Raw genomic sequence first — 57671 nt, forward strand, 5'->3', positions numbered from 1 at the left:
GACGACTATTTCAAGCAGGTCGATCTCAAGGCCGCGCAGAAGCTGCAGCCGGGCGCCGTGGTGGGTGACTTCATCGTCGATCCGCTGCCGCCGGTGGACCTGGGCCGCATCGACGCGCAGAGCGCCAAGCAGGTGATCTTCCAGAAGGTCCGCGATGCCGAGCGCGAGCGCCAGTATAACGAGTTCAAGGACCGCGCCGGCGAGATCATCACCGGCGTCGTCAAGTCCGTCGAGTTCGGTCATGTGGTGGTCAATCTCGGCCGTGCCGAGGGCGTCATCCGCCGCGACCAGCAGATCCCGCGCGAAGTCGTCCGCGTCGGCGATCGCGTGCGTGCGCTGATCCTCAGCGTCCGCCGCGAGAATCGCGGGCCGCAGATCTTCCTCAGCCGCGCGCATCCGGACTTCATGAAGAAGCTGTTCGCGCAGGAAGTGCCGGAAATCTACGACGGCATCATCGAGATCAAGGCCGCCGCCCGCGATCCGGGTTCGCGCGCCAAGATCGGCGTCATCAGCCATGATGGCTCCATCGATCCGGTCGGCGCCTGCGTCGGCATGAAGGGCAGCCGCGTGCAGGCCGTCGTGCAGGAAATGCAGGGCGAGAAGATCGACATCATCCCCTGGAGCGAGGACACGGCGACCTTCGTCGTCAATGCGCTGCAGCCCGCCACCGTCAGCCGCGTCGTCATCGACGAGGACGAGGAGCGGATCGAGGTCGTGGTGCCGGACGATCAGCTCAGCCTCGCCATCGGCCGTCGCGGCCAGAATGTCCGTCTCGCCAGCCAGCTCACCGCCAAGGCGATCGACATCATGACCGAGGCGGACGCGAGCGAGAAGCGCCAGCGCGAGTTCATCCAGCGGTCCGAGATGTTCCAGAACGAGCTGGACGTGGACGAGACGCTCTCCCAGCTGCTGGTGGCGGAAGGCTTCACCGAGCTGGAGGAAGTCGCTTATGTCGGCCTCGACGAGCTGGCCTCGATCGAGGGCTTCGACGACGAGCTGGCCGAAGAGCTGCAGAGCCGCGCGCAGGAAGCGCTCGAGCGCCGTGAAGCCGCTGCCCGCGAGGAGCGTCGCGCGCTTGGCGTGGAAGATGCGCTGGCCGAGATCCCGCACCTCACCGAGGCCATGCTGGTGACGCTCGGCAAGGCCGGGATCAAGACGCTCGACGATCTCGCCGACCTGGCGACCGACGAGCTCGTGACCAAGAAGCGCGTCGATCCGCGCCGGCGCCGCGACAACAACGATGACAAGGGCGGCGTCCTCGCCGAATATGGCCTGTCCGAAGAGCAGGGCAACGAGATCATCATGGCCGCGCGCGCGCACTGGTTCACCGATGAAGAGCCCGCCGCCGAGGAAAGCGCCGATCAGACAGGGGGTGACTGATGCCCTATGTGAAGATCGAAGTCATCGAAGGCATCAGCCGGGAGCAGAAGGCCGGGCTCGTCGCGGATGTGACGCGCTCGCTCGTCGACCGTCTCGGCAAGCGGCCCGAGCAGGTCTTCGTCGTCATTCAGGAAGTGTCGGCGGATGACTGGGGCTATGCCGGTGCGCTGATCTCCGAGCGGACGACACCGCGAAGGGAGGACGCCAGTGCTGCGGTTCCCTCCCAATGAGAGGCTAGCTCTCCCAATCAGTGCCAGGGTTTCCGCGCGCGCCATGTGCGTGCGCGACTCCGCGTCGCCCGCGAGTCTCCGGGCTGGCGCCGCCTCGCATGTCGCTGCCCGGCCGGCTGAAGCCGGGGAGGTGCGCGCATGAGCGAGCGGCGTTGCATTCTCTCGGGCGATCATGCCGATCCCGCCCTGCTGATCCGGCTGGCGATCTCGCCGGACGGATTCGTGCTGCCGGACGTGCGCGCCCGTGCCCCCGGGCGCGGTGCGTGGATCGGCGTGACTCGCACGCAACTGGAAGAGGCCATGGCCAAGGGGCGGCTGCGCGGTGCGCTGGCCCGCGCCTTCAAGGGCGCGGCGCTGGAGATCCCGGAGGACCTGCCGGCGCGGATCGACGATGCCCTGCGCGCGGAGCTTCTCGCACGGCTGGGGTTGGAGGCGCGGGCCTCCAACCTGTTGACCGGCTTCGAGAAGATCGACGTCGCAGCGCGGCGCGGGCAGGTGCGGATGCTGTTCCATGCCGCCGATGCGGGCGGCGATGGCGCGCGCAAGCTGGACCAGGCCTGGCGCGTGGGCGAGGAGCGGGAAGGCGAGCTTTTCGGTGGAGAGCGCTTGCCGGTGGACCGCGAGGCCCTATCTATGGCATTGGGGCGTCACAATGTCGTACATGTCGCAGTGACGAACGCGACCGCAGCAGATCGTATCGGCGGCCTGCTCGGCCGCTGGCAAAGCTATCTGGGATACGCTAACGCGGCGCCGGACTCCGGTTCGGCTGACCGCGCTCATATGGATCATGGGCCGCAGAGCGGTGTGAAGACGAACGATGCGGACGGCGCCGCTGCGCCGGGCCGGACGGACAATGAAGGGTTAGATTGCGTCGATGAGTGACAATAGGGAAGACAAGCCGACCTTGGGCCGCAAGCCGCTTGGGCTGAAGCGGACGGTCGAGGCCGGTCAGGTTCAGCAGAGCTTCAGCCATGGCCGCAAGAACACGGTCGTGGTCGAGGTGAAGCGCCGTCGCGTCATCGGCAAGCCCGGTGAGGCCGAAGGCGCGCGCCCTGCGCCTGCGCCCGAGCCGGCTGCGGCACCCCCGCCGCCGCCCCGCCCGCAGGCACCCCGTCCCGCCGCGCCGCCGCCGCCGCGGCAGTCCAGCACCGACAGCCTGCTCACCCGTCAGGAGATGCAGGCCAAGCTGCTCCGCGAGGCCGAGGAAGCGCGCATGACCGCGCTTGAGGAAGCGCGTCGCCGCGAGGAAGCCGAGCGACTGGCCGCCAGCGAGGAAGAGAAGCGCCGCGCCGAGGAAAATCGCCGCGCCGAGGAAGAAGCCGAGCGTGCGCGCCAGGCGGCTGCCGAGAGCAAGGCGGCCGAGCCCGAGACGCCGGCGACGCCCGCCGAGGCGCCGGCAGCGGCGACGACACCGGCTGCGGCTTCCGCGCCCGACCAGCAAGCGCCCGCCGCGAGTGGCACGGCGCAGCAGGAAGAGCGCCCCGCCGCGCGGCGTTTCACGCCCGTGGCCGCGCCCAAGCGCCCCGAGCCGCCCAAGCAGGACCGCAACAAGCGTGGCGACGATCGTCGTCAGGCCGGCAAGCTCACTGTCAATCGCGCACTGGCCGATGACGACAGCGCGCGGGCCCGCAGCCTGGCCGCGCTCCGCCGTGCCCGCGAGAAGGAACGCCGCGCCCACACGCCCGGCAATTCCCAGCCGCGCGAGAAGCAGAGCCGCGACGTGATCGTCCCCGAGGCGATCACCGTGCAGGAACTGGCGAACCGCATGGCCGAGAAGGGCGCGGACCTCGTCAAGTCCCTGTTCAAGCTGGGCATGATGGTCACGGTCAACCAGACCATCGATCAGGACACCGCCGAACTGCTGGTCGAGGAATTCGGCCACCGCATCCAGCGCGTGTCCGACTCCGATATCGAGATCGATACGGCAGGCGACATCGATGCGCCCGAGACGCTCCAGCCGCGTCCGCCCGTGGTCACGATCATGGGCCATGTCGACCACGGCAAGACCAGCCTGCTCGATGCGCTGCGCGGCACGGATGTGGTCGCTGGCGAAGCCGGCGGCATCACGCAGCATATCGGCGCCTATCAGGTGAAGACCAAGGGCGGCGACATCATCACCTTCCTGGATACGCCCGGCCACGAGGCGTTCACGGAAATGCGCGCGCGCGGTGCCAATGTGACGGATATCGTCATCCTGGTCGTCGCGGCCGATGACGGGCTGATGCCGCAGACCATCGAGGCGATCAACCACACCAAGGCGGCCGGCGTGCCGATGATCGTCGCGATCAACAAGGTCGACAAGCACGATGCCAATCCGCAGCGCATTCGCGAACGCCTGCTGGAGCATGAAGTCATCGTCGAGGAAATGGGCGGCGACACGCAGGACGTGGAAGTCTCCGCGCTCAAGAAGACCGGCCTCGATGACCTGATCGACAAGATCATGCTGCAGGCCGAGCTGCTCGAGCTCAAGGCCAACCCGGACCGGCCCGCCGAGGGCACGGTCGTCGAGGCGCAGCTCGACAAGGGCCGCGGCCCGGTCGCGACGATCCTCGTCGGCCGCGGCACGCTCAAGGTCGGCGACATCTTCGTCGTCGGCGAGCAGAGCGGCAAGGTCCGCGCGATGGTGAACGACAAGGGCCAGCAGGTGAAGGAAGCCGGGCCGTCGAGTCCTGTCGAGGTGCTGGGCCTCTCCGGCGTCCCGATGGCGGGCGACCAGCTCTCCGTCGTGGAGAACGAGGCACGTGCTCGCGAAGTGGCGGCCTATCGTCAGGAGCTTGCCCTGCGCAAGCGCACGACGGCGGCGCCGACCAGCTTCGAGCATATGTTCTCGGCGCTCAACACGCAGGTCATCGAATATCCCGTGGTGGTGAAGGGTGACGTGCAGGGCACGGTCGAGGCGATCATCAGCGCGCTCAACCGCGCGTCGACGGACGAGATCAAGGTGCGCGTCCTGCATTCGGGCGTCGGCGCGATCACGGAAAGCGACGTGACGCTCGCGGCGGCCTCCAGAGCGCCACTGATCGGCTTCAACGTCCGCCCCAATGCCAAGGCGCGCACGCTCGCCGAGCGGGACAAGGTGTCGCTGCGTTATTATGACGTGATTTACGACCTCATCGAGGAAGTGAAGAGCGAGATGTCCGGCCAGCTCGCGCCGGAGCGCATCGAGACGGTCATCGGCAAGGCCGAGGTCCTGCAGGTCTTCCCGGCCGGCAAGAAGGACAAGGCAGCCGGTCTGCTCGTTCTGGACGGCGTCATCCGCAAGGGCATCAATGCCCGCCTCACGCGCGACGATGTCATCGTCTCGGCGACGACCATCGCGTCGCTCCGCCGGTTCAAGGACGATGTGTCGGAAGTGCGCGCGGGCATGGAGTGCGGCGCGGTGCTGCACGATACGAACGACATCAAGGCCGGCGACATGCTGGAGCTGTTCGAGGTCGAGGAGCGCGCGCGCGTCCTCTGAGCTTGTCGCTCCGGCCAGTGGGGACGGGCAGCGCGATTCGCGCCCGCCTGTCCCCGGGCAGGTGCATGCGGCGCTTCGCCGTCGCGGGTTGAAGTCGTCCGGCGCGGTCGCGCCTTGAGGGAGTCTATGCGATGAGCGGTTCGGGTGAACCCTCCGTCCGTCTGCTGCGGGTGGGCGAACAGGTGCGTCATGTGCTGGCGGATATCCTCCAGCGTGGCGACGTGCATGACGATGTGCTCGCGAGCCATGTGGTGAGCGTGACGGAAGTGCGCATGTCGCCGGACCTGCGCCATGCCACCGTGTTCGTGAAGCCGCTGCTGGGCCGGGACGAGGCGGTGGTGCTGAAGGCGCTGCGCACCAACACCGCCTTTTTCCAGCGGGAAGTCGCCAAGCGCGTGAAGACCAAATTCGCCGCGAAGCTGAAATTCCTCAGCGACGAGAGCTTCGAGGAAGGCAGTCACATCGACGCCATCCTGCGCTCCCCCGCCGTGGCGCGCGATCTCGACGAGGACTGAGCCGCAGGGCAAGCACGCGGGATTGCGCTGGCGTCGTGCGCATGCGCGGATATAGCGGGCAGTCATGGCCAAGCTCTACTTTTACTACGCCTCGATGAATGCCGGCAAATCGACCACGCTGCTGCAGGCCGATTTCAATTATCGCGAGCGGGGCATGGCCACGATGCTGTGGACCGCGAAGGTCGACACGCGGGATCGGGCGGGCTGGATCACCTCGCGGATCGGGCTGGCCGAGCGGGCGCGCATCTTTGATGTCGGGACCGATCTTCTGGCGGAGATTTCCGCGCGGATGGCGGAAGGTCCGCTCGCCTGCGTCCTCGTCGATGAAGCGCAGTTCCTGACGCGCGGGCAAGTGCTGGCCCTTGCGCGGGTGTGCGATGAGCTGGGCGTGCCGGTGCTGTGCTATGGCCTGCGCACCGATTTCCAGGGCGAATTGTTCGAGGGGTCTGCCGCCTTGCTCGGCCTTGCGGACACGCTGGTGGAGCTCAAGGCGGTCTGCGAGTGCGGCGCGAAGGCGACGATGAACCTGCGGATCGACGCGGCGGGCCAGCCGGTGAGCGAAGGCGCGCAGACGGCGATCGGCGGCAATGAGCGCTATCTCGCGCTGTGCCGCAAGCATTTCATGGCGCGGCTTGGCGGATGAGCGCGCCCGTGCGGTTCATGGTTGCTTCAGGCGGCGCATGGCATGAGTGGCCGCTGAAGATGCGCACCGTGGCAGGAAGAGGAGAGCGGGAATGGCCCTGACCAATCGATACAGCTTTGCCTTCGCCCTTGCGACGCTCGGTTTCGTGGCGAGCGGCGGCGTGCAGGGCCTCGCGCAGGTGGCTGCCTCGGAAGAGAGCGCGAAGAGCGCGGAAGTCTCCATTCCCTTCATCAACCATGGCGGCGTGCGCGACTGGCAGGCGGTCGGCGACGACAAGCTCTATATTCAGGACAGCGGCGGCAAATGGTATCTCGCCACGCTGGCAGCGCCATCGCCGGACCTTGCGTTCGCGACGGCCATCGGTTTCGAGACAAAGGGCGCAGACCGGCTCGACAGGTTCGGCACGCTGGTGATTGCGGGCAATCGCTATCCGCTGGCCTCGCTGGTGGCGAGCTCGCCCCCGCCGCCCCGCAAGAAATAGTCCGCCGCTCGCCTTCGGGTGGGGCGTGAACCGCCCGCGCCCTCAACGGCCCGGCGCGCTCTCCCAGTCTTCCCGCAGCAGCGAGAACAGCATCGTGTCGCGCACATGGCCGGTCCATGTGATGCGTTCTGCCCGCAGCACGCCTTCCGGCTGCGCGCCGATCTTGCGTACCGCGCCCTGGCTGCGGGTGTTGCGCGCGTCGATCCGGAACTCGATGCGCCGGATCCCGCTGGCAAAGGCATGGTCGATCATCAGCCGCTTCATCGTGCCGTTGAGGCCGGTGCCGCGCTCCTCGGGCATGATGTAGCTGTTGCCGATCTCGAGCGTCTGCGCGCTTTCCTCGATGCGCAGATAGGCCGTCATGCCGACGAGGCTCTCCTCCCGGAACACCGCGAAGGGCAGGCGGCTGCGATTGGCCATCAGCGCGTCAAAGCTCGTATCGAACGCGGCGGGGGCATAATTGGTCGGGTAGATCTGCCAGATCTCGCTGTCGGCGGCGCAGGCGGCGCGCAGCGCATCGCGATGGGCCGGTGTCAGCGGCGTGAGCGTGACCGCGCCGGCATGGAGCGGCACCAGCAGCCGGTCGCGCAGGGGGAGAGGGTTCGTCGTCATCATCATCGCCCGTTCAGGCCAGGGCAGGGCGCGGGGGCGCGCGGAACAGGGGCAGAGGCGCGAAGCCGGCCAGACCAGCCAGCCCGAGCCGGCGCGCCACCAGATCGGCGAGCAATGGCAGGCCGATGGCAGCGGCAAGGCTGATCGTCACGGCGATAGGCACCGGCAGGCCGGGCGCGGCATGGCCGAGCAGGATGCGCGTGCCAGCGCCCGCGATCACATGAAGCAGATAGATCGGGAGGCTGTGCCGCCCGAGCATTGCCAGCAGAGCCCCCGCGCTGGCCGAGCGCGCGGCGAGGCTGCCGCCGACATAGGCCGCATAGCATCCCGCCAGCATCAGCGGAAAAGCGCTGGCATAGCCGAGTTGCCGTCCGTTTATCGTCGCGGTCCACGCGCCAAGGCCGATGGCGAGCAGGCAGAGCGCGCCCGCGATCAGGTTCGCCGGCGGGTGCTGGCCGCTCTGTCGCAGCCAGGCGCCGATGAAGATGAAGGGGAAATAAGAGAGGAAATAGCCGCCGAAGCCAGTGCCGTGGAGGCCGAGGCACAAGGCCGTCGCGCCCAGCAGCAGGGCCGGCGTCCGCAGCAGGCCGATGAGCGCAGTGCCCGCCATCAGCGCGAGCAGGAACCAGAAATGCTGGATGGGCTCGACCGGGATCCGCATCAGCGCCTGCCAGTCCATGGCGCTGTTCACTTGCCCGGCAAAAGCGGCGGAAAGCAGCCAGCTCACCACCGACCAGAGCAGATAGGCATGATAGAGCGAGACCTGCCGCCGCAACTGGAAGCGCCATCCGTCCGCGCGCGGGAAGGAGAGATAGCCCGCGATCAGGAAGAAGCTCTGCACATGGAAGCCATAAGCCAGCGTGTCGGCGAAGCGCAGCGGGACGGTCTCGGTCAGCAACCCCGCCGAGGAATAGCCGCGCGTGACATGGAACAGCACCACCGCGAGAATGGCGATCCCTTTCGTGCAGTCGAGCGCGATATCCCGCTTCTGGTCCATGGCGAGCCCTGTTCCCCGTGTTTTCCGGGGCTTGGACGAGGGGGCAGCGGCTTGGCAAGCCCCTTTCCCGGATTGGCCGAAAAGCCGCATCGCGCCGCGCTGGTCATCCCCCGTACAGAAACGTCGCAAGATGTCGCGTACGCTTCCCAAAGTGTCGCTGGCCCTTGCGGCGCGGGGTCCCGCGCCTGATCTCGCTGGTCCCGGATCGGAAAGCTGATCCCGGCACAGGAGAAAGGCCATGAAGTTCGCTCAGTTTCTCGCGCCGCTTGCCGCGCTGGCACTGACGGCATCCCCGGCGTTCGCCACCACCAGCCCCGCGCCCGCGCGCAGCGCGTCCATCCCGTTCGCCAACATCAATGGCGTGCGCAACTGGGTCGCCGAGGGCAACCAGACGATCTATTTCCAGGACAATGGGCGCCGCTGGTATCGCGCCGTCCTGTTCGCGCCTTCGACCGACCTGCCGTTCGCGACGCGGATCGGCATCGACTCCCGTCCGCTCGGCACGCTCGACAAGTGGGGCGCGGTCATCGTTCATGGACAGCGCTATCCGTTCCAGTCCTTCGAGCAGGTCGACGGGCCGCCCGCGAAGGCGTCCGGCAAGAAGGCGTCGGACGGGAAGGAATAGGCCCGGTGGAGGGGGCGGGCGGCGCGACGATGCCCGTCCGACATGGGCGGGGGCGTGAAGGATGACAAAGGCGACCGCACGACCGTGTCATCCGTCCTTTCTTCCCGCCCTCATTCCCGCGCTGCAAGCGAACCCGAACCGGGAAGACTTTGCCATCCGCCTTGGTTCTGCGTCGCGAGGGCGACTGGATTCCGGCGTGCGCCGGAATGACGAGGAATGGGGCAGGGTGCGCGCCTCCCGATAATTCAGCCATGGCGCTGGCTCGGCCGCGTGGATGAATTCCGAGGCGTTGGCGGCGCGCCCTGTCTCGTCATTCACGATGTCATCCCGGACTTGCTCCGGGATCCCGCTTCTTCCGGTTTCTCAAGCCGTCCGAACTCGGCGAGGCTCATGGTAGCGGGGATCCCGGATCGAGTCCGGGATGACAAAGGAAAGGACCGAAAAGCACGCTTCTGGTTCCCTCAAAGTTCGGGCATTTGCCCCGGCCGCCTCGCAACGCGACCGATATCGGCACTGACAGGAGGGGCAGGGCGGGCTATGGGGCCCCATGATCGCTCCTGCTTCCGACCCCGCGCCGCTCCATGGCTGGCTCATCCTGGACAAGCCCGTCGGCATGGGGTCCACCCAGGCAGTGAGCGCGGTCAAGCGGATGCTGCGCGAGGCGGGGCTGCCGCGGGGGAAGATCGGCCATGGCGGAACGCTCGATCCGCTGGCGGAAGGTGTGCTGCCCGTGGCCATCGGCGAAGCGACCAAGCTCGCCGGGCGGATGCTGGACAGCGACAAGATCTATGATTTCACCGTGCGCTTCGGCGCGCAGACCGACACGCTCGATCTGGAAGGCGCGGTGATCGAGACCAGTGCGCAGCGGCCCACGCGCGCGCAGGTCGAGGCCGTGCTGCCGCGCTTTACCGGGCCGATCGAGCAGGCCCCGCCCGCCTACAGTGCGATCAAGATCGAGGGGCGGCGGGCCTATGATCTGGCGCGCGCCGGCGAGGAGGTGGAGATGAAGCTGCGCGCCGTGACGGTGCATGGCCTCACGCTTGCCGATGCCGTGCCGGAAGAGGCGGCCGAGGGCGCGCCGGACGGGGGGCTTGCGTCGGTCACGCTCACCGCCCATGTATCGAAAGGCACTTATATCCGCAGCCTTGCCCGCGACATCGCGCAGGCGCTCGGCACCGTGGGTCATGTGACCATGTTGCGGCGGCGCAAGGCAGGGCCGTTCGGGCTGGATCAGGCGATTTCGCTGGACATTCTGAACGATGCTGCTAAGGCGCGCGCCATTGCGCAGCATATGCTGCCATTGACGGCAGGGCTGGACGACATCCCGGCTCTTCCCGTCACCTCCGAGCAGGCCATGGCCCTCAGACAGGGCCGGACGCTCGCCGGGGATCCTCGCACGCAGGGGCTCATGCTGGCGACCGAGGGCGAAACGCCCGTGGCGCTGGTGGAGGCTTTGGGGCCGGACATCCGGGTCGTGCGGGGCTTCAATCTCTAGAACGAAAGGAATGGACGATGTCGATTACGGCCGAGCGCAAGGAAGCGCTGATCAAGGACAACGCCCAGCATGAGGGCGACACCGGTTCGCCGGAGGTTCAGGTTGCGATCCTCACGGAGCGCATTTCCAACCTCACCGAGCACTTCAAGGCTCACCACAAGGACAATCACAGCCGTCGGGGCCTGCTGATGCTGGTCAACAAGCGCCGCTCGCTCCTCGACTATCTGAAGAAGAAGGACGGGGGGCGTTATACGGCCCTCATCGCGAAGCTCGGTCTTCGCAAGTAATCAAGAGCGCGGCCCGCTTCGGCGGGCCGTTTGCATATGGCGCCATCCCCGCGAGAGCGGGGGGCTGCGGCAAGCGACGGGCGCAAGAGCGCATCGGATGCCGCAACGATGCTCCCGCCTTCGCGGGAGCGACAAGGAGAGGGCGGCAATCCGGCCAACCTCCCGGGGACGAACGAACGTCCCGAACCGCAGGGGCCGGACAGCCCCGAAAGCAAGCCCCGCCGCGCAATAGGGCCGGCGGACGGAAGGAAACCCAATGTTCAATGTAAAGACTGTCGAAATCGAGTGGGGCGGAAAAACCCTCAAGCTCGAAACGGGGCGCGTTGCCCGTCAGGCCGATGGCGCGGTGCTCGCGACCTATGGCGAAACTGTCGTGCTGTGCGCTGTCACGGCCGCCAAATCCGTGAAGGACGGGCAGGACTTCTTCCCGCTCACCGTCCATTATCAGGAGAAATTCTCGGCTGCCGGGCGCATCCCGGGCGGCTTCTTCAAGCGCGAGCGCGGCGCGACCGAGAAGGAGACGCTCGTCTCCCGTCTCATCGACCGCCCCGTGCGCCCGCTGTTCCCGGAAGGTTTCTATAACGAAATCAACGTGATCGCGCAGGTCCTCTCGTTCGACGGCGAGACCGAGCCCGACATTCTGGCGATGATCGCCGCGTCGGCCGCGCTCACCATCTCGGGCGTGCCGTTCATGGGCCCGATCGGCGCGGTCCGCGTCGGCTACAAGGATGGCGAATATCAGCTCAATCCCAGCCTCGATGAGGTGAAGAGCGGCGAGCTGGACCTCGTCGTCGCCGCGACCGACGCTGCGGTGATGATGGTCGAGTCCGAGGCCAAGGAGCTTTCCGAAGAGGTCATGCTCGGCGCCGTCATGTTCGCGCATGAAGAGAGCCGCAAGGTCATCGGCGCGATCATCCAGCTTGCCGAGAAGGCCGCCAAGGAGCCTTGGGAACTGAACCTGGGCGACGGCAATGCCGAGCTCAAGGCGAAGCTCAAGGATCTGATCGGCGCGGACATCGCGGCAGCCTACAAGCTGACCAACAAGTCCGAGCGCTCCAACGCCCTCAATTCCGCGCGGGACAAGGCCAAGGAATATTTCGCGGCCCAGGGTCTCGACGCCCAGAGCGTGATGGCCGGCATCAAGCTGGTCAAGAAGATCGAGGCGGACATCGTGCGCACCGCCATCCTCAAGGAAGGCCAGCGCATCGACGGTCGGACCACGACGCAGATCCGCCCGATCGAGGCGATGGTGGGCTTCCTGCCGCGCACGCACGGCTCGGCGCTGTTCACGCGCGGTGAGACGCAGGCCATCTGCACCACCACGCTGGGCACCAAGGATGCCGAGCAGATGATCGACGGCCTGACCGGGCTCTCCTACGAGAGCTTCATGCTGCACTACAACTTCCCGCCTTATTCGGTCGGCGAAGTGGGCCGCTTCGGCGCGCCGGGTCGCCGCGAGGTCGGTCACGGCAAGCTCGCCTGGCGCGCGCTGCACCCGGTGCTGCCCGCCAAGGAGGACTTCCCCTACACGATCCGCGTGCTCTCGGACATCACCGAGTCCAACGGTTCCTCCTCGATGGCGACCGTCTGCGGCGGCTCGCTCTCGATGATGGACGCCGGCGTGCCCCTGAAGCGCCCGGTCTCCGGCATCGCCATGGGCCTGATCCTAGAAGGTGAGGACTTCACCGTCCTTAGCGACATCCTGGGCGACGAGGATCATCTCGGCGACATGGACTTCAAGGTCGCCGGCACCTCCGAAGGCATCACCACGATGCAGATGGACATCAAGGTCGCCGGCATCACCAAGGAGATCTTCGAGGCGGCGCTGCACCAGGCCAAGGACGGCCGTGCGCACATCCTGGGCGAGATGAACAAGGCGCTGGACAGCACCCGTTCGGAACTCTCGGCCCATGCCCCGCGCATCGAGACGATCCAGATCGACAAGTCCAAGATCCGCGACGTCATCGGCACGGGCGGCAAGGTCATTCGCGAGATCGTCGCGGAGACCGGCGCCAAGGTCGACATCGACGACGAGGGCGTCATCAAGATCAGCTCGTCCGATATCGCGCAGATCGAGGCGGCCAAGGCCTGGATCCTCGGCATCGTCGAGGAAGCGGAAGTCGGCAAGATCTACAACGGCAAGGTCGTCAACCTGGTCGACTTCGGCGCGTTCGTGAACTTCATGGGCGGCAAGGACGGTCTCGTCCATGTCTCCGAGATCCGCAACGAGCGGGTCGAGAAGGTGGCGGACGTCCTGAAGGAAGGCCAGGAAGTCAAGGTCAAGGTCCTCGAGATCGATCCGCGCGGCAAGGTTCGCCTGTCCATGCGCGTCGTCGACCAGGAGACGGGCGAGGAGCTGGAGGACACCCGTCCTGCCCGCGAACCGCGCGGTGACCGGGGCGACCGTGGTCCGCGTCGCGAAGGCGGCGACCGGGGTGATCGCGGCGGCCGTGGCGGCGACCGTGATCGCGGCCCGCGCCGTGACCGTGGCGACCGGGGCGGAGAGCGCGGCGAGCGCGGTCCGCGCCGCGAGCGCAACGACGATGACGGCCCGGCGCCCGAGTTCGCTCCCGCGTTCCTCAAGCGCGACGACGACTGAGCCCTTCGCTCATCGACAGAACAGGGAAGCCCCGCAGCGATGCGGGGCTTTTCCTTTTTCGGCGCTCACGCGATGGATGATGCGGCCGGGCAGGGGGGATCGCGCCACGTCTCCCGAATGATTCATTCCGGCACAGACTGTCTTGAAAAGAACCGGCGCGCGCCGCCGGTTTCCGCGCCCTTTTCGATTGACTTGCCATCCTCCGTGCAGGCAAAAGAAGATCGTCCGGGTAAAACAAAATTGCTTGAGAAAGCCGCAAAGGCTTCGAAGCTTATACGGGGTCGCATATATGTCGGGCATTTGCGGGACATGACGGTCGGGTCAGGTGATTATATTGGCGTGCCTGCGAGCAGTGGGTAGCGCGCGATGACGCGTGACCTTCTTCTTGGCCAATATGATCTTTCATCCGGGAAATCGAAATTGACTTTCGCAGCGAATGAACGCGTTCGCGCGCTCGGCGACGAGCTTGCTCGCGAATGCACGGCGCCTGCCGCCATCGCGCTGGCGGCGAAGGCCCAGCGTCTTTACGACCTGTTGCGTCACCGTGAGCGCCATTTTCTTCGGCCGGTCATGGCGGATCGGGCCATGGCCGCCATGCTCTCGCTCTTCCTGGCGGAGCTCAAGGGCGTGACACTCACGCCCGAGAATCTGTCCCTCATCAATCTGTTCAACGACGACGAGGAACGTGGCGTCGTCGATTCCCTCATCCTTGCGGGACTGGTCGCCCGAACCGGGGAAAACCCGGAACGGCGCACAGTCGGGCTAACGCCCCTCGGGTCCGCGCGGATGCGAAGCTTCATCAGCGACTACCCGGATATCTGATGAGCTTCGCGGGTCAGCGCGCCGGGGTGAAGTCGGCCTTTCTTCGGAAATCCCACACGAAGAATGGCCCGGCTCCCGACGCGCTGGCCCACCCGTAACGGAAGGGGCATGATGCTGATGAGGTCGTCCAGGCAGAAATTCACATGTGTGAAGCCGCTTGTCCGGCATTTACGGGACATGAAAGACCGCGGGTGCCGCGCTATAGGGCTCGGGAACGGAAAATCGGGACGCGATGCATGCGGAAGCGGGGCTTCGCGGCCGGCATCGCCATTTGTGGTTGCATCTGAGGTTTTTTTGACGTGGCGGATTTCGGGCATCGTGGCTTACCTTCGGGAGCCGTTCAGGGCGCCGATCGCCGGGTGGATGTGACTCTCGAGGCAAAGGCGACGCGCATGCACATGCTCGGCCGCCTGCGCACCAAGCATTTCTACGCACCGGTCATGGCGGATACCGCCATGGACGTGATGCTCAGCCTTTACGTCGGTGAATTGCAGTCCGGGGCTGTGAGCGATACGGCCCTGGCCCTCGCGAACATGCTCAGCAGGAACGAGACGGACGCGATCATCGACAAACTGGTCCAAGCGGAACTGGCCGTCACAACGGGACAAGAGCCCGAAGGACGGACAGTCGGGCTGACGCCCCTCGGGTCCGCGCGGATGCGAAGCTTCGTCAACGACTACCCGGAAGTTTGACGATTTTCGCAGGTCGGCGCGTCGTTCGATCCCCGTGAAGCCATCCCCCCACGCTGGCCTCACATTGCGGGATCGGGCGGTGCGCCGACCGTTGCTTCGCACCTGAAGGCTGTGTTGCCGTCTCCGTCCCTCCCCCCCACAGGAGCGGCAACACAGCCTGATGGCGCGTTCAGCTTGCGTTCAAGCGCAAATCCCTGTTTCGCAGCCATGTCGGTTCCTACTTTCGAGGCGCATGGCGCACCCCGCATCAATCGCTTGGCGACCCCAATTCGCCGCGCTAAGAGGCTGCGCATGACTGCTTCCCCCATGCGCCGTGTCGCTCTGCTGGCCGCCGTGCTCCTGCCCGCCATTCTCGTCGCGGGCTGCGCGCGCAACCAGAACCGTGCCGACACCCAATATGTCGCCCGCGACGTCAGCACGCTCTACATGGCGGGCAAGCAGCGCCTCGATCGCGGCCGTTTTGCGGAAGCGGCGATCCTGTTCGACGAGGTCGAGCGGCAGCATCCTTATTCGCCCTGGGCGCGCCGGGCGCAGCTCATGAGCGCGTTCAGCTATTATGCGGCGCGCGACTACACCAAGTCGATCCAGTCGGCGCAGCGCTTCCTCTCGATCCACCCCGGCAATCGTGACGCGCCTTATGCTTATTATCTGATCGCGCTTTGCTATTACGAGCAGATCAGCGACGTGACGCGCGACCAGAAGATCACGCTGCAGGCCAATGACGCGCTGGGCGAACTGATCCGCCGCTTCCCCGATTCGCGTTATGCGGCCGATGCCCGGCTGAAGCTCGATCTCGTGGCCGACCATCTGGCCGGCAAGGAAATGGAGATCGGCCGTTTCTACCAGCGTCGTCGCGAGTGGATCGCGGCCACGATGCGCTTCCGCAAGGTCATCGATACTTATCAGGCGACGAGCCACACGCCCGAGGCGCTGCACCGGCTTGTCGAGAGCTATCTCGCGCTCGGTATTCCGGAGGAAGCCAAGCGCGCTGCTGCGGTGCTGGGCAAGAATTATCCCGATTCGACCTGGTATGAGCGCTCCTATCGCCTGATGCAGCAATATGCGCCCAACGCCTGACCGGGCGCGCCTGCCGGCTGGCGGGTGAGTTTCGGACCGGGGCGGCGGGCACTGGCCACCACCATCATCGCGGACGGGCGCAATCGCGCGTGACAGGCACGGGCGCAATCGACTAACTCTCTGCCGGCCATGCTCACCGGGCTTTCCATCCGCAACATCGTGCTCATCGAAGCGCTCGATCTCGCTTTCGACGGCGGGCTGACCGTGCTCACCGGCGAGACGGGCGCGGGCAAGTCCATCCTGCTCGACGCGCTGGGCCTCGCGCTCGGCATGCGCGCGGACAGCGGGCTCGTGCGGGCGGGTGCGGCGCAGGCGAGCGTCACCGCCAGCTTCGAGCCGCCGCGGCCCGGCACTGCGCTGGCCGCGCTGCTCGCGGAGAACGAGATCGCGCAGGAGCCCGGCGAGCCGCTGCTCATCCGCCGGACCCTGAAGGCGGATGGCGGAAGCCGCGCTTTCCTCAACGATCAGCCCTGCTCGGCAGCGCTGCTGAAGGATGTCGGCGCGCTGCTGGTGGAAATCCATGGCCAGCATGACGAGCGGGGCCTGCTCAATCCGCGCGGCCACATGGACCTGCTCGATGCCTATGGCGGAATGGACAGTGGCGCCGTGCGCGCCGCCCATGGCGCCTGGCAGACGGCGCAGGGCCGGCTGGAAGCCGCGCGCGAGGCGCTCGACAGCGCGGCGAAGGAGCGGGACTATCTCGCCCATGCCGTGGACGAACTCAGCCGCTTCGCTCCCGAGCCCGGCGAGGAGGAGGCGCTGGCAAGCGAGCGCGCGGCGATGCAGAAGGGCGCACGGCTGACCGAGGACCTCGCTACGCTGGAAACGCTGCTTGGCGGATCGGACGGGGCGCTCTCGGGCCTGCGGCAGGCGGCGCGGCGGCTGGACAGGATCGCGCCCGAGCATGATCTGCTGGCCGTGGCGCTGGCATCGCTGGATCGCGCCGTGATCGAGGCTGCGGAGGCCGAGGACCAGCTTGCCCGCGCGAGCGAGGCGCTCGCTGCCGATCCCGCCCGGCTGGACGCGATCGAGACGCGGCTGTTCGATCTGCGTGCGCTCGCTCGCAAGCATCAGGTCGCGCCGGACGATCTGGCCGATCTCTCGGCGCGCATGGCCGCCCAGCTCGCCCGGATCGACGCGGGCGAGGCGGGGCTGGCCGAACTGGAAAACGAAGTGGCGCAGGCCCGCGCGGCTTATGAAGCCGCCGCGCAGGCGCTGAGCGAGGCCCGGCGCGCGGCCGCCGCGCGGCTCGACGCCGCGATGGCCGGCGAGCTGGCGCCGCTCAAGCTGGATGCCGCGCGCTTCCGCACCGATGTTGAGCCGCTGCCGGAAGGGCAATGGCGCGCCTCCGGGCGGGACCGCGTCGAGTTCATGATCTCGACCAATCCCGGCGCGCCCTTCGCGCCGCTGACCAAGATCGCGAGCGGCGGCGAGCTTTCCCGCTTCATCCTGGCGCTCAAGGTGGCGCTGGCGGCGCAGGGCGCGGCGGGCACGATGATCTTCGACGAGATCGACCGGGGCGTGGGCGGCGCGGTGGCAGGCGCCATCGGCGAGCGGCTCTCCCGGCTGGCGGGCGGCGCGCAGGTCATCGTGGTGACGCACAGCCCGCAGGTCGCGGCGCGCGGGGCGGGGCATCTGCTCATCGCCAAGTCTTCGGAAGGCACGATCACCCGCACCGGCGTCCATCCGCTCGACGAGGCCGAGCGACGCGAGGAAATCGCCCGCATGCTCTCCGGCGCTGCCGTTACCGACGAGGCGCGGGCGCAGGCGGACCGGCTGCTGGAGGGCGTGTGAACCATGACGACACGGCGCGACATGATCGAGGGAGGGCTTGCCGGTCTGGCCGGGCTCGCGGTGCTGGCGGGCGCGCCTGCCCGTGCCGCTTCCGCTGCTGCTGAAGCGGGCTATGGCCTGATCGGCCAGATGAAGGCGCAGCCGGGCAAGCGCGATGAGCTCATCGCCATTCTCGGCGAGGGCACCGGGGCGATGCCGGGCAATATCGCTTATATCATCGGCGCCGATCTGGCGGATGCGGACGGCATCTGGATCACCGAACTCTGGACGGACAGGCAGGCACATGCCGCCTCGCTCCAGCTTTCGGCTGTGCAGGAAGCGATCCGCAAGGGCCGTCCGCTGATCGCCGGCATGGGCGTGCGGGTGGAGTTCCAGCCGGGATGAGCATTCGGCTGCCTCGCTGCTCCAGTCTCGCGATCATGTCGGATCTGGCAGTGATGGCAGTTTCGGGGCTGCTGTTCCTCGTCGCCTATAACGTCGTGAGGGCCATCGAGATCATCAATGTCCCGGACGTCAGGGCCTGCGGCTGGCTTGCCGCCCGCGTCGTCGGGTTGCTGCTGGTCCCCCTCTGGGTCTGGTATCTCGCGTGAAAGAAGAATGTTGAACGACCCTGCCACCATGACCGAAGCCGAGGCCGCCAATCGCCTCATGCGGCTCGCTCGCGAGATCGCGAAGCATAACCGGCTCTATCATGCCAACGACGCGCCGGAGATCAGCGACGCGGCGTTCGACGCGCTTGTGCGCGAGAATAATGCGCTTGAGGCGGCGTTTCCGCATCTCGTGCGGGGGGACAGCCCGAACCGGCAGGTGGGTGCGTCCGTGGCCGCGTCGGCGCTTGCCAAGGTGCGCCACGAGAAGCGCATGATGAGCCTCGACAATGCCTTTGCGGACGAGGACGTCGAAGAGTTCGTGGCGCGCGTGCGCCGCTATCTCGCCCTTGCCGAGGACGAGCCGGTGGTGATGACGGCAGAGGACAAGATCGATGGGCTTTCGCTCTCGATCCGCTACGAGGACCGCAAGCTGGTCCGTGCCGCGACCCGGGGCGATGGCGAGGTGGGCGAGGATGTCACGCCCAATGTCAGGCACATAGACGATATTCCGGAGACCTTGCCGCAGGACGCGCCGGACGTCATGGAGGTCCGCGGCGAAGTCTATATGGAGAAGGCCGCTTTCCTCGCGCTCAACAGGCGGCTGATGGATGAAGCGCGCGCGGCGGCGGAGGCGCGCGGCGAGGCCTTCGATCCCGAAGGGGTGCGCCAGTTCGCCAATCCGCGCAATGCCGCTGCCGGATCACTGCGCCAGAAGGATGCGAGCGTGACGGCGAGCCGGCCGCTGCGCTTCCTCGCCCATGGCTGGGGGGTGGTGAGTGGCGGCGGGCTGCCGGCCGACACGCAGTTCGGCGTCATGAAGGCACTGGAGCGCTGGAAGATCCCGGTCTCGCCGCATCTGGTGCTGTGCGAGAGCAGCGGCGCGATGCTCGCCCAATATCGCGCCATCCAGCACCAGCGGGCGGACCTGCCTTATGATATCGACGGCGTGGTCTACAAGGTCGACCGGCTGGACTGGCAGGAGCGGCTCGGCTTCGTCGCCAAGGCGCCGCGCTGGGCGATCGCGCACAAATTCCCGGCCGAGCAGGCCGAGACCACGCTGGAGGCGATCGACATCCAGGTCGGCCGCACTGGCAAGCTGACGCCGGTCGGGCGGCTGAAGCCGGTAACGGTGGGCGGCGTGGTCGTCTCCAACGTCACGCTGCACAATCGCGACGAGATCGCGCGGCTGGGCGTACGGCCGGGGGACCGCATCATCGTCCAGCGCGCGGGCGACGTCATTCCGCAAGTGGTCGACAATCTGACGCGGGACGAGGCGCGCGCGCCTTATGTCTTTCCCGATCATTGCCCGGAATGCGGCAGCGAGGCCGTGGCCGAGGAAGGCGAAGTCGACGTGCGCTGCACCGCGGGGCTCATTTGCCCGGCGCAGCGGATCGAGCGGCTCAACCATTTCGTCAGCCGCGCCGCGATGGATATCGACGGGCTGGGCGACAAGACCGTGCGGGAATTCTTCGCGCTCGGCTGGCTGGAGCAGGGCCCGGCGGACATCTTCCGGCTGAAGCGCCATCGCGAGGCCTTGCTGGGCCGTGAAGGCTGGAAGGAAAAGTCGGTCGACAACCTCCTGAAAGCCATAGAGGATCGCCGCGAGCCCGATGCCGCGCGACTGCTCTTCGGGCTCGGCATTCGCCATGTCGGCGCCGTGACGGCGCGCGATCTCATGAAGGCCTTCGCCACCTTGCCTGCCCTGCGCGAGACGGCCGAGGCGGCGCATGCCGGCGATGTGGCGGCGCGCGCGCGGCTGCTTGCCATCGACGGCATCGGCGAGGTGGTGGTGGAAGCGCTGGGCGATTTCTTCCATGAGGATCACAACAAGGCGATCTGGGACGATCTGCTGGGCGAGGTCTCGCCGCCGCCTTATGTGGTCGACGTCAAGGCCAGCGCGGTCTCCGGCAAGACCATCGTCTTCACCGGCAAGCTGGAAACGATGAGCCGGGACGAGGCGAAGGCGCAGGCCGAGGCGCTCGGCGCGCGGGCGGCGGGTTCCGTCAGTGCCGCGACCGATCTCGTCGTGGCCGGGCCGGGCGCGGGCTCCAAGCTCAAGAAGGCGGCGGAACTCGGCATCGAGGTGATCGACGAGGCCGCCTGGGCGGAGATCGTGCGCAGCGCGGGCTGAGCGCTCGCCGGGGGGGCGTGGGCAAATTCCGAGGCATGGTGGCGCACCCTGTTACGTCATTTCACGACGTCGTCCCGGACTTGATCCGGGACCCGCTGCCTTGAATCCCGCCGTGCCCGGCCTATTCGAGAAAAAGGAAGAAGCGGGATCCCGGATCAAGTCCGGGATGACATCGTGAGTGACGGGAGATGCTGTGTCGCCATGGCCTTAGGCCCTGTCCATGCCGCCTAACGCCGCCGTTCAGCCTCGGCTCAGCCGGCGCCTGTCAGGCACGCCGCCTTTGCGGATGATCCGGCACGGGAGGTGGCCATGCATCACAAGCGCGGACGGGCGCGCAATCGGCGCGCGGGCTGCAAGCTGTGCAAGCCCTGGAAAGCGAACGGCGTGCGTACCGAGCGGCCGGATGGCGAGCGCTTCAGCGATCATCGGCGCCGGTTTGCGGAGGGGTTCGGCGCGGCCTGAAGGTCGCGCGGTCGCTCCTGGCTCAGGGGCGCAGGAAGAGATTGGCGGTGGCCTCGACGATCGCATCTGAGCCGAGGCGGTAAACGGCGTAGAGATCGGGCAGGTCGCCGGTCTGGCCGAACCGGTCGAGGCCCAGCGGGCTGACTCGCATGCCGCGCACGGCGCCCAGCCAGGACAGGGTGGAAGGCGAGCCGTCCACGACCGTCACCAGCCCGGCGCGCGGATCGAGCGCGTCGAGCAGCGTGTCGACATGGCTCGGCGTCGCGGGCGCGCCTGACCAACGCTCGGCGCGGGACGCGGACCAGCCGCGGTGCAGCAGGTCCGGGGATGTCACGTTGAGCAGGCCGAGGCCGGGAAGATCCTCGACGAGGATTGCCCAGGCGGCCATCACCTCGGGCGCGAGGGCGCCGGTGAAGACGAGCGCCGCCTCGGCGCCCGGCCCGGGCCGCTTGACCCAGTAGCCGCCCTTGAGCGCATCGGCCTGCCAGTCGTCGCTCTCGCGCTCGATCTGGTCGATGACGCGCGTGGAGAGGCGCAGATAGACCGAGCCGCCGTCCGCCGCCTGCATGTGCCCGAAGGCCCAGTGCATGATGAGCGCCAGCTCATCGACGAAGGCAGGCTCGAAATAAGTGAGATTGGGCTGGCCCATGCCGATCAGCGGCGAATAGATCGACTGGTGCGCGCCGCCTTCCGGGCCGAGCGTCAGGCCCGACGGCGTGGCGACCAGCAGGAAGCGCGCATCCTGGTAGCAGCCGTAATTGAGCTGATCGAGGCCGCGCGCGATGAAGGGATCGTAGACCGTGCCGACAGGCAGCAGCCGCGTGCCGAACAGCGGTCCGGACAGGCCGAGCGCGGCGAGCATCAGGAAGAGATTGCTCTCCGCGATGCCCAGCTCGATATGCTGGCCGGCATCATGCCCCTGCCACTTCTGCGCCGAGGGAATCCGGGCGGAGTGAAACACGTCCTTGAGCTCGCGGCGGCGGAAGAGGCCGCGCTGGTTCACGAAACCGCCCAGATTGGTGGAGACGGTCACGTCCGGCGAGGTGGTGACGATGCGATCCGCCAGCGGATGGCCCGACTTGGCGAGATCGAGCAGGATGCGGCCGAAGGCGGCCTGCGTCGACTGCTGCGGATCGGTCGGCGGCGGGAGGCTGTCCGGCAGGGGCACGGGCGCCGCTTCCGGCGGCGCGTCACGCCGGGCCAAAGGCGAAGCCTCGACAAAGGCCTTCAGCGCCACGGCGGTGTTGTCGCCAAGGCCGCCATAAGGCTCCCATTCCTCGCCGGGCGCAATCCCCATGCTTTCCCGCAAGGCTTCCATCTGCGCCGGGTTCATGAGCCCCGAATGATTGTCCTTGTGACCCGCGAAGGGCAGGCCGAAGCCCTTGACGGTATAGGCAATGAACAGGGTCGGGCGATCGTCGTCGATGCGCTGGAAGGCATCGACCAGCGTCTCCATGCAGTGGCCGCCCAGATTGGTCATGAGCGCGGCCAGCCCGGCATCGTCGAAGGACGCGATCAGGCCGGCCACATCCGGCACGCCCGCAAGGTCGGCAAGCAGGCGTTCGCGCCACGCGCCGCCGCCCTGATATGTGAGCGCCGCGAAATCCGCATTGGGGCAGGCATCGATCCAATCCGCCAGTGCCTGCCCGCCCGGCCGGCTGAAGGCCGCGCGCTGGAGCTTGCCGTGCTTGAGCGTGACGACGCGCCAGCCGCAGGTGCGGAAGATGTCGTCGAAGCGGCTGAACATGCGGTCCGCCGTGGTGGCGTCGAGCGACTGGCGATTATAGTCGACGATCCACCAGCAATTGCGGATCTCGTGCTTGTAGGCCTCGATGAGGCATTCGTAGATATTGCCCTCGTCCAGCTCCGCGTCGCCCATCAGGGCGATCATCCGCCCGGCCCGGTCCTGCGGCAGGGCGCCATGGGCGATCAGATAATCCTGCACCAGACTGGCGAAGGCCGTGATGGCGACGCCGAGACCCACCGAGCCGGTGGAGAAATCCACGCGAATCCGGTCCTTGGTGCGCGAAGGGTAGCTTTGCGCGCCGCCCAGACCCCGGAAGCGCTTGAGCTGGTCGAGCGTCTGGTGGCCCAGCAGATATTCGATGGCATGCAGCACGGGACCGGCATGGGGTTTCACTGCCACCCGGTCATTGGGCCGCAGGATATGGAAATAGAGTGCCGCCATGACGGCCGTCATCGAAGCGCAGCTTGCCTGATGGCCGCCCACCTTCAGTCCGTCCCGGCTCTCGCGGACATGATTGGCATTGTGGATGGTCCAGGACGCGAGCCAGCGCAGCCGCCCGTCCAGCGCTTCCAGCGAAGCGAGCAGGTCGTCCGGAATGGCCGGCCTAGCGGATGTCATGGTCATGCGACCTCGCTGAAGGAGTAAGGCGCCGTCTGCATCGGTTCGATGAGATTGGCATCATAGCCGGCATCGTGCAGGGCCTGCAACAGCACGCGATTGCGGTCCCGGTCCGGCAGCTCGACCGTGAAGATCGCATTGGCCGAACGGGCCGAGGCCCCGCCGAACACGCGATCATGCGAGACTTCCAGGATATTGCCGTCGAGCTGGCCGATGATCGTCGCCACCGCGCCGAGGAGGCCGGCATTGTCGAGCATCGAGACGCGCAGGCGGATGAGCTGGCCCGAGCGCGCGAGATGGCGCTGGAGCATCGCGGTCAGCACGCGCATGTCGATATTGCCGCCGCACAGGATCAGGCCGACGCTCTTGCCGCGGAAGCGCTCCGGCTCGGCCAGCACGGCCGCCAGGCTGGCGGCGCCCGCGCCTTCGCACAGGGTCTTTTCGATCTGCAGCAGCAGCGCGACGGAGTCCTCGATCAGGGCCTCGGGCACGACGATCACATCGTCGACCAGCGCCTGCGCGGCGGCGAGCGTGAGCACGCCAGGCTTCGCCACCGCGATCCCCTCGGCGACCGAGGTGCCCCCGGCGAGCGGGCCCGAATAGCGGCCGAGCGCGAGCGCCATGGAAGGATAGAGCTCGCTCTGCACGCCGATGACCTGCGTGGCCGGGGAGAGGGCCTTGAACACGGTGGCGACGCCGCCGATCAGGCCGCCGCCGCCCACCGCGACCAGCGCCACGTCCAATGGCGGACCCTGCTCGACCATTTCGAGCGCGATGGTGCCCTGGCCGGCAATGATCTCGGCATCGTCGAACGGGGAAATGAACGTCAGGCCCTGCTCGATATAGCGCGGAACGGCCATGCTCGCTTCCGCGAAATCCTTGCCGGTGAGGTCGACGGTGGCGCCGAAGCTGGCGGTGCGCTTGACCTTCACGGTAGGCGTGGAGAGCGGCATGACGATGGTCGCCGGGATGCCGAGGCGGCGGGCATGGAGCGCCACGCCCTGGGCATGATTGCCGGCGGACACCGCGACGACACCGCGCTGGCGCGCGTCCTCGCCCAGCGTGAGCAGCTTGTTGAGCGCGCCGCGCTCCTTGAACGAGCCGGTGAACTGGAGATTCTCGAACTTGAGCCAGATCTCCGCGCCGGTCAGCTCGGAGAGAGTCTGCGAATGCAGGAAGGGTGTCCGGACGATCGCATTGCCCAGCCGTTCGGCGGCCAGTCGGACGTCTGCAAGTGTCAATGTCATCTATGATCTCCGAACCACGGGAGTCGCGCCACCGCTCCGGAAGCGAGACCTTCCGGCGGGCGGGTCCGGACAAGGGACCGGGCGCCGTTCGCTGTCGCGGCGGGGCCGGCCAAACCGGCCCCGGCCGTCATCTCTATAGCTCTATTGCGTCTTTTCGAGTGTCGGCCACTTGACGCCGAGCTGATCCAGATAGGTCTTGTACTTCGCCGGATTGTAATAATAGGGCCGCATCTTCTCGCGGAACTGCTCCATGATGTCGGCATTCATTTCGATATAGGGTTTCTCATTCGTGAGAACCGGCTGGTACTTGACGTCCTTGGTCTGAACATCGGTGAAATAGGTCTTGGCCGAGGCCAGGAGCTCCGGCTTCGTCATGAGATCGAGCATGGTCATGGCCATCGCCTTGGCCCCGGCGACGGCGCCCTTGTGCGCGATGGGCGTGGCCATGGCGATGGCGTTCGACCAGTTGTGGCCGAGCAGGTTCGGGATGTTCGACGGGAAGCGAATGGTGATCGTCGGCTTGGTCCAGGAGACATCCCCGATGTCATCCGAGCCGCCGCTCTTGGGCTCGGGCACGGGTGCCGCGAGCGCATCCAGCTCGGTGTCGAGCCCGGTCTCCTTGCCCTCGACGAGCTTCTGCACGGCCTTGGCGAACTGCTGTTCCTCCGCCGTCCAGGTCGGCAGGCCGACCTTCCTGATATTCTCGAAAGCAGCTTCCGCGATCGGCTTGCTCATGTGCCGGGGCGCTGCCGTGCCGATGATGCGGCTGGAGACGGTCGTGTCCGTCATCATCGCGGCCGCATCCGCCATCTTCTTGCTGATGTCGAAGTTCTTGCGGATATGGTCGAAGGTCTGCTCGCGGACATAGTACCAGACCGTCGCGGACGAGGGGACGACATTGGGGAAGTCGCCGCCGTCCTTGATGACATAATGCGAGCGCTGCTCGGGCCGCAGATGCTCGCGGCGGAAGTTCCAGCCGATGTCCATCAGCTCGACGGCATCGAGCGCACTGCGGCCGCGCCAGGGCGCGCCGGCCGAATGGGCGGATTCGCCGCTGAAGGTATAGAGCACCGAAATGCCGCCGGTGCCGCTCTGCTCGCCCCAGCTCGTGCCGAGATTCGAGCCGACATGCGTGAAGAGCACGGCATCGACATCCTTGAACATGCCGTCCCGCACGAAGAAGGCCTTGGCCGCCACCGGCTCCTCGGCGACGCCGGGCCAGAGCAGCAGGGTGCCGGGAATCTTCTCCCGGATCATGATGTCCTTGACCGCGAGCGCGGCCGCGATGTTCACGGCCTGACCGGAATTATGGCCCTCGCCATGGCCGGGCGCGCCCTCGACGAGCGGCTCGCGCCAGGCGACGCCCGGCTTCTGGCTGGCCTTGGGAATTCCATCGAGATCCGAGCCCACGGCGATGACGGGGCCGCCTTCGCCATTCTTCCACACCGCCGTCCAGGCCGTGGGCATGCCGGAGACGCCGCGCGTCACGGTGAAGCCGTTCTTCTCGAGAATGGCCGTGATATATTTGGAGGTCTCGAATTCCTGCATGCCCAGCTCGCCGAAGCTGAAGATGGAATCGATCATCTCCTGCACGAGCTTGCTCCGGCCCTCCACGCCCTTCACGGCTTCGGTCTTGAGTGCCTCGACGCGCTCGGGGGCGACCTGGGCAAGCGCGGCGTCAGCGCCGATGAGACTGAGGAGCGCAATGACCGCCCGGCTTCCCGCAGCAAATGAATTCATGTGATATTTCCCTTTATCCATCCCCGCCGCGACGGACGGGGTTGCGCTGTGCGATGAACCGGCGATGCCCCCCGGTCCCACCGGACCGGAACGGATTCCCCATGCACGGGAACGGAGGAACATGCATGGCGAAGGCCGAACCGGTCCGGTAGCTCGAAGCTGCCCCTTCTAGGAGACGGGCGCCAGCAGTGAATCGAACAGCAGCTTGTAAGTGCCGTGCGCCTGACTGCGGTGCTGGGGGCGGAAGCCGATGAGGATCACATCCCCCTTGCCATGCTTGACCGAAACCATCGCCGCCTTGCCGGCGATCACTTCCTCGCCCAGCAGCCAGCCGCTCTGGAGCACGTCCTTGTCCGTATAGGACGCGATCACCTTCACATTCTCGTTGCGGATGCGCGGGATGACTTCATAGGCCTGACAGCCGGCCGTGAAGATGGCGAGCGCCTTGTCCGGCATGCCATAAGCGCGGGGATCACTGGTATCCACGTTCATCCGGAAGGTGGAACCGGGCGACCAGAACTCCTTGGACGACTTGCCCGCGACGACATTGGCGACCGGAAGGCCGAACTTCTTGATCGGCAGATCGCCGGCCTGGGCGAAGGTGACGAGCTTGCCCCCGGCCTTCACGAATTCCTCCAGCGCCTTGACGCCGGCATCGCCGAAGCCGCTGTGATATTCCGGTGGCACGCCTTCGAGATTGTCGCGCCCGCCGGGGCGGCCGCCCATGTCCGAGGCATCGCCCGTCATCGCGCCGAGCGAATCGTCCGGCAGCACGATCACATCATATTTCTTGATGAGATTGCCCGCCTTGATCTCGGCATCCATGATGGAGGTATAGCCATAGTCGTAGCTTTCGAACACGAAGCGGGTCCAGCCCTCGTCCATGTTGCCGCCGCGATAGCGCTTGAGCATCGCGATGCGTGGCGCCTTGACCGCGATCGCGCTGCCGGCCGGCGCGCTGCCTGCGGCGGTGAAGTTCACGCCCGTGGAGGCCGCGATGCTCTCGGCCGTGGCGCCGCTCACGCCGGAGACAAGGAAGTCCCCGACCTTCGCCGCGCCGGACGCGGTGGTGACGCGCTGCACCGTGGCGCCGCCCTTGAGCAGCAGGTTGACCGCATGGAAGCTGTCATTGAGCGCAGCGTCCAGCAGATAGGGGCCGCTGCCCTCGACCGTGCCGCGCGGCGCGATCGCTGCGCCGAGGCGCTCCAGCCCGGCGATCGCGACCGGGGTGGCGACCGGCGTGCTCTCGACGCCCATGAACTCGGTCATGGCATCGGTCGACATGTCATAGGGCCGGATGGGCGTGCCATCCTTCGTGCGGGCATAGCTGTCGTCGGGGAAGAAGGTCTGGCCGAGCAGCCAGCGCACCAGGCCCATCTTCGGCTGGTCCATCGGCACGACGAAGGTGCCCGCCTCGTAGATGTGACCCTCATGCGTGAATGGCGCGGGCGCGCGATAGACGTCGACCTTCTGCGCCAGCAGGGCATTGACCATCTTGGTCGCCGTCAGCGGATCGTGCTGCTTGACGTCAATCACATAGGCCTTGGTTTCGCCCTCGGCGCCGCGCCGGGTCTGGCGCAGGGCCTTGGTGTACATATTGCGCAGCACCATTTCCTTGTTCTTCGCTGCCGCGTCCACCAGCGCCCAGGATGTCACTTTCTGCCGGTCGACGATGTCGCGCACGCGCCACCAGCCGCCGGGCCAGGGGTTGGGCATGTTCATCTGCGCCTTGTTGTCCGGCACGTTGCGCTGGCCGCCCTTGAGCTGGTCGGGATGGACATAGAGCGGCGTGGCGAGATTGGCGCTCGCGGATTCGTCCAGCATGCCCGCGATGTTGTGGAACGGCGTGATCCAGTGGAAGCCGAAATGGCCCCAGCCTGAATAGATGGCATCGCCGATGCCACCGGAGAGGTCCGCGGCATCCAGCTCATAGGCCATGGCCGCGCCGAAGAAAGTCATCTCGCGCCACACCAGCGGATCGCCGAAAGGCCGGATCGGATCGGTATAGGGCGGGATGGAGATGCGGGGCGCATACTGGCCCATCTGGTGATGGTCGATATAGGCCTGCGGCGTCCAGTCGCGGTACAGGATGCTGGCCAGATGCCTGGATTCCGCCATGTTCAGCATGAAGGCGTCGCGGTTGTTATCGTGGCCGACATATTTCTGGTAGAGCCACGGCAGGGCGCCGCCTTCATAGGGCGTGCCGACATATTTCATGTACCAGTCCTGCACCATGTCGTGCCCGTCGGGATTGAGCGAGGGCATGATGATGGTGATGACCTTGTCGAGCACGTTCATCATCTCGGGGTCGGTGCGGGTCGCCATGTCATAAGTGAACTCGACCGACGTCAGCGATGCGGCAATCTCGCTCGAATGGAGGTCGTAGGACTGGACGACGACGGCCTTGCCGTCCTTCACGATCCGGTCCAGCTCGTCCTGCGACACGCCGCGCGGATCGGTGAGCTTGAGGTTCATCTGGCGATACTCCTCGAGCCGCGCGAGATTGGCGGGCGAGGAGATGTACAGCGCCAGGAAGGGGCGTCCTTCGGTCGACTTGCCCAGCTCAACGAGCTTGATGCGGTCGCTCGTCTTCGCCAGCTCCTGATAATAGGCGACCATCTTCGCATAGGGCTCGAGCTTGCGGTCCGTGCCCATGCGATGGCCAAACCAGGATTCGGGCGTCGGCACGGCCGTCTGGGCGGCGGCATGGCTGACGGGGACGACGGTCGCCGCGACCATGCCCCCGATGACCGCCGCGTGCAGCGCGAGAGTCGAGCCCGACAGCATCAGGGCCCGGGCAGCTTTCTGAATGATCGGTTTCATCGGTATCTCCATAAGAACATCATTGGACAAGGCGTGGCCGGACGGGCCCGGCCACGCTTCCGGCGGCTAGAACCGGGCTTTCAGGGACATGAAGAAGTTGCGACCGAGCACGTCGTAGTTGGAGGATTCGTAGGTCTCCGGCGTGTTGCTGTAGGAAGGGGGTGCCCGGTTGAACACATTGGTCACGCCTGCTGTCAGCTGGATGTCCTTCGTGAAGGCATAGCCGACGTTGAGATCGAACAGATGATAGGCCGCGATCCCCTGTGGCGCGGAGTTCGACGTGACGGAATTGCTGTGCTGCATCTTGTCGATGAAGCGCCAGGTCACGCCCATGTCGAAGCCGCCGAGCGTGTAGGTGAGGTTGGTGTTTGCCTTCCAGGTCGGGTGGACCGCGCCGGCATTGCTCTCGATCGAGAAGCCGATGGTGCCTGCATAGTCATAGGTCGGGGCGCCCGGCAGGTTCTGCACGGCGAACTTGTCCAGATAGCTCACCACCGTGCGGAAGCTCAGGCTGCCCGGATCGCCACCGAAGCCGAAATCGGACAGGTCGGCCGCCCAGTCGAACTGCACGTCGATGCCCTGCACCTCGAAAGTGCCGAGATTGAGCAGCGGCTGGCTGGTGGGCGGCTCGAGCGTTCCTTCGGGCGCGCGGGCCAGCAGCTGGCAGTAATAATTGTTGTTGTCGTAGGTCGGGTTGGAAGCGCCGTCCGCGTTGAAGCAATATTGCACCGACTGGGTGATCGCGAGAACGCCGATCGCGTCCTTGATCTTGATGTTGTACCAGTCGACCGACATCCGGATCCGGTTCAGCAGCGGACTGGTGAAGGGCGAGCTGAGCACTGCGCCGAACGACCAGGTGTCGGCGGTTTCCTCGTCCAGATCGGGATTGCCGCCCGTGAGCGGGAAGATCTGCGACGTGCCGATGAAACCGGCCGCCGTGGTGCCGTAGGTGCTTTCCGACATGCCCTGGGCGAGGCAGAGCTGCTTGACCTGCGCTTCTGCCCGCTTGCGATATTCCGAGCGATAGTCGCATGGATCGCCGGCGAGGGTGCCGGCCTGCGCCTGGCCGATGCTGGTGCTGCCTGTCGAGATCGGCGCGTAAAGCTCGCCGACGCTCGGCGCGCGGATGGCGCGGTTGTAGCCGCCGCGCAGGCGCACCTGATCGATCACGCGCCAGTCGAAATCGACCTTGTAGGTATGCGCCCCGCCGATCGAATTATAGTCCGAGTAGCGATAGCCCAGATCGAGGTTGAACTCCTGGATCAGTGGCAGATCGTGCAGCACCGGCACGAACAGCTCGCCGAACAGCTCCTTCACATTGACCGCGCCGGACGAGGAGCGCAGCACGGCGAAGCCGATGATGTCGCTGGTCCCGTCCGGCTGGTCGAGTGCGTCGTCTGATTTGTAATCGAAGGAATTGCGGCGGTAGCTCGCGCCCATGGCGAACCGGACCGCGCCCGCCGGAAGCGGGAACAGGCTCCCCTGCAGAGTGCCCTGCACGATGTCCTGCCGCATGTTGGTCGTGTTCAGGGTGTCGCGCATGACATAGTCCTTGCACGCATCGGAAATCGGCAGGTCGCCGAAGATGTTGAAGTCCGTGCAATTGCCGAGACCGCCCGTGGGGCTGGCGAGCAGCGCTTCCATCCGGCTGAGGCTGAGGCCGCCGGTCTGGCCGTTCTTGAAGTCCGACGAACTGGTGCTGCCGTAGAGGTCCCAGCTCAGGTCGCCGATGCCGAGCTTTCCGGTCAGGCCGACCATGAACTGCCAGACGTCATATTCGTAGGTCTGGCCGCGATTGCCGATGGCCTGCCAGGACTTGTAGAACTGGAAGTCCGCCGTGGGATTAGGCCGCGAGGCGAGGATGGTCCTCAGGTCCTCGGGGACGAAGAAGCTGTCATAGGGAATATTCTGAAGGTAGATGTTGTTCGAGAGCGTCGTGTTGACGATCGAGAATTGCTTGTAGGTCGTGAAGTTGAATTGCCCGTAGGCGGAAATGGAATCGGTGACGTCATAGTCCACCCGGCCCATCGCCATGTAGCGTTCCATGTCCGACTGGATGTCGGCGCCGGTCCAGCCGAACTTGAACTGCTTGGACGGACCGAAGATCGAATTGCCCGAGTCCACGAAATAGGCGTCGTCGGTTTCCACGCCCTTGAAGTTGACGACCGGCGCATTGTTGGCGGTGTAGAGCGTGCCGTCATTGTTGAAGCCGATCTGCGCGCCGCCGCTGTAACGCTGGCTGCCATTGCTGGCGACGAACGGATCAAAGCCATATTTGTCGTGGAAGATGGAATTGACGGCTGCGAGCGTCGGCTCGTTGCCCGAGAAAAGCGCCGAACCATAGGGATTGGCTGCGTTGCCGGTCTGCGGCGTGCGGTCCGAATACCAGGGGCGCTCGCGGCGCTTGGCGCGCTCGCGCTTCGAATAATCGAGCGAGACGAAGGCCCGGCCGCGTCCGTCGTCGAAATTGCCGCCGGCGGTGGCGCTGACGCGATAGTTCGCGCCGTCGCCATAATTGGAAATGCCGGTGGTCGCCTTGAGCGTGAGGCCGGAATAATCGCGCTTGAGGCGGAAGTTGACGACGCCTGCCGTGGCGTCCGAGCCGTAGGTCGTGGACGCGCCGCCGGTGATGACCTCGATATTGCCGATCAGGGCTTCCGGTATGGTGTTGAGGTCGACCGAGCCGTCGGGATTGGAGGGTTGCAGGCGCTTGCCGTCGAGCAGGATCAGCGTGCGCTTGGAGCCCAGGCCGCGCAGGGTCGCATAGGCCTGGCCGCCGTTCAGGCCGGTGCCGGTGCTGGAGGTGTTGCTCTGGCCGAGGCCGCCGGCGAACTGCGGCATCTGCGCAAGGGCCCGCTCGACGGTGATCTGGCCAGTGCTTTCCAGCGATTCCGCGCCGATGGAGACGATCGGGCTGTTCGCCTGATAGTCCGGGCGGGAGATGAGCGAGCCCGTGATGACGATGTCGTCCGGTGCGTCGGCTTCGGCCTCGGCCGTCTGGGCGGACGCCGGTTGCATCGCGGCCAGCAGAACCGCGCTGCTGGCAGTCGCCAGCAAAATGCTTCGATGGACGACAGAGCCAATGTTACGCGATGGAGAAGATGGAATATTCAGCATGACCTATCCCCTTTGTTTGACAGGTGTCCTAAAACTGAAAATGCCTCTCCATCATCGAATAGAGCATTGATTATATAGCTTTTCTAATTAATAGAAACTTCCTTGATTTCTGTTCATATATATAAATATTATATTTCAGTATTTTACTTTGAGGTGATGAATTTTGCTAAATGATAAAAATAATCATGAATATAATATTTGAATTGAAAGTATATTTTCCGAATATTGGCATTCTATAGGCGTGATGAATCATCCGGCCGCGCGAGCAGGCGTATCATGACAGTGAATGTCGAGTGATTCCGTGGCATGACTCTCATGCCTGAGAGACAAGTCGGCGCAGTAACTATCAATTTCTATTATGTCGGAGAGGATGACTCTTTATGAGTCTTTCCTCATTCGATTCATCACCCTGTTGATGGCAGTTTGGGGCAATATATATTAATGTCAAGCGGAAATTCCGCTTTAAAAGTCCTTTATCATGGAATTCCTGAGCGGACGGCTTTTTCACGAGCGGGAGCGGGCGGCTCTCCTCAAGGAAAACAGCTATTTAACCAGGGTTCCGTAGGGTCATGCGCCCGTTTCCGGCACGGATTGCCCGGCTCCGCTTTACTGGATTGCGTCTTCCGGCAGGACATCGAAGGCGATGGTGAGTCGGTCGCCGCCGTCCGGGCAAGGCACGGTGCCGTGCCACATATAGGAGGGGAAGAGCACGAGCATGCCCGGCTGCGGCCTGACGAAATGCCCAGCTTCCAGAGGCGGGGCGGTCGGGATGCCGGGCTGGCCGAACCGGATCCAGCCGGCGCGCGCCTCTTCATCATCCATGCCGTCGGGCAGGGCGATGTAGCAGGCGGAGGAAATCCAGCCCTGTGGATGCACATGGTCGACATGGAAGCCGCCCGGTGAGAGTCTGACCGACCACATACCCTTGAGCCGGTAGCCGCCTCGCCGCCTCGCGCGGAAGGGATCGCTACCGGCGCCCAGGATCTCGACATAGCGGCGGATGGCGCCATCGATGGCTGTGCGAAAACCCCGGATCGCGGGATCGTCGCTCCTGAGCAGATCCGCGCTCGTCTGCGTGCCGGAGCGGAGAGACTGGTCGAGCGGATGCGCGGTGAAGCCGTGAAGGCTGCGCAGGGACGCTGCGAGATCGCCCAGATAGTCCGGCAGGCTGCTCCAGCCCGGCGGCGGCTCGATGGTCATGGCACTGACGAAGGCGTCATAATCATAGAGCGCGTCGGCGCGCCCGTCGCCCAGCAGGCGCCATGCCGTCCATTGCGCGGCGATCAGTCCCTGGTCGAGCGGTGTCAGGGCCAGTTGCGTCTCGATCCTGTCCAGCGCCTGTTGCGGCTGGCCAGTCGCCAGCAAGGCGTCGATCACCTGATGGCGGATGCTGCCGCTCGCGGGGGCCAGAGCTTCGGCCCGCAGCGCATGGGCAAGGGCCCGTTCCGGATCAAAGCCGATGGCGAGCTGAGCGGCGGCGCTTTCCGTCTCGGCACTGCCGGGCCCTCCTGCCTGCGTGAGCAGGCGATAGCCTGTCGCCGCATCGCCCGCGGCATCATGGAAGCGCGCCATGACCATTCGCAGGCGGCCGGCCTGCTCGGTCGCGAGGCCCGGCGCCAGTTCCGCCAGCGCTGCATCGAGGCGTCCGGTGCGCATCCACCTGAGCTGGGCGAGATCGCGCAGCGCCTCGACATAGGATGGACGCAAGGCCACGGCGCGGCGAAACGCCTGTTCCGCTTCATCCAGCCTGTTCTGGCCCTGCAGTGCCCGCGCCAGCACCAGCCAGGTCTCGGGCGCCTTGCCGCCGAGCGCGAAAGCCTGGCGCGCCGCCGCTTCGGCGCGTTGCGCATGGCCGGCGTCCCCGAGCGCCGCCGCCAGATTGTGATAAGCGGACGATCGGGCGGGGTAGAGCGCGACGATGCGTTCGCGCTCCGCGAGCCTTTCCTCCGGCCTGTCGAGCGCCTGAAAGGCCCGGGCGCGCTCGACGAGCAAGGCTTCCGCCGGACGCGCGACGGCTGCGGCCGGGCCGGTCAGAGCGATGACGCGCTCGGGTTCGCCGCCGGCATTGAGCAGGCGTGCCAGCTCCACGGCGGCGTCCTGAAACAGCGGGTCGAGATCCAGCGCGAGGGCGAGTTCCCGCGTCGCGCCGGCCGCATCTCCCCGGTGGCGCAAGGCAAGAGCGAGGAAGAAATGGGGCCGGGCATCCTGCGGCGCCTGCCGGGCGGCCGTTTCGAGAAGTCGCTCCGCGTCGGCCAGCCTGCCTTGGCGCATCAGGTCGACGGCGCGCTGGAGATCGCCCGAGAAATGGGGGGAGGGGCCTGTGCTCACGGACGGAGAGGGCCGAAGGTCCGGCGAGGCGGCGGAGCCATCATCTCCGGGCCAGCCCTAACCCGGGGTGACAACCAGCAGGCCCACGGCCGCCGTATCGGTATGATTGCGAACGGCGTGCGGCACATCCGCCGGATAGCGCGCGATGGACCCGGTGCCGACGACGGCTGTCGTGTCCGCGCTCGTCACCGTCAGTTCGCCGAGGAAGACAGTGAGATGTTCCCAGCAGCCACGCGTATGCGGGTCCGACACCAGCTCGCCGCCGGGCGCGATGGTCAGATGATAAAGCTCCGGGCCGACGATCTTGTCCGGGCTGAGAATCCGCATGACGCACAGGCCATCCTCCGTGCGGATTTCGGGAACGAACGAGGCGGCCGTCAGCTCGATGCGCCCGCGCCGCTCCACTTTCTGCCCGCCGACGAAATCGGCGAATTCCACGCCGAGCGCTTGCGAAAGATGCCACACGGTCGCCACGGTCGGATTGGCCTGGCCACGCTCGATCTGGGACAACATCGATCTCGACACGCCCGACGCCGCCGAAAGCGTGTCGAGCGTCATTCCATGTTCCTTGCGAAGATCGCGTAGTCTGGGCCCAATAGCGGGCGGTTTCTCTCTGATGGTCATATTGCCCCGGAAAACCAAATTGCCATTTAGCTAGCCGATTTTTGCCAAAATGACAATGGATGCCGATGTAATCAGTTGTAATGCCCTGATGATTCTTCCAATTTTGGCCTATTATTTCGTAATTATTTCTGCGGCCGTACGAAAATATGTCAAAGTCTTCTTGTTGGGAAAGTCGCTTTCATGCCCCGCCTCTTTCTCTGGCGGGGACTTCAAGGCGGCATCAAGGCAGCACTTGGTCGCACCGCCCTCCGCGCCGGTGCTGCGCAAGGAGTCAGCAGATAGAGTTTTCCATTATATCGGACAAGCCTTCTGTCGCGCGTGCGTCTCCATTCGACGCAGCGCGGGGATGTCCATGGAAGGGGGAGCGGTCCCTTCTGGAGGTGGGCCGGCTAGACCAAGGCCGCCTTGTAGAGCGCCGTCAGCGCTGCCCAGGCCTTCTCGGCGGACGCTTCGTCATAGGCCTGGCTACCCGGCACGCACCAGCCATGGTCTGCCGGATAGACCTCCACGCTGGCTTCCTTGCCGGCCTTGGCGAAGGCGGCGGTGAGGATGTCCTTGGATTGCGGCTCGCGCGCATCGTCGTTCCGCGCCACCGCGACGAGATAGGCGGCGTTGGTCTTCGGGATCAGCAAATGCGGGCTGTTGGGCTTGTCGGTGGTGAGGCCGCCGCCGTGGAAGCTGGCGACAGCGCCGATGCGGTCCGGCACGGCGGCGGCGGTGCGGAAGGAGAGGGGGCCACCCATGCAATAGCCCTGCACGCCCGCTTTCCTGCGCCGGTCCGTCTGCGGCCGGGCATCGAGGAAAGCGAGATAGGCCACCGAGTCCTTGTCCACACCCTCGTCGCTCATCGCCCCGCGATAGCCGAACAATGTCTGCCGGTTGGCGGGATCGTTGAAGTCCGCGCTGATCGCCGAGGCCTTGGCGCTGCGATAGAAGGGGTTGGGCACCAGCACGACATAGCCCTGCGCGGAGAGCCGGCGGCCCATCTCGCGAAACACCGGCCGCAGCCCCATGATATCCGGCCAGACAAGCACGGCGGGCCATGGTCCGGTGCCGGCGGGATGGAACAGCACGGCGTCGGCCACCCCGTCCGGGGTCTTGACGGTCACGTCCTCCTCGACGACCTGCCCGGCGGCGCAGGCCGCGCCGGAAAAGCCCGTGGCCGCCGCCAGCGCGACGAAGGTGCGCCGCGTGAGGCTCCAGTCCTCGACAAGCCCCTGATTGATCTCATTGTCGCACATGCCGACTCTCTCCCGTCACTTTCGCGGATGCTCCCCTGCGCCCGGCGCGCTGTCAACCGGCCCGCGCTTTTACCCTTGCTCCGGCCCGTGCTACACTCGCGTGCATGGAGAGCCTGCATATCCACGAGACACCGCCGCCCGGCGCGGCGCAGGACTGGACCATCGACCAGAACTGGTCAGCCTACAGCGCGCAGGATCATGCGATCTGGGACCGGCTGTTCGCGCGGCAGAGCGCCCAGCTCCCCGGCCGCGCCTGCGAGGCCTATCTGCGCGGGCTGGACGTGCTCAGGCTCTCGCGGCCCGGCATCCCGGATTTCGCGGAATTGTCCGATCGGCTGATGGCGCTCACCGGCTGGCAGGTCGTGGCGGTGCCGGGGCTGGTGCCGGACGATGTGTTCTTCGATCATCTCGCCCATCGCCGCTTCGTGTCCGGCACATTCATCCGGCGCGCGGACCAGCTCGATTATCTGCAGGAGCCGGACGTCTTCCATGACGTGTTCGGGCATGTGCCGCTGCTCGCCGATCCGGTCTATGCTGATTACATGCAGGCTTATGGCGAGGGCGGCCTGCGCAGCCTGAGTTTCGGCGCGCTGCACAAGCTGGCGCGGCTATACTGGTACACGGTCGAGTTCGGGCTGGTCGAGGAAGCGGGCGGCCTGCGCCTGTTCGGGGCCGGCATCCTCTCCAGCCATGGCGAGAGCATCTTCGCGCTGGACGATCCCAGCCCGAACCGCATCGCCTTCGATCTCCTGCGGGTCATGCGCACCGAGTACCGGATCGACGATTACCAGCAGAGCTATTTTGTGATCCCAAGCTTCGAGGCGTTGCTGAAGGCGACGGCCGAGGCGGATTTCGCACCGGTCTATGCCGCGCTCGACTCGCTGCCGGACATCGCGCCGGACGCCGTGCTCCCGGAGGACCGGCTCTTCACGCGCGGCACGCAGGCTTATGCGCACGGGAAGGCCGCCGGCGCCTGAGCCGGCAGCGGCACGGGCACGGCGCCGGTGCCGCTTACCAGCTCCCGTAGCCCGGAGCGTCGCCGAAGTCCTCGCGGCGCCAGTGGAGCGGGCGGCGCCAGCCGAAGCGGTGGCGCTTGCGCAGGCGGAGCGTCGGCCAGTCGCCATGGTCGGCGCGCTCCATGAGCAGCATGCCCTGCGCGCGATAAGCGGCGGTCACGCGATCGGCCTGGGTCTTGAGCAGGCCCGCGATCACCAGCGTGCCGCCCCCGGCCAGCTGCGCGACGAGGCTTGGCGCCAGCTCGATCAGCGGCCCGGCAAGGATGTTCGCGATGATGAGGTCATAAGGCGCGAGGCCCACGATCAGGTCATGATCGACGCCGGGCGCCGCCACGAGCTGCACTTCGCCCGCGCCGCCGCCGAGCGGCACGCCGTTGAGCGCCGCATTTTCGGCCGAGACCGCGACGGCGACCGGATCGATGTCCGAGGCGAGGACATGCGCGCGCGGCCAGAGCGAGAGCGCGGCAAAGGCGAGCAGGCCCGTCCCCGTGCCGATATCGGCAATGTTGCCGAAGCGATGGCCCGTCTCGCCGAGGCGCGAGAGCACGTCCAGGCAGCCGCGCGTCGTCTCGTGCTGGCCAGTGCCGAAGGCGCGGCTCGCGGGGATGAGAAAGTCGGTGAAGCCCGGGGGCGCCGCATCCTCGCCGTCATTGCGGACATGGAAGCGGCCGGCGGTAATCGGCTCCAGCCCCGCCTGGCTCTGCGTCACCCAGTCGGCATCTGGCACCGGCTCCAGCCGGTAGGGCGTGGCTGTGCCCTCGGGCAGGCGGGCAAGCACTGTGGCGATCGTCGCGTCATCCGGCTTGTGCGGAAAGATGATGTCGAGCAGCCAGTCGTCGGGCCGCGTCTCGTCCGGCTCGCTCGCGACGAGGGCGGGTGGCGAGGGCCAGCCGGCGAACAGCATGTCCGCCTCGTCCTGCAGCTGCTCGCAAAGCGCGCGCGTGCAGGGGAAGCTCATTTGCCAGGCCGGGCTGGCGGGATCAGTCGTTCCGGTCGATGCGGGTTTCTTCATGCCGCCCGTCTAGCGCACCCGGCGCGGAATATGAACCGTGCGTCAACGGGTGGCCGGATGGCGGAAACGGGGGACGGAGGTCCGGGCGCGGGGCGTGGCGGACGGCAGGCCTCAGCCCGCCGTGCGCCTGCCGTTGCTGCCGACCGACAGGACGAAGTTCATCGAACGGTCGCGCAGGCCGCCCAGATGATTGCGCACTTCGGTGAAGCCGCTCTCCAGATCGTCGATCTCGGAGGCCACGATCTCGGTGTCCTGGCGGATGGCCGAGATGTTGGAGGACATGGAGTCGGCGGCCAGCGCGGTCTCGTCCACGGCGGCAGTGATCATCGTCACCGTCTGGGACTGGGCGTCCATGGCCGTGCGGATGCGCATGCTCATGGTCTGCACGTCCTGCACCGTGGCGCGGATGCGGTCGTTGGTCTCCACCGAGAGGCGCGTGGCGTTCTGGATGGCGGCGATCTTCTGCGCGATATCGTCGGTCGCGCGTGCCGTCTGGCTGGCGAGCGACTTCACTTCCTGCGCCACGACAGCGAAGCCGCGGCCCGCATCGCCTGCCCGTGCCGCCTCGATGGTGGCGTTGAGGGCGAGCAGATTGGTCTGGCCGGCAATGTCGCGGATGAGGCCGAGGATCGATTCGATCGACTGGGCATGGTCGGAGAGCGTGGCGGACATGGTGACGGCCTCGCCGGCCTGCTGGGATGCGCGCGCGGCGACTTCGGCCGCCTGGTCGACTTCGGTGCGGGCTTCCTCGATGGCGCGGATCAGGCCGGAGCTGGTGTGCGCCGCCTCGCGCATGGCGATGGCGGATTGCTCGGCGGCGGCAGCGACTTCGCTCGCCTTGTCGAGCATGCCGCGCGTGGCGCTGGACGCTTCGCGGGCCTGGTCGCGCAGCCGGTCGCCCAGGTCGGCGGCCTTGTCGATCTGGCCGGTGAGCAGCTCGGAGAATTGCTGGCGCTGGCGATCGCGCTCGAGGCGATCCTGGTCGCGGATGGAATCGGCATAAGCCGCGCAGCACAGTTCCACCTGGACCAGCGAGATGAACCGCATGGCCCCGAGCAGGGCGGCGCGCTCGTCACGATCGGCGACGTTCTCGCCCAGGATCTCGCGGACCTTGTCGACCACGCAGTTGATCGTGAAGATCTGGCTGCGGATGGACAGCCCGCGCGCCATGGCGCTCATCAGGAAAGCGCGCGATTCCTCGCCCCAGCGCTCGCCGGCGAAATCCGTCAGCAGATGCCGGTGGAAAGCGCGGGCGCCCTGGCGAAGCAGGTCGAGTTCCCCGGCACTGTGAGTATGGAAGACGGCATTGGCGAGATAAGCCTCGTAAGCAGTGTCGCCCAGCTCGTCGATGCGATCGCCGACCGCCTGCGCAATCTTGGCCGCCATGCCCGGGAGCTTCCCCTCCGGGTCAAACTCGCGAAGGCGTTCCGCCATCGAAATCGTATCGCTGATAACTGCGGTCATGGCTTTGCTTGATCCCCTGCCCCGACACGGTAACCATCTTGGTCGGATCGCCGGATAGCGACTCTTCGTTAATCGCGGGTTATTGTCGCGGCGGTTCCACCCGTTTCCCGACAGGGACAGCGAACATTTGCAGTGCGGCGGCTTTGCGCTAAAGGGGCCGCGACATTTCACTTCAGCTTCAGGATGGCTCGGCATGGCGCAATCCCGGCAAAGGCCGCTCTCACCGCACCTCTCGATCTGGCGATGGGGCCCGCACATGCTGGTTTCCATCCTGCACCGCGTCACGGGCGACGGCATGGCGGTCCTTGGCGCGCTCATGCTCAGCTGGTGGCTTTTCGCTGCCGCGAGCGGGCCGTCGGCTTATGCGACGTTCCAATATTATATGTGGCAGGCCGATGCCGCCGATACGCTCGGCCTGGTGGTCAATGTGCTCGCGCGGATCCTGCTGGTCGGCCTGAGCTGGGCCTTCTTCCAGCATCTTTTCTCCGGCCTTCGTCATCTCGTGCTGGATATGGGCGCGGGCTATGAGTTGCGGACGAACAAGCGCTGGGCGATGCTGATCGTCGCGGCGGCGATCGTGGCGACCATCGCCTTCTGGGGCTGGATGCTGGTGGGGAGGACGCACTGATGGGCACGGGAACGGGAGTAGGCCGCGTCCGCGGTCTCGGATCGGCGCGCAGCGGCACGCATCATTGGGTCGCGCAGCGCGTGACGGCGGTGGGCAATGCCCTGCTGGTCACCTGGTTCGTCGTCAGCCTCGCGATGCTGCCATCCTATGATCATGCCGCGGTCACCGGCTGGCTCGCCCAGCCCATCGTCGCGCTGCCGATGATGCTGATGATCGCCAATCTCTTTTACCATATCCGGCTGGGGCTGCAGGTGCTGATCGAGGACTATGTCCATGACGAGGGCCTGAAGTTCGCCACGCTCATCCTGCTCCATTTCTTCGTGATCGGCTGCGCGGCCGTCGGTCTCTTCTCGGTTGCCCGAATCGCATTTGCCGGAGGCGCGTTCTGATGTCGGAAACTGCTTCGACGCCCGCATACAAGATCATCGATCACACTTATGACGCGGTGGTCGTCGGCGCCGGCGGCTCGGGCCTCCGCGCCACCATGGGCATTGCCGAGAGCGGCCTCAAGACGGCCTGCATCACCAAGGTCTTCCCCACCCGCAGCCACACCGTCGCGGCGCAGGGCGGCATCGCCGCCTCGCTCGGCAACATGGGGCCGGACCACTGGACCTGGCACATGTTCGACACCGTGAAGGGATCGGACTGGCTCGGCGATCAGGACGCGATCGAATATATGGTCCGGGAGGCGCCTGCCGCCGTCTACGAGCTGGAACATGCGGGCGTTCCCTTCAGCCGTACCGGCGAGGGCCGGATCTACCAGCGCCCGTTCGGCGGCATGATGCAGAATATGGGCGAGGGCCCGCCGGCCCAGCGCACCTGCGCCGCTGCGGACCGCACCGGCCACGCCATGCTGCATGCGCTCTACCAGCAGAGCCTGAAGTATGACGCGGACTTCTTCATCGAATATTTCGCGCTCGACCTCATCATGGAAGATGGCGAGTGCCGCGGCGTCATCGCCCTGTGCATGGATGACGGGATGATCCACCGCTTCCGCGCGCATTCCGTGGTGTTGGCGACCGGCGGCTATGGCCGTGCCTATTTCTCGGCGACCAGCGCGCATACCTGCACGGGCGACGGCGGCGGCATGGTGCTGCGCGCAGGGCTTCCGCTGCAGGACCTGGAGTTCGTCCAGTTCCACCCGACCGGCATCTATGGCGCGGGCGTGCTCATCACCGAGGGCGCGCGCGGCGAGGGCGGCTATCTGACCAACTCGGAAGGCGAGCGCTTCATGGAGCGTTATGCCCCGTCCGCCAAGGACCTGGCGAGCCGCGACGTCGTCTCCCGCTCGATGGCGATGGAAATCCGCGAGGGGCGGGGCGTCGGCGCCAACAAGGACCACATCCACCTGCACCTCGATCATATCGATCCCAAGGTGCTGGCCGAGCGTCTGCCGGGCATCACCGAATCGGGCAAGATCTTCGCGGGCGTGGACCTGACGCGCCAGCCGCTGCCCGTCGTGCCGACCGTGCATTACAATATGGGCGGCATCCCGACCAATTATCATGGCGAGGTGGTGACGCTGAAGGATGGCAATCCCGATACCGTCGTCCCCGGCCTGTTCGCCGTCGGCGAGGCGGCCTGCGTGTCCGTCCATGGCGCCAACCGGCTCGGCTCCAACTCGCTGATCGACCTCGTGGTCTTCGGCCGCGCGACCGGCAAGCGGATCGCCGAACTGGTCAAGCCCGGCACCACCCACAAGCCGCTGGCGAAGGGGTCGGAAGAATTCGCGCTTACCCGTCTCGATCATTTCCGCAACGCCAAGGGCGGCACGCCCACGGCGCAGATCCGGCTCGAGATGCAGCGCACCATGCAGGCCCATGCCGCCGTGTTCCGCACCGAGGAGATCATGGCCGAGGGCGTCGAGAAGCTCGGGCAGGTCTATGCGAGCATGAGCGACATCGCCGTGACCGACCGCTCCCTCATCTGGAACAGCGATCTTGTGGAGACGCTGGAGCTGGACAACCTCATCTCGCAGGCGAGCGTCACCATCCAGGGCGCCATCAACCGCAAGGAAAGCCGCGGCGCCCATGCGCGCGAGGATTATCCGGAGCGCGACGACGCCAACTGGATGAAACACAGCCTCGGCTGGTTCGAGGGCTGGGGCGGCCAGGGCGGCACGGTCACGCTCGGCGAGCGGCCGGTGCACGACTATACGCTCACCGACGAGGTGGAGTATATCAAGCCCAAGAAGCGGGTCTACTGATCGCCGCGTCGCTTATGGCGGCGCGGATTCAGCAGCGCGCATTCTCCGGCATGCCGACGATCGGCCGCGCGTGATCGGCTGTGACCCTGCCCCGCGTGGCCAGGCCATGCGGGCAGTCAGCAGCACGCCGTGAGCCAAGCAGGCTCGGGCACGCCTTCCGGCAGGCCGGTCGCCGGCGGCAGCCGTCGGGAGGCAGGCAAGACATGCCCGCCACCCGGAGACCGTCGCCGATCGGCCGGGACCGTCAGTCCGCGAGCTTCGATCCCGCCAGCCTTGCGCTCGCGAGTCTCAACCTCTGTCGATAATCAGGCAGCCTTTATCGGCAATTCGGGTTCGCCGGCTTCTGCCGGCTATCAGGTGCCTGCCTGGGCAAGTTCCTGTTTGATCTGGAGTTTCTGCTTCTTGAGCATCGCTACGAGGAGCGTATCTGGTTTCGGACGCGCGGTCTCCGTCCGGATCCGGGCTTCGAGCCCGGCATGTTTGGCATGAAGTGCGGAAACATGACCTGTATCCATCAGTTCCTCCTTGGCCATTGAGACAATGGGGATTGAGTAGATCACCTTTCTTAGGGTCTGTCGCTGTCTTTTCGACTCCCTTTGCGATGAATCGACCCGAGAGGCTCGGCAGCATGTGCAAGGCAGGCTTCCTCACCCTCGCCATTGCGCCACCGTGGAATAAAATCCTGCAACTACGCTCTTTTCTTTCGGGGCTTGCGCATTGCGGCCCGGGTGTCGCAGTGCGATGATCGATCGGAGTGAATGGGTTGGAGGTCGCGAGTCGGTGCTGACGGCGGAGGAAATCGAGCGGCGGCTGGAGCTGCTGCGCGTCGAGCATCGTGATCTGGATTGCGCCATCGTCGCGCTCAGCCAGCTCGCCCAGCCCGATCAGCTGCAGCTTGCCCGGCTGAAGAAGCGCAAGCTGCGCCTGCGCGACGAGATCACGATGCTGGAGAACAGCCTCATCCCGGATATCATCGCCTGAGATCAGAGGAGCGGGCAGGTGCGGCCCGCATGCGCACTGGTGCGCATTCCAGACGGGCACTGAGTCGTCCGCGCTGCGCCATTCTGAGACGATTGCGCCGGTACGGGGCTGCCGGATGTTGATTTGCAGTTAACGCACCTGACAGGGGGCGGGGACTGTGGCAGCAAATCGGGATGAAAGACTCGATCTCGCTGCTCCACCAGTTCGACCGCCGGCTGATCGACAGTCTTTATGTCGAGGCCATGGTGCTGGCCGACGAGGCGCGCTCCTTCTTCGATCATCGGGCGGAGGAGCACCGGGCGGTCCTCAGTCAGATCGACCGGGTGGAATTCGCCTGCGAATCGCTCAAGGTGACGACCCGCCTGATGCACATCATCGCCTGGCTGCTCACCCAGCGCGCGATCATCCATGGGGAATTGCCCGAGTCGTCGCGCACCGATGCGCATCACCGGCTGGGCGAGGCCGCCTCGACGCCGGCCGGCATGACCGCGCGCTTCAGCGAGGAAATGGCCGGTCTTATCGGGGCGAGCGAAGATCTCTACCAGCGCGTCGCGCGGCTGGAGCGCCAGTTTGTCGGCCGCGCGGACGGGGCGCTGCCCATGCCGACCGGCCCGGCGCGGGACCTGCTGACGCGCCTCGAGCGCGCTTTCTGAGCCCGGGCCGCCGCGCGGCACCTGTGGGCGGCACTCCACGGAGCCCGCAAAAGCGGTCAGGCGATCGGAATGTCGCTTGCAGTCGGGCGGCGAACTCATAGACAGGGCAGATGTCGCGCCGGTCGCTTGTTTGGCAGTCTTCTCCTGTCGGTTGGACGTTGGCGGCGATATCGGTGCTGATGTCCGCCGGTGCGGTTCATGCCCAGGCCCCGAGGCCTGGCGTCGCCGCGCCGCAGCTTCCCGCCGAGGACGATCTGGATCTCGATCCCATGCCGGACATCGGCCTGGACTGGCCAGATCTCGACGCGTCCGACGGGGCGCCGGCGGAGCAGCCGGACGAACCCGTCGAGCCGCCCCCTTTGCCCGTTCTTCCGCCGGAAGGAGAGGCGCCCGACGCCACGCCACCCGCCGCTGCCGGCCCGCCCCCGGAAAGTGAAGCGCTGGCGACGATCGATCCCGCCGCGCCGCTGCGCTACGGCGTCACGCTCCAGGGCATCGATGAAGCTGCGGACGACCTGTTCCGCTCCCGCTTCAATCAGCTGTCCGTTCTGAAGGGCGGGGAAGGCGAACGCGCGAACATCGCCCAGATCCGCCGGCGCGGCGAGAGCGATCTGGAACTGCTCGACGAGTTGCTGCGCGCGCGCGGCTATTATGACAGCCGCTCGCGCCTCCGCTTTGGACTGGACGGCGGCACGGACCCGCGTATTGACGTCATCCTCAATGCCAATCCCGGCCAGCGATATGCGCTCAGCCAGGTCAATGTGAGCGGGCTGGAAGGCACGAGCCCGCTCGGGACGGACCTGCGCGGCCTGTTCGCGGTGAAGCCCGGCGATCCGGCCGACACCGATCGCATCCTCGCGGAGACCGACAAGCTGCGCCTCGGGCTGAGCGAGGGCGGCTATCCCTTTGCCGATGTGCGCGATCCCGTGCTCACCGTTGACCACCAGCAGCGCGACGCCCAGCTCAACCTGGGTGTGAATACCGGCAGTTTCCGCCGCTTCGGCGATATCGTCGTGAATGACGATGCGCCGTTCGATGCGAGCCACATCGCGGTCATCGCGCGCTTCCAGCCGGGTGATCCCTACAACCAGAGCGACGTGACCGATCTCAATCGCGCGCTGGTCGCCACTGGCCTTGTCTCGCAAGTGACGATCACGCCGGAGGAAGGCAAGGACGACCAGACGGTGGATCTGGCCATCAGCATGCGGCGCGCGCGGCCACGCACCGTCTCGGGCGAGATCGGCTACGGCACCGGCGAGGGCGCCCGGATCGAGGCGAGCTGGCAGCATCGCAATTTCTTCCCGCCTGAAGGCGCGCTCACCGTGCGCGGCGTGATCGGCACGCAGGAGCAGAGCATCATCGCTGCCGTCCGCCGCAGCAATTTCGGCCGCCGGGACCGGGTGATCAATGCCGAGGTGGGCGTGGCGAACATCAACCAGCCGGCCTATCGGGCCGTCACGGCCGGCATCGCCGCGAGCCTTGAGCGCCAGACCAACATCATTTTCCAGAAGGACTGGACATGGTCCCTCGGCGCAGAGCTGAGGATCAGCGACGAGCGCGATTTCTACGGCAAGTCCCTGGTCGAGCGGCGCAGGACCTATGTGATCGGCGCTCTGCCGACCAGCGTGATCTATGACGGCAGCGACGATCTGCTCGATCCGCGCGAGGGCTTCCGGCTCGGCGGACGCATCTCCCCGGAAATCTCGCTGCAGGACGGCGTGTTCAGCTATGTGCGTGCCCAGTTCGATGGCAGCGGCTACATTCCCTTCAACGATCGGGTGACGCTTGCCGGGCGCGTCCGGCTCGGCACCATCGTCGGCGCCTCGGCCGAGCGCATCGCACCCACTCGCCGCTTCTATGCCGGCGGTGGCGCATCCGTGCGCGGCTATGGCTATCAGGCGATCGGCCCGCGGGACATCAACAATGATCCGGTCGGCGGACGCAGCCTCGGCGAGTTGGCGCTGGAGGCGCGCTTCCGCTTCGGCAGCGCAAACCAGTTCGGCGTCGTGCCGTTCGTGGACGCGGGCACGATCTCGCCCGATCCATGGCCGAGCCTCAGCGAGCTGCGCGTCGGCGCTGGCGTGGGCCTGCGTTATTACAGCAATTTCGGGCCGATCCGCATCGATGTGGGCACGCCCGTCAATCCGCAGCCGGGCGATTCCCGGATCGGCGTCTATGTGTCGCTGGGGCAGGCCTTCTGATGGCTGGCGAGCCCGATCAGCCCCCGCCGCCCGAGACGTCCGGGGAGACTGCGGCCGCGCCGGCGCCGCCTCGCAAGCGGCCCTGGCTCGGCATGGCCCTGCTGCTGGCGCTGGTCGCGCTGATGCTCGGCCTGTGGGGCGGGATGCGCTGGATCGACAGTCCGCCGGGCCATCGTTTCCTCATTCGCCAGATCGAGGGCCTGCGCCCCGCTTCGGGCCTGCGGATCGAGGTCGGCGCGATCGAGGGGCGCCTCTTCGGGGCCATGGTCCTGCGCGACGTGCGCTTCCATGATCCGCAGGGTCGCTTCGCGCGAGTGGCGCGCGCCGATCTCGACTGGTATCCGTTCGGCTGGCTCTCCAACCGGCTGGATATCGACCGGCTGCGGATTCACTCGGCGGACCTTGACCGGCTCCCGCGGTTCAATCCCTCCACGAAGCGCGGCTCCATCCTGCCCGGGTTCGACATCCGGCTGGGCGATCTGCAGATCGACCGGCTGGGCATCGGCGCCAGTATTTCCGGCACCCGCAGGACGTTGCGCGCGATCGGCAAGGCGGACATCCGCTCCGGGCGGGCCGTGATCGACCTGCTGGCGGCCTCGGCCGACACGGCGGACGTGGTGCGGATCGCGCTGGACAGCCGGCCCGACGACCGGCGCTTCGACATCGATGCCGTGGTCTATGGTCCGCGAGGCGGCATCATCACGGGTCTGCTGGGCACGCAGCGCTCGGCTGCCCTTACCATCCGTGGCGATGGCGACTGGGAACGCTGGCGCGGCCGCCTCATCGCGCTGGATGGCGGCGCGCTCGTCACCAATCTGGCGCTGTCCGTGCAGGACGGCCGCTATCTCGCGCGCGGGCCGCTGGCGCTGGTCGGTCCGCTCGCCAGCCTGCGCTCGCTTGCGCCGCAGGGCAACGCGCTGCTGGATGCCGATCTGACGTTCGAGCGCCGGGTCGCGCGGGGCACCGCATCGCTGCAGGTCGCCGCGCTTCGCCTCGGCGTGGCGGGCGGGGTCGATCTCGGCCGCAACCGGTTCGACGATCTCCGGCTGGAGGCGGCGGTCGACCAGCCCGGCCGGCTGGCGGCAGGCGTCACGGGCAAGCCGCTTCTGCTGCGGGCGAGGCTGGCGGGGCCGTTCGACGACATCGCGCTCGATTATCTGCTCACGACGCCCGAGCTGCGGCGCGGCAAGACCGCGATCCTCGATCTGCGCGCCTCCGGCAAGGCGCGTCTCACCGGTGCGCGAGGCAGCATTCCCATCCGCCTCACCGCCCGCTCGCTGGCGCTGGGCCTGCAACCGCTCGACGAGCGGCTGCGCAATCTCGTCGCGGAGGGGCGCATCCTGCGGGACGGCAATGCCTTGCGTCTGGCGCCCACCGCGATCCGCGCGAACGGCTTCACTGGCCAGCTCGATGGCGCGGCCGATCTGGGCGAAGGGCGCTATGCCGCCAATCTGCGCGCCGGGTTCGAGGGGCTGGAGATACGCGGGCTTGGCCGGCTCGATCTGGCCGCCGTGCTGCGGCTGGACCGTCCGCCGCGCGGGCAGGCGAGCTTCGGCGGTACGGCGCGGGCCGCGATGCGCCGGATGGACAATGGCTTCCTGCTCGGGCTGGCCGAAGGGCTGCCGGTGCTGACCAGCAATCTCGCCATTGCGCCGGACGGGGCAATCGCGTTGCGCGGCCTGCGGCTCGCCGCGCCGGGGCTGACGCTCGCCGGCAATGCCACTGTGGACGGGCGCGGGATGCTCCGCTTCACGGGTGAGGGCGAGCATCGCGCCTATGGTCCGCTGCAGCTGACGCTCACCGGCGATCCGAGCCGGCCGGAAGTCGACGTGCTGCTCGCCCGGCCGCTGCCGGCGCTGCGCCTCGCGAACGTGCAGGCCCATCTCGTGCCGGATGCGCAGGGCTATGCGGTGAGCGTGGCGGGCGGATCGATGCTCGGGGCTTTCAAGGGGGAAGGCGCCATCCTGCTGCCGCCGGACGGACAGGCGCGGATCATGCTTGCCAATCTCGGGGTGAGCGACGTGGTGGTGCACGGCGAACTCGTCCCCGTCTCAGGCGGGCTCGAGGGCGCGCTGGCGCTGTCGGGCCCGGCGGAAGGCAAGATCGCGCTGTCCATGGTGGACAGCGTCCAGAAGGTCGCGCTGGACGTGGACCTGGGGGGCGCCCGGTTCACGGGCTCGCCCGCGATCACGGTGAACCGGGGCCATGTGAGCGCGGAGATGCTGCTGAAGCCCGGCGCCGTCACCATCACCGGGGAGGCGCAGGGCCGGGGCGTGCGCATCGGCACGCTGGCGATCGGCCGCGTCGCGGGTTCGCTCAATCTCGTCAATGGCGAGGGCACGGCCACCGTCTCCCTGAACGGCCGCAATGGCCGGCTCTTCCAGCTCCAGTCCCGCGCGTCCATCGCGACGGACCGGATCGGCGTCGATCTGGAGGGATCGATCGACCAGCGTCCCCTGCGGCTCGACCGCACGGCGGTTTTCACGCGGGAGGCGGATGGCTGGCGCCTCGCGCCCACGTCGCTCCGCCTGCAGGATGGCAGCCTGCGCCTGGCCGGCTTCATGGGCGCCGAGGCGACGCATGTCGATGCGCGCGCGCAGGGTCTGCCGATGGCCCTGCTCGATCTGGCGAACAGCGATCTGGGCCTGGGCGGCACGGCGGACGGCACGCTGGCGTTCGACTGGCCGCGCGGCGGTGTGCCGAGCGGGCGGCTGAACCTGCGCGTGAAGGGGCTGACCCGCTCGGGTCTCGCGCTCAGCTCCGCGCCCGTGGACATCGGCCTCAATGCCGAGCTGAACAGCCAGCGCCTCGCCGCGCGCGCGCTGCTGGCCCGGGGCGGCAAGGTGGTCGGGCGAGGGCAGGCGCTGGTGACGCCGCTGGGCGAGGGTTCGCTCTCGCAGCGCCTCTTCCATGCGCCGCTGCGGGCGCAGCTGCGTTATGGCGGCGATGCGGACACGCTCTGGCGCCTCACCAATGTGGAGATCGTCTCGCTGGGCGGCGAGCTGCGCCTCGTGGCCAATGCCGGCGGCACTTTGTCCGATCCGCAGATCGAGGGCACGCTGACGACGCGGGACGGGCGTATCCAGAGCCCGGTGACCGGCATGACGCTGACCGGCGTGGCCGCGCGTGGCACCTTTGCGGGATCGCGCCTCACCATTGGCGAGCTCTCGGGGCGGACGAGCGGCGGCGGTTCCGTCACCGGGACGGCGGCGTTCGATATCTCCGCCGAGCGCGGCATCGGCATGGACATCGATCTGCGGACCGAGCGTGCCGAGATCCTCAATCGGGACGATGTCGGCGCGCGCGTCACCGGGCCGCTGCGCATCCGCTCGTCCGGCAATGGCGGTGTCATCTCCGGCGATCTCGACGTGGTGTCCAGCCGCTTCATGCTCGGGCGCGCCTCATCCGTTGCCGAGATTCCGCAGATCCGCCTGGTCGAGCTCAACCGTTCGGGCGAGGAAGTCGAGCGGACACGCGCGATCGCGCCCTGGCGGCTCGATGTGCGCGCCCGCGCCGCAAACGGCCTGACGGTCGAGGGGCTGGGCATGCAGAGCGAATGGTCGGCCGACCTCACCATCGGCGGGCTCGTCACTGCGCCGGCCTTCAAGGGCATGGCGAACCTCATTCGCGGCACCTATGATTTCGCGGGCAAGCGCTTCGATCTGGAAGAGGGGCGGCTGACTTTCCAGGGTGCCACGCCGGTCAACCCGACCCTCGATATCCGCGCCACGGCGGACGTGCAGGATCTGAGCGCCACGATCACCGTCACCGGCTCCAGCCTGCGGCCGATCATCACATTCTCCAGCACGCCCGCCATGACGCAGGACGAGCTGCTCTCGCGGCTGCTGTTCGGCACCTCGATCACCAATCTTTCCGCGCCCGAGGCGCTGCAGCTCGCGTCCGCCGTCGCGGCGTTCCAGGGAGAGGGCGGGGGGCTCGATCCCATCAATGCCGTGCGCCGCGCGACCGGCCTCTCGCGCCTGCGCATCCTCCCCGCCGACACCACCACCGGGCAGGGCACGTCCATCGCGGCGGGCAAGAATATCGGCCGCGATCTCTATGTGGAGCTCATCAGCGACGGCCAGGGCTACAGCGCCACCCGCATCGAATATCAGATCACCCGCTGGCTATCCCTGCTCTCCAGCGTCTCGACCATCGGCCGCCAAAGCGTCAGCGCACGCGTCTCCAAGGATTATTGAGCGGGGCGGGGCGGGGTGAGCCGGTGGCGCCAGCTTCCGTGGCGGAACCAGTAGAGGCAGAGCAGCGCCGCGGCGGCATTGGCAATGGGGTAGCTCCACCAGATGCCGAGGATACCCCAGTCCGTGCCGAAGGCGATGAGATAGGCTGCCGGCATCTGGAACATCCACTGCATGACGATCGAGATCAGCATGGAATGGCTGGGGCTGCCCGCGCCGCGAAAGGCGCCGAGCAGCGCCTGCGGCACGGTGAGCACGCCGAGGAACGGGAAATAGATATAAGCGAAGGTGGAGGCGCTTGCGATCACGTCCGGTTCGCCCGGTGCCAGCGCCGTCATCATGGCCGGGACGAACGGCAGGTGCGCGAGGCCGACGAGCGTCATGCCCGCAAAGCCCAGCCAGGCGGAGAGGCGGGCGGCTTCCTCTGCCCGCGCGGTGAGGCCGGCGCCGATATTCTGGCCGACGACTGCCGCCGTGGCGATCGACAGGCCGATCATCGGCGTGAACCAGAAATGGAGCGGCCGCGAGCCCACGCCATAGGCCGCGAGCCCCAGCGTACCGAAGCTGGCGGCCAGCGCCATGAGCAGCAGCGAACTGAAGGTGCGGATCGCCTGCTCGATGGAGGCAGGCAGGCCCAGGCTGAGGGCGAGGCGGATATGGGCGGGGTCCGGCTGGAAATGGTGGCCGCGCAAATGCAGTGATGAGCGCCCGGAAAGCAGGTGATGCAGCAGCACGAGCAACGCGCCGATCTGGGCAATCACGGTCGCCAGCGCGGCACCGGGCACCCCCATCTCCGGGAACGGGCCGACTCCGAAGATCAGCAGTGGATCGAGCAGGGCATTGGCGATGACGCTGCCAATCTGCACCCGCATGGCGAAGCGCACTTCGCCCACTGCCTGCAGCATGGCTTGCAGCGCCATGAAGCCGAACATCGGCACCATGCCGACATAGCGGATCGCGAGATAATCCGCGGCGAGATCGTGGATCGCCGGCTCCACGCCGATGAGCCTGAGCAGTGGTCCGACGGTGGCGGCACCGGCCAGCGTGAAGGCGAGCGCCATCAGTCCCACCATCAGCAGCGTCTGCGCGGCGACATGGTCGAGCCGGTCGAACCGCTTTGCGCCCGCAATCTGCGCGATCAGCACGGCCCCGGCGGTGGAGAGGCCCGAGCCGAGCGAGATCAGCACGAAGAAGAGCGGTCCGCCGGCGGTGATCGCCGCGATGGCGGCCTCGCCGAGCCGGCCCACCCAGACGGCATTGACGATATCGAAGCTGGCCTGGGCGAGATTGGTGATGGTGATCGGCAGCGCGACGCGCAGCAGGATGCGGGGCAGGGGGCCCTCGGTCATCGTGATGCCGGCTCTCGCTTCAGCCCCCGCTCTCGCCCCCGTCGCTCTCGCCATGGCCGCGTCTCTCCCCCCTGCGCGCCCGATCGGATGGCGGGACGGCCATTCCGCCCTCACGGCCCTGCCGGACTTTGTCAACCGCCGCGCCGTCCTGCGCTTTCCGGATCGCCCGGGTCGCGTCATGTTATCCCGGCATGGAAAAGGCCCCGGCCTGCGCCGGAGCCTCTCCGTCTCATGATCCGCTGCGCAGGGCGATCAGGCGAGTTCGCCGATGACCGCCTTCTTTTCCATGAATTCCTCGAGGCCGAACTTGCCGAACTCGCGACCATTGCCGGACTGCTTGTAGCCGCCGAAGGGCGAGTTGAAGTCCAGCCCGCCGGAATTGACGAACACGCTGCCCGCGCGGATGCGGGGCACGATCTTCGAGGCTTCCGCCGGGTTGCCCGCGATATAGGCGCCCAGGCCATAAGGCGTGTCGTTGGCGATCTTCACGGCCTCGTCGACATCCTTGTACTTGATGACGACGATGACCGGGCCGAAGATTTCCTCGCGCGCGGGCGTCATGTCGTTGGTCACGTTGGCGAGCACGGTGGGCTTCACATAATAGCCCTTCTCGTGGCCTTCCGGCTTGCCGAGGCCGCCCGTCGCGACCGTGGCGCCTTCGTCGATGCCTTTCTGGATGAGGCCTTCGATCTTCTCATACTGGCTCTTGTTGACCACCGGGCCGATATGCGGGCCTTCGCTCAGCGGATCGCCCACCGGCTTCTCGCCGAACAGGTCCGCCAGCTTGGCCACCGCTTCGTCATACTGGCTCTCGTGCACCAGCCAGCGCGTCGGCGCGACGCAGCTCTGGCCGGAGTTGAGCAGCACGCCGCCTGCGCCGGCGGGCAGCGCGAGATCGAGCGGTGTGCCCGGCAGCACGATGAAGGGCGATTTGCCGCCCAGTTCCTGGTGGACGCGCTTCACCGTATCCGCCGCGGCCTTGGCCACCATGATGCCGGCGCGCGTGGAGCCCGTGAAGCTCACCATGTCCACGTCGGGATGTTCGGCAAGGGCCTGGCCGACGGTCGGGCCGTCGCCCTGGACGAGGTTGAACAGGCCGGCGGGCACGCCCGCGGCATCCAGCACCTCGGCAAAGATGGCGGCGCTGGCCGGCGTCTCTTCGGAGGGCTTGAGGATCACGGCGTTGCCGGCGGCGAGCGCGGGCGCCACCTTGGCGACGATCTGGTTCATCGGCCAGTTCCACGGCGTGATGAGCGCCACGACGCCGATCGGCTCGAAGATGACCCTGTTCTTGCCGGTGGATTCCTGCTCCTCGAAGCCCTTGAGCGCCTCGATGGTCGAGCCCAGATGGCCAAGGCCGGAACCGGCCTGCGCGGTGGAGGAAGTCGAGATCGGGCAGCCCATCTCGGTGCTGATCGCGCGGGCGATGTCCGGCACGCGCTTCTGATATTCAGCGACGATACGGCCGAGCATGGCGATGCGGTCGTCCTTGGACATGCCGTAGTTCGCCTCGAACGCGGCACGCGCGGCCTTCACGGCCTTGTCGACGTCTGCCTTGCTGCCCAGCGTGACTTCCGTGCACGGCTCTTCGGTCGCCGGATTGATGACCTTGTGCGGGGTTCCGCCTTCGCTCTCGACCCACTGGCCGCCGATATAATGCTTGAGGTAGCTATATTGCACGGTTCCGCTCCTGGATGACTTTGTATGCCTCGCCTACATAATGGAGAGGAAGGCAATCGCAACAGACAAGCGCCATCAATTCGACATCTCGGCGGACAGAAGATGATTTTGTCTGGTTTATCCCATGCGTCGCTGGCCCGCGACGCCGCGCTGATACTGTTGCGCTCCACAGGGAGCCGTCGGCGGCGCCTGCCCGTCGATCTGGGCCCATGCGAAGGCAGGCCTGCCACTCGGCGCGCACCAAAAGAAAAGGGCCCCGGCGCGAACGCCGGAGCCCCCCATGCAGCATTCTCGCCTGTCTGATCAGGCGCTGTAATACATGTCGAACTCGACCGGGCTGGGCGCCATTTCCCAGCGATAGACCTCGGGCCACTTCAGCTCGATATAGGCCTCGATCTGGTCCTTGCTGAACACGTCGCCCTTCAGCAGGAACTCGTAGTCGGCTTCCAGGCTGTTGAGTGCCTCGCGGAGCGAGCCGCAGACGGTGGGGACTTCGGCCAGTTCCTCGGGCGGCAGGTCATAGAGATTCTTGTCCATCGCCTCGCCGGGATGGATCTTGTTCTCGATGCCGTCGAGGCCGGCCATCAGCAGCGCGGCGTAGCAGAGATAGGGGTTGGCCATCGCGTCCGGGAAGCGGAACTCGACGCGCTTGGACTTGGCGCCCGACCCGTAGGGGATGCGGCAGGAAGCCGAGCGGTTGCGCGCCGAATAAGCGAGCAGCACGGGGGCCTCGAAGCCCGGCACCAGCCGCTTGTAGCTGTTGGTGGTCGGGTTGGTGAAGGCGTTGAGGGCCTTGGCGTGCTTGATGACGCCGCCGATGAAGTAGAGGCACATGTCGGAGAGGCCGGCATAGCCGTTGCCCGCGAACTTGGGCTCCTTGCCTTCCCAGATCGAGATGTGGGTGTGCATGCCCGAGCCATTGTCCTGCGCGATCGGCTTGGGCATGAAGGTCGCCGTCTTGCCATAGGCCTGAGCGACCATCATCACGACATATTTGTAGATCTGCATGCGGTCGGCAGTCTGGACCAGCGTGCCGAAGGTGAGGCCCAGCTCGTGCTGCGCGGCGGCCACCTCATGGTGGTGCTTGTCGCAGGGGAGTCCCATTTCCAGCATGGTGGTGACCATCTCGGCGCGGATGTCCGTGCAGGGATCGACCGGCGCGACGGGGAAGTAGCCGCCCTTTGCGCGCGGACGGTGGCCGAGATTGCCGCCCTCATATTCCTTGCCGGTGTTGGTCGGCAGCTCGACATCGTCGATCTTGTAGTAGGACTCGTTGTAGTCGTTGTTGAAGCGGACATCGTCGAACATGAAGAACTCGGCTTCCGGGCCGACATAGACGGTGTCGCCGAAACCGGCGGCCTTCACATACGCCTCGGCGCGCACGGCGGTCGAGCGCGGGTCGCGGCCGTAGAGCTCGCCGGTGGAGGGCTCGACGATGTTGCAGAACAGGATCAGCATCGGCGTCGCGCTGAACGGATCGACATAGACGGCGTCGAGGTCGGGCTTGAGGATCATGTCCGACTCGTTGATCGCTTTCCAGCCCTCGATGGAGCTGCCGTCGAACATCAGGCCTTCTTCCAGCTCATCCTCGCCGAGGACGCCGGAGCACATGGTCAAGTGCTGCCACTTGCCCTTCGGATCGGTGAAGCGCAGATCGACCCACTCGATCTCCTTCTCCTCGATCATCTTGAGAATGTCTTTGGGCGTGTTGGCCATGGCGACGGTCCTTCTCTTGTCGTGAGTGTTGCGGCTGTGTCGGAAAATCAGATGGCGGCTTCGTCGAGCTCGCCGGTGCGGATGCGCACGGCCTTCTCGACGGGCATGACGAAGATCTTGCCGTCCCCGATGCGCCCGGTGCGCGCCGCGCCGGAGATCGCCTCGACCACGCGGTCCACGATCCCGTCCTCGACGACGACCTCGAGCTTCACCTTGGGAAGAAAATCGACGACATATTCGGCGCCGCGATACAGCTCCGTATGGCCCTTCTGCCGGCCGAAGCCCTTGGCCTCGGTCACGGTGATTCCGGAAACACCGACCTCGTGCAGCGCTTCCTTCACATCATCGAGCTTGAACGGCTTGATGATCGCTTCGACCTTCTTCATGTCCAACGCACCCCTTATGCTTCGCGTGAAGCGCGGCGGGAAAACCCGTTCCGCCGCCTTCGATCCGCACCCCCGACGGGTCGACCGACGCGCACGACCGCGCACGGGCTGAACGCTACAGCGCCGGCTCGCGAATCACCAGAGAAGCATTGGCGGCTTTGATCGCGAATGTCGATATTGCACGGATATCAGGCATTTTCTGGCGCTCCTGCCTAAAAAATGGGCAGGTCGAAACCCGCGGATTCGGGCATGTCGGGTGGCACGCGGGGTGCCCCGGCGCGCGCTGTACGTGCAGGTTTCGGGGAAGCGGCAAGGGGCGGCTCCGGCCGGCTTGTCGCCGCCATGGCAGGCGGCCGCCGCCGGCTCAGTAAGGCGGCTTGTGCAGGCCGCCGGGGCTCAGCGTGAAGATCTCGCAGCCATCCTCGGTGATGCCGATGCTGTGCTCGAACTGGGCGGAGAGCGAGCGGTCGCGCGTCACGGCGGTCCAGCCATCGTCGAGCATCTTCACGGTGGGCTTGCCGGCATTGATCATCGGCTCGATGGTGAAGATCATCCCGGGCCGCAGCTCCGGGCCGGTGCCGGGGCGGCCGACATGGACCACTTCCGGCGCGTCATGGAAGACGCGGCCGAGACCATGGCCGCAGAAATCCCGCACCACGCCATAGCGGTGCTTCTCCGCATGGGTCTGGATGACATGGCCGATGTCGCCCAGATGCTTGCCCGGTTTCGCCTGCTCGATGCCGAGCATCAGGCATTCATACGTCACATCGACGAGGCGGCGCGCCTTGATCGGCACGTCGCCGACCAGGTACATGCGGCTCGTATCCCCGTGCCAGCCATCCAGCAGAGGCGTCACGTCGATGTTGAGGATGTCGCCGTCGCGCAGCACGCGGTCGCCGGGCATGCCGTGGCAGATCACATTGTTGAGGCTGATGCAGCAGCTGTACTGATAGCCATGATAACCGAGCGTCGCGGGCACGGCGCCGGCCGCCAGCGTCTTCTCGCGCACGAAATCGTCGATCTCGCTCGTGCGCACGCCCGGCCGCACCAGCGGCGCCACGGCGTCGAGCAGCTCGGCGGCCAGCCGGCCGGCCTTGCGCATGCCCTCGAAAGCGTCCGGTCCGTGCAGCTTGATGGCGGAAGTGCGGACATTGGCGATGTCCGCCGTCGGTGTCACATAAGTCGTCATGCGGGGAATATAGGCGTTCCGCGCGCGGGTGGCGAGGGGCATTCGCGACGAGGCGCGCCGCCACGGCGAACACGACCATGAAACAGGGCCATAAAAACGACGTAGCGGGGCATGCACGGCTTGGCGCGCGCGGTGCCGGGGCGTAAGCAGGCGCCATGAACGCACCGGACCGGATGATCGATGCGCGCCGCCTCTCGCTGACGGCGTCGCGCAGGGGAGCAGGCGCATGAGCGGGCGGATATGGACGGCGGCGCTGGTGGTGATCGGCGACGAGATTCTCTCCGGGCGCACGCAGGACAGGAACGTGGCGCAGATCGCCACCTGGCTCAACGTCCAGGGCATCCGCCTGCGGGAAGTGCGGATCGTGGGCGATGACGAGGGCGCCATCTGCGAGGCCGTGAACATACTGCGCGCCCGCAATGATTATCTGTTCACCACGGGCGGGATCGGCCCCACGCATGACGACATTACCGTCGACGCCATTGCCGCCGCGCTCGGCGTGCCGGTGGTCATCCATCCGGAAGCGCGCGCCATCCTCGAGGCCTATTATGCCTCGCGCGGCGGGCTCAGCGCGGCGCGGCTGCGCATGGCGCGCGTGCCGGAAGGCGCGGAGCTCA

The 57671-nt window shown here is 66.6% G+C and carries 46 protein-coding genes (2 of these 46 running past the window's edge); 28 read left to right on the forward strand and 18 right to left on the reverse strand.

What is annotated here, in order from left to right:
- The 7 genes from nusA to SLG_RS05705 form a co-directional block, all read left to right on the forward strand.
- Positions 1–1380, forward strand: the 3' portion of a protein-coding gene (gene nusA, locus SLG_RS05675) for a transcription termination factor NusA (RefSeq protein WP_014075485.1). It extends 225 nt beyond the left edge of the window; 1380 of the gene's 1605 nt are visible here — the last part of the coding sequence; the start codon falls outside the window, past its left edge; its stop codon occupies positions 1378–1380.
- The gene (locus SLG_RS05680; RefSeq protein ID WP_014075486.1) at positions 1380–1610 is read left to right on the forward strand and encodes a tautomerase family protein; all 231 of its coding nucleotides are present in this window, start codon (positions 1380–1382) and stop codon (positions 1608–1610) included. The genes nusA and SLG_RS05680 overlap by 1 nt, the downstream gene beginning before the upstream one ends.
- 138 nt (positions 1611–1748) lie before the next feature.
- Complete coding sequence (locus tag SLG_RS05685) at positions 1749–2492, forward strand: DUF448 domain-containing protein (protein WP_014075487.1); 744 nt, start codon at positions 1749–1751, stop codon at positions 2490–2492.
- On the forward strand, positions 2485–5070 hold the full coding sequence (infB, locus tag SLG_RS05690; RefSeq protein ID WP_014075488.1) for a translation initiation factor IF-2: 2586 nt from the start codon (positions 2485–2487) through the stop codon (positions 5068–5070). Before SLG_RS05685 ends, infB begins: the two co-directional genes overlap by 8 nt.
- Before the next feature lie 131 nt (positions 5071–5201).
- A complete protein-coding gene (gene rbfA / locus SLG_RS05695) occupies positions 5202–5585 on the forward strand; it encodes a 30S ribosome-binding factor RbfA (protein WP_014075489.1) in 384 nt (127 codons plus the stop codon).
- A gap of 64 nt (positions 5586–5649) precedes the next feature.
- Positions 5650–6228 (forward strand): thymidine kinase, encoded by a 579-nt coding sequence (locus SLG_RS05700; protein WP_014075490.1) that lies wholly within the window; start codon positions 5650–5652, stop codon positions 6226–6228.
- A 91-nt stretch (positions 6229–6319) separates the two neighbouring features.
- Positions 6320–6709, forward strand: coding sequence for a DUF6491 family protein (locus SLG_RS05705; protein WP_014075491.1), 390 nt, complete (start codon positions 6320–6322; stop codon positions 6707–6709).
- 42 nt (positions 6710–6751) lie between these two features.
- On the opposite strand, the gene SLG_RS05710 is transcribed toward SLG_RS05705, so the two are convergent.
- Together SLG_RS05710 and SLG_RS05715 are read right to left on the reverse strand one after the other, a co-directional pair.
- Positions 6752–7321 carry a GNAT family N-acetyltransferase gene (locus SLG_RS05710; RefSeq protein ID WP_148276506.1) on the reverse strand — a complete coding sequence of 190 codons (570 nt, stop codon included), beginning with the start codon at positions 7319–7321 and terminating at the stop codon, positions 6752–6754.
- Between the two features lie 13 nt (positions 7322–7334).
- Positions 7335–8318, reverse strand: a complete 984-nt coding sequence (locus tag SLG_RS05715) for an acyltransferase family protein (protein ID WP_014075493.1) — start codon at positions 8316–8318, stop codon at positions 7335–7337.
- Positions 8319–8556: 238 nt separating this feature from the next.
- On the opposite strand from SLG_RS05715, the gene SLG_RS05720 reads away from it, so the two are divergent.
- The 12 genes from SLG_RS05720 to SLG_RS21910 all read left to right on the forward strand — a co-directional run bounded on the left by SLG_RS05720 (position 8557) and on the right by SLG_RS21910 (position 20892).
- Entirely contained in the window at positions 8557–8943 is a 387-nt protein-coding gene (locus SLG_RS05720) for a DUF6491 family protein (protein ID WP_014075494.1), read from the forward strand.
- Positions 8944–9490: 547 nt separating this feature from the next.
- The gene (gene truB, locus SLG_RS05725; protein WP_014075495.1) at positions 9491–10438 is read left to right on the forward strand and encodes a tRNA pseudouridine(55) synthase TruB; all 948 of its coding nucleotides are present in this window, start codon (positions 9491–9493) and stop codon (positions 10436–10438) included.
- A 17-nt stretch (positions 10439–10455) separates the two neighbouring features.
- The gene (gene rpsO / locus SLG_RS05730; RefSeq protein WP_014075496.1) at positions 10456–10725 is read left to right on the forward strand and encodes a 30S ribosomal protein S15; all 270 of its coding nucleotides are present in this window, start codon (positions 10456–10458) and stop codon (positions 10723–10725) included.
- A 256-nt stretch (positions 10726–10981) separates the two neighbouring features.
- Positions 10982–13324 carry a polyribonucleotide nucleotidyltransferase gene (pnp, locus tag SLG_RS05735; RefSeq protein ID WP_014075498.1) on the forward strand — a complete coding sequence of 781 codons (2343 nt, stop codon included), beginning with the start codon at positions 10982–10984 and terminating at the stop codon, positions 13322–13324.
- 420 nt (positions 13325–13744) lie between these two features.
- Positions 13745–14146 carry a hypothetical protein gene (locus tag SLG_RS05740; protein WP_014075500.1) on the forward strand — a complete coding sequence of 134 codons (402 nt, stop codon included), beginning with the start codon at positions 13745–13747 and terminating at the stop codon, positions 14144–14146.
- 299 nt (positions 14147–14445) lie between these two features.
- Positions 14446–14838 carry a hypothetical protein gene (locus SLG_RS05745; RefSeq protein ID WP_148276507.1) on the forward strand — a complete coding sequence of 131 codons (393 nt, stop codon included), beginning with the start codon at positions 14446–14448 and terminating at the stop codon, positions 14836–14838.
- Between the two features lie 291 nt (positions 14839–15129).
- Positions 15130–15915: an outer membrane protein assembly factor BamD gene (locus SLG_RS05750; RefSeq protein WP_041391761.1), complete on the forward strand. Its 786-nt coding sequence runs from the start codon at positions 15130–15132 to the stop codon at positions 15913–15915.
- Positions 15916–16044: 129 nt separating this feature from the next.
- Entirely contained in the window at positions 16045–17709 is a 1665-nt protein-coding gene (gene recN, locus SLG_RS05755) for a DNA repair protein RecN (protein WP_014075503.1), read from the forward strand.
- Between the two features lie 3 nt (positions 17710–17712).
- Positions 17713–18093 carry a putative quinol monooxygenase gene (locus tag SLG_RS05760; RefSeq protein ID WP_014075504.1) on the forward strand — a complete coding sequence of 127 codons (381 nt, stop codon included), beginning with the start codon at positions 17713–17715 and terminating at the stop codon, positions 18091–18093.
- Positions 18090–18299, forward strand: coding sequence for a hypothetical protein (locus tag SLG_RS05765; RefSeq protein ID WP_041391762.1), 210 nt, complete (start codon positions 18090–18092; stop codon positions 18297–18299). Before SLG_RS05760 ends, SLG_RS05765 begins: the two co-directional genes overlap by 4 nt.
- Positions 18300–18327: 28 nt before the next feature.
- The gene (gene ligA / locus SLG_RS05770) at positions 18328–20430 is read left to right on the forward strand and encodes an NAD-dependent DNA ligase LigA (RefSeq protein WP_231848762.1); all 2103 of its coding nucleotides are present in this window, start codon (positions 18328–18330) and stop codon (positions 20428–20430) included.
- Positions 20431–20739: 309 nt separating this feature from the next.
- Positions 20740–20892 carry a hypothetical protein gene (locus tag SLG_RS21910; protein WP_014075506.1) on the forward strand — a complete coding sequence of 51 codons (153 nt, stop codon included), beginning with the start codon at positions 20740–20742 and terminating at the stop codon, positions 20890–20892.
- Between the two features lie 22 nt (positions 20893–20914).
- On the opposite strand, the gene SLG_RS05775 is transcribed toward SLG_RS21910, so the two are convergent.
- From SLG_RS05775 to SLG_RS05810, 8 genes are all read right to left on the reverse strand, one after another.
- The gene (locus SLG_RS05775) at positions 20915–23263 is read right to left on the reverse strand and encodes a transketolase (RefSeq protein WP_014075507.1); all 2349 of its coding nucleotides are present in this window, start codon (positions 23261–23263) and stop codon (positions 20915–20917) included.
- Positions 23260–24504 (reverse strand): threonine ammonia-lyase, encoded by a 1245-nt coding sequence (locus SLG_RS05780; protein WP_014075508.1) that lies wholly within the window; start codon positions 24502–24504, stop codon positions 23260–23262. Before SLG_RS05780 ends, SLG_RS05775 begins: the two co-directional genes overlap by 4 nt.
- Positions 24505–24645: 141 nt before the next feature.
- Positions 24646–26244: an amidohydrolase gene (locus SLG_RS05785; protein WP_014075509.1), complete on the reverse strand. Its 1599-nt coding sequence runs from the start codon at positions 26242–26244 to the stop codon at positions 24646–24648.
- A 168-nt stretch (positions 26245–26412) separates the two neighbouring features.
- Positions 26413–29067: a M14 family metallopeptidase gene (locus tag SLG_RS05790; protein ID WP_158512685.1), complete on the reverse strand. Its 2655-nt coding sequence runs from the start codon at positions 29065–29067 to the stop codon at positions 26413–26415.
- Positions 29068–29133: 66 nt separating this feature from the next.
- The gene (locus SLG_RS05795; protein WP_070098766.1) at positions 29134–32085 is read right to left on the reverse strand and encodes a TonB-dependent receptor domain-containing protein; all 2952 of its coding nucleotides are present in this window, start codon (positions 32083–32085) and stop codon (positions 29134–29136) included.
- Between the two features lie 705 nt (positions 32086–32790).
- Positions 32791–34512 carry a putative 2OG-Fe(II) oxygenase gene (locus SLG_RS20285; RefSeq protein ID WP_014075512.1) on the reverse strand — a complete coding sequence of 574 codons (1722 nt, stop codon included), beginning with the start codon at positions 34510–34512 and terminating at the stop codon, positions 32791–32793.
- Positions 34513–34569: 57 nt separating this feature from the next.
- Positions 34570–35136 (reverse strand): helix-turn-helix domain-containing protein, encoded by a 567-nt coding sequence (locus SLG_RS05805; RefSeq protein ID WP_014075513.1) that lies wholly within the window; start codon positions 35134–35136, stop codon positions 34570–34572.
- 389 nt (positions 35137–35525) lie between these two features.
- On the reverse strand, positions 35526–36377 hold the full coding sequence (locus SLG_RS05810) for a dienelactone hydrolase family protein (protein ID WP_014075515.1): 852 nt from the start codon (positions 36375–36377) through the stop codon (positions 35526–35528).
- Between the two features lie 104 nt (positions 36378–36481).
- Here SLG_RS05810 and phhA point away from each other — a divergent pair, with 104 nt between their 5' ends.
- Positions 36482–37354 carry a phenylalanine 4-monooxygenase gene (gene phhA, locus SLG_RS05815; protein ID WP_014075516.1) on the forward strand — a complete coding sequence of 291 codons (873 nt, stop codon included), beginning with the start codon at positions 36482–36484 and terminating at the stop codon, positions 37352–37354.
- 34 nt (positions 37355–37388) lie between these two features.
- Here phhA and SLG_RS05820 read toward each other — a convergent pair whose 3' ends face one another.
- Positions 37389–38405, reverse strand: coding sequence for a 50S ribosomal protein L11 methyltransferase (locus tag SLG_RS05820; RefSeq protein WP_014075517.1), 1017 nt, complete (start codon positions 38403–38405; stop codon positions 37389–37391).
- Between the two features lie 111 nt (positions 38406–38516).
- Positions 38517–39869, reverse strand: a complete 1353-nt coding sequence (locus tag SLG_RS05825) for a methyl-accepting chemotaxis protein (RefSeq protein ID WP_014075518.1) — start codon at positions 39867–39869, stop codon at positions 38517–38519.
- Positions 39870–40062: 193 nt separating this feature from the next.
- On the opposite strand from SLG_RS05825, the gene sdhC reads away from it, so the two are divergent.
- Genes sdhC through sdhA form a run of 3 tightly spaced genes read left to right on the forward strand, consistent with a single transcriptional unit; the run spans position 40063 to position 42703 of the window.
- On the forward strand, positions 40063–40497 hold the full coding sequence (gene sdhC / locus SLG_RS05830; protein ID WP_014075519.1) for a succinate dehydrogenase, cytochrome b556 subunit: 435 nt from the start codon (positions 40063–40065) through the stop codon (positions 40495–40497).
- Positions 40497–40886 (forward strand): succinate dehydrogenase, hydrophobic membrane anchor protein, encoded by a 390-nt coding sequence (gene sdhD / locus SLG_RS05835; protein ID WP_014075520.1) that lies wholly within the window; start codon positions 40497–40499, stop codon positions 40884–40886. Before sdhC ends, sdhD begins: the two co-directional genes overlap by 1 nt.
- Positions 40886–42703 carry a succinate dehydrogenase flavoprotein subunit gene (gene sdhA, locus SLG_RS05840; RefSeq protein WP_014075521.1) on the forward strand — a complete coding sequence of 606 codons (1818 nt, stop codon included), beginning with the start codon at positions 40886–40888 and terminating at the stop codon, positions 42701–42703. Before sdhD ends, sdhA begins: the two co-directional genes overlap by 1 nt.
- 353 nt (positions 42704–43056) lie before the next feature.
- Here sdhA and SLG_RS05845 read toward each other — a convergent pair whose 3' ends face one another.
- Positions 43057–43218 (reverse strand): YdcH family protein, encoded by a 162-nt coding sequence (locus SLG_RS05845; RefSeq protein ID WP_070098767.1) that lies wholly within the window; start codon positions 43216–43218, stop codon positions 43057–43059.
- 226 nt (positions 43219–43444) lie between these two features.
- On the opposite strand from SLG_RS05845, the gene SLG_RS05850 reads away from it, so the two are divergent.
- The 4 genes from SLG_RS05850 to SLG_RS05865 all read left to right on the forward strand — a co-directional run bounded on the left by SLG_RS05850 (position 43445) and on the right by SLG_RS05865 (position 50737).
- Positions 43445–43684: a YdcH family protein gene (locus tag SLG_RS05850; protein ID WP_014075523.1), complete on the forward strand. Its 240-nt coding sequence runs from the start codon at positions 43445–43447 to the stop codon at positions 43682–43684.
- Between the two features lie 173 nt (positions 43685–43857).
- Complete coding sequence (locus SLG_RS05855) at positions 43858–44337, forward strand: DUF1465 family protein (protein WP_014075524.1); 480 nt, start codon at positions 43858–43860, stop codon at positions 44335–44337.
- Positions 44338–44516: 179 nt separating this feature from the next.
- The gene (locus tag SLG_RS05860; RefSeq protein WP_231848784.1) at positions 44517–46538 is read left to right on the forward strand and encodes an autotransporter assembly complex protein TamA; all 2022 of its coding nucleotides are present in this window, start codon (positions 44517–44519) and stop codon (positions 46536–46538) included.
- Positions 46538–50737: a translocation/assembly module TamB domain-containing protein gene (locus SLG_RS05865; RefSeq protein WP_014075526.1), complete on the forward strand. Its 4200-nt coding sequence runs from the start codon at positions 46538–46540 to the stop codon at positions 50735–50737. The genes SLG_RS05860 and SLG_RS05865 overlap by 1 nt, the downstream gene beginning before the upstream one ends.
- On the opposite strand, the gene SLG_RS05870 is transcribed toward SLG_RS05865, so the two are convergent.
- From SLG_RS05870 to map, 5 genes are all read right to left on the reverse strand, one after another.
- Positions 50731–52137, reverse strand: coding sequence for an MATE family efflux transporter (locus SLG_RS05870; protein ID WP_014075527.1), 1407 nt, complete (start codon positions 52135–52137; stop codon positions 50731–50733). The genes SLG_RS05865 and SLG_RS05870 overlap by 7 nt on opposite strands.
- 198 nt (positions 52138–52335) lie before the next feature.
- Positions 52336–53763, reverse strand: coding sequence for an aldehyde dehydrogenase family protein (locus SLG_RS05875; RefSeq protein WP_014075528.1), 1428 nt, complete (start codon positions 53761–53763; stop codon positions 52336–52338).
- A 303-nt stretch (positions 53764–54066) separates the two neighbouring features.
- Complete coding sequence (gene glnA / locus SLG_RS05880) at positions 54067–55479, reverse strand: type I glutamate--ammonia ligase (RefSeq protein ID WP_014075529.1); 1413 nt, start codon at positions 55477–55479, stop codon at positions 54067–54069.
- 47 nt (positions 55480–55526) lie between these two features.
- Positions 55527–55865 carry a P-II family nitrogen regulator gene (locus SLG_RS05885; RefSeq protein WP_014075530.1) on the reverse strand — a complete coding sequence of 113 codons (339 nt, stop codon included), beginning with the start codon at positions 55863–55865 and terminating at the stop codon, positions 55527–55529.
- Positions 55866–56229: 364 nt separating this feature from the next.
- A complete protein-coding gene (gene map / locus SLG_RS05890; RefSeq protein WP_148276508.1) occupies positions 56230–57054 on the reverse strand; it encodes a type I methionyl aminopeptidase in 825 nt (274 codons plus the stop codon).
- Positions 57055–57280: 226 nt separating this feature from the next.
- Between map and SLG_RS05895 the strand changes: the two genes are divergently transcribed.
- Positions 57281–57671: the 5' portion of a competence/damage-inducible protein A gene (locus tag SLG_RS05895; protein WP_014075532.1), read on the forward strand. It continues 365 nt past the right edge of the window; only the first 391 of its 756 coding nucleotides appear in the window; it begins with the start codon at positions 57281–57283; its stop codon lies off the right edge, out of view.

The sequence above is a fragment of the Sphingobium sp. SYK-6 genome (assembly GCF_000283515.1).
GTDB lineage: Bacteria > Pseudomonadota > Alphaproteobacteria > Sphingomonadales > Sphingomonadaceae > Sphingobium > Sphingobium lignivorans.

What these genes read in the sequence shown, in the direction of transcription:
- SLG_RS05795 (WP_070098766.1), bottom strand. Translation starts at nt 32,085, where the DNA reads ATGCAACCGGCGTCCGCCCAGACGGCCGAGGCCGAAGCCGACGCACCG.
- SLG_RS05825 (WP_014075518.1), bottom strand. Translation starts at nt 39,869, where the DNA reads ATGACCGCAGTTATCAGCGATACGATTTCGATGGCGGAACGCCTTCGC.
- sdhA (WP_014075521.1), top strand. Translation starts at nt 40,886, where the DNA reads ATGTCGGAAACTGCTTCGACGCCCGCATACAAGATCATCGATCACACT.
- ligA (WP_231848762.1), top strand. Translation starts at nt 18,328, where the DNA reads ATGACCGAAGCCGAGGCCGCCAATCGCCTCATGCGGCTCGCTCGCGAG.
- map (WP_148276508.1), bottom strand. Translation starts at nt 57,054, where the DNA reads ATGACGACTTATGTGACACCGACGGCGGACATCGCCAATGTCCGCACT.
- SLG_RS05720 (WP_014075494.1), top strand. Translation starts at nt 8,557, where the DNA reads ATGAAGTTCGCTCAGTTTCTCGCGCCGCTTGCCGCGCTGGCACTGACG.
- SLG_RS05850 (WP_014075523.1), top strand. Translation starts at nt 43,445, where the DNA reads ATGATCGATCGGAGTGAATGGGTTGGAGGTCGCGAGTCGGTGCTGACG.
- truB (WP_014075495.1), top strand. Translation starts at nt 9,491, where the DNA reads ATGATCGCTCCTGCTTCCGACCCCGCGCCGCTCCATGGCTGGCTCATC.
- SLG_RS05760 (WP_014075504.1), top strand. Translation starts at nt 17,713, where the DNA reads ATGACGACACGGCGCGACATGATCGAGGGAGGGCTTGCCGGTCTGGCC.
- pnp (WP_014075498.1), top strand. Translation starts at nt 10,982, where the DNA reads ATGTTCAATGTAAAGACTGTCGAAATCGAGTGGGGCGGAAAAACCCTC.
- SLG_RS05750 (WP_041391761.1), top strand. Translation starts at nt 15,130, where the DNA reads ATGACTGCTTCCCCCATGCGCCGTGTCGCTCTGCTGGCCGCCGTGCTC.
- SLG_RS05775 (WP_014075507.1), bottom strand. Translation starts at nt 23,263, where the DNA reads ATGACCATGACATCCGCTAGGCCGGCCATTCCGGACGACCTGCTCGCT.
- phhA (WP_014075516.1), top strand. Translation starts at nt 36,482, where the DNA reads ATGGAGAGCCTGCATATCCACGAGACACCGCCGCCCGGCGCGGCGCAG.
- SLG_RS05885 (WP_014075530.1), bottom strand. Translation starts at nt 55,865, where the DNA reads ATGAAGAAGGTCGAAGCGATCATCAAGCCGTTCAAGCTCGATGATGTG.
- sdhC (WP_014075519.1), top strand. Translation starts at nt 40,063, where the DNA reads ATGGCGCAATCCCGGCAAAGGCCGCTCTCACCGCACCTCTCGATCTGG.
- SLG_RS05870 (WP_014075527.1), bottom strand. Translation starts at nt 52,137, where the DNA reads ATGGCGAGAGCGACGGGGGCGAGAGCGGGGGCTGAAGCGAGAGCCGGC.
- SLG_RS21910 (WP_014075506.1), top strand. Translation starts at nt 20,740, where the DNA reads ATGCATCACAAGCGCGGACGGGCGCGCAATCGGCGCGCGGGCTGCAAG.
- SLG_RS05680 (WP_014075486.1), top strand. Translation starts at nt 1,380, where the DNA reads ATGCCCTATGTGAAGATCGAAGTCATCGAAGGCATCAGCCGGGAGCAG.
- infB (WP_014075488.1), top strand. Translation starts at nt 2,485, where the DNA reads ATGAGTGACAATAGGGAAGACAAGCCGACCTTGGGCCGCAAGCCGCTT.
- SLG_RS05700 (WP_014075490.1), top strand. Translation starts at nt 5,650, where the DNA reads ATGGCCAAGCTCTACTTTTACTACGCCTCGATGAATGCCGGCAAATCG.
- glnA (WP_014075529.1), bottom strand. Translation starts at nt 55,479, where the DNA reads ATGGCCAACACGCCCAAAGACATTCTCAAGATGATCGAGGAGAAGGAG.
- SLG_RS05855 (WP_014075524.1), top strand. Translation starts at nt 43,858, where the DNA reads ATGAAAGACTCGATCTCGCTGCTCCACCAGTTCGACCGCCGGCTGATC.
- SLG_RS05845 (WP_070098767.1), bottom strand. Translation starts at nt 43,218, where the DNA reads ATGGATACAGGTCATGTTTCCGCACTTCATGCCAAACATGCCGGGCTC.
- SLG_RS05805 (WP_014075513.1), bottom strand. Translation starts at nt 35,136, where the DNA reads ATGACCATCAGAGAGAAACCGCCCGCTATTGGGCCCAGACTACGCGAT.
- SLG_RS05765 (WP_041391762.1), top strand. Translation starts at nt 18,090, where the DNA reads ATGAGCATTCGGCTGCCTCGCTGCTCCAGTCTCGCGATCATGTCGGAT.
- SLG_RS05715 (WP_014075493.1), bottom strand. Translation starts at nt 8,318, where the DNA reads ATGGACCAGAAGCGGGATATCGCGCTCGACTGCACGAAAGGGATCGCC.
- SLG_RS05785 (WP_014075509.1), bottom strand. Translation starts at nt 26,244, where the DNA reads ATGAATTCATTTGCTGCGGGAAGCCGGGCGGTCATTGCGCTCCTCAGT.
- SLG_RS05705 (WP_014075491.1), top strand. Translation starts at nt 6,320, where the DNA reads ATGGCCCTGACCAATCGATACAGCTTTGCCTTCGCCCTTGCGACGCTC.
- SLG_RS05790 (WP_158512685.1), bottom strand. Translation starts at nt 29,067, where the DNA reads ATGAAACCGATCATTCAGAAAGCTGCCCGGGCCCTGATGCTGTCGGGC.
- rpsO (WP_014075496.1), top strand. Translation starts at nt 10,456, where the DNA reads ATGTCGATTACGGCCGAGCGCAAGGAAGCGCTGATCAAGGACAACGCC.
- SLG_RS05780 (WP_014075508.1), bottom strand. Translation starts at nt 24,504, where the DNA reads ATGACATTGACACTTGCAGACGTCCGACTGGCCGCCGAACGGCTGGGC.
- rbfA (WP_014075489.1), top strand. Translation starts at nt 5,202, where the DNA reads ATGAGCGGTTCGGGTGAACCCTCCGTCCGTCTGCTGCGGGTGGGCGAA.
- SLG_RS05820 (WP_014075517.1), bottom strand. Translation starts at nt 38,405, where the DNA reads ATGAAGAAACCCGCATCGACCGGAACGACTGATCCCGCCAGCCCGGCC.
- sdhD (WP_014075520.1), top strand. Translation starts at nt 40,497, where the DNA reads ATGGGCACGGGAACGGGAGTAGGCCGCGTCCGCGGTCTCGGATCGGCG.
- SLG_RS05685 (WP_014075487.1), top strand. Translation starts at nt 1,749, where the DNA reads ATGAGCGAGCGGCGTTGCATTCTCTCGGGCGATCATGCCGATCCCGCC.
- SLG_RS05865 (WP_014075526.1), top strand. Translation starts at nt 46,538, where the DNA reads ATGGCTGGCGAGCCCGATCAGCCCCCGCCGCCCGAGACGTCCGGGGAG.
- SLG_RS05810 (WP_014075515.1), bottom strand. Translation starts at nt 36,377, where the DNA reads ATGTGCGACAATGAGATCAATCAGGGGCTTGTCGAGGACTGGAGCCTC.
- SLG_RS05860 (WP_231848784.1), top strand. Translation starts at nt 44,517, where the DNA reads ATGTCCGCCGGTGCGGTTCATGCCCAGGCCCCGAGGCCTGGCGTCGCC.
- recN (WP_014075503.1), top strand. Translation starts at nt 16,045, where the DNA reads ATGCTCACCGGGCTTTCCATCCGCAACATCGTGCTCATCGAAGCGCTC.
- SLG_RS05710 (WP_148276506.1), bottom strand. Translation starts at nt 7,321, where the DNA reads ATGACGACGAACCCTCTCCCCCTGCGCGACCGGCTGCTGGTGCCGCTC.